This window comes from Bacillus sp. AFS098217, from assembly GCF_002551815.1.
Taxonomy (GTDB): Bacteria; Bacillota; Bacilli; order Bacillales; family Bacillaceae_G; genus Bacillus_A.
On the sequence record NZ_NVPR01000012.1, the window covers coordinates 1 to 42,166 of the forward strand.

At 36.2% G+C, this 42,166-nt stretch carries 42 protein-coding genes and 2 pseudogenes; 22 read left to right on the forward strand and 22 right to left on the reverse strand.

Annotated elements, in window-relative coordinates:
• Nucleotides 1-17: 17 nt before the first annotated feature.
• Nucleotides 18-1,748 (reverse strand): ribosomal protection-like ABC-F family protein, encoded by a 1,731-nt coding sequence (gene abc-f, locus COO03_RS02345; protein ID WP_230322438.1) that lies wholly within the window; start codon nucleotides 1,746-1,748, stop codon nucleotides 18-20.
• A 124-nt stretch (nucleotides 1,749-1,872) separates the two neighbouring features.
• A complete protein-coding gene (locus tag COO03_RS26810) occupies nucleotides 1,873-2,007 on the reverse strand; it encodes an RAxF-45 family protein (RefSeq protein WP_303745253.1) in 135 nt (44 codons plus the stop codon).
• A 423-nt stretch (nucleotides 2,008-2,430) separates the two neighbouring features.
• Here COO03_RS26810 and COO03_RS02355 point away from each other — a divergent pair, with 423 nt between their 5' ends.
• On the forward strand, nucleotides 2,431-2,553 hold the full coding sequence (locus tag COO03_RS02355) for a spore coat protein B (protein WP_097894870.1): 123 nt from the start codon (nucleotides 2,431-2,433) through the stop codon (nucleotides 2,551-2,553).
• Nucleotides 2,554-2,575: 22 nt separating this feature from the next.
• On the opposite strand, the gene COO03_RS02360 is transcribed toward COO03_RS02355, so the two are convergent.
• Nucleotides 2,576-4,321, reverse strand: coding sequence for an ABC transporter ATP-binding protein (locus tag COO03_RS02360; RefSeq protein WP_097894871.1), 1,746 nt, complete (start codon nucleotides 4,319-4,321; stop codon nucleotides 2,576-2,578).
• A gap of 103 nt (nucleotides 4,322-4,424) precedes the next feature.
• On the opposite strand from COO03_RS02360, the gene COO03_RS02365 reads away from it, so the two are divergent.
• Together COO03_RS02365 and COO03_RS02370 are read left to right on the forward strand one after the other, a co-directional pair.
• Nucleotides 4,425-4,712 carry a YciI family protein gene (locus COO03_RS02365; protein ID WP_097894872.1) on the forward strand — a complete coding sequence of 96 codons (288 nt, stop codon included), beginning with the start codon at nucleotides 4,425-4,427 and terminating at the stop codon, nucleotides 4,710-4,712.
• Nucleotides 4,713-4,746: 34 nt separating this feature from the next.
• Complete coding sequence (locus COO03_RS02370) at nucleotides 4,747-5,532, forward strand: DUF4931 domain-containing protein (RefSeq protein ID WP_097894873.1); 786 nt, start codon at nucleotides 4,747-4,749, stop codon at nucleotides 5,530-5,532.
• A 17-nt stretch (nucleotides 5,533-5,549) separates the two neighbouring features.
• On the opposite strand, the gene COO03_RS02375 is transcribed toward COO03_RS02370, so the two are convergent.
• Nucleotides 5,550-6,083 (reverse strand): transglycosylase SLT domain-containing protein, encoded by a 534-nt coding sequence (locus COO03_RS02375; RefSeq protein ID WP_097894874.1) that lies wholly within the window; start codon nucleotides 6,081-6,083, stop codon nucleotides 5,550-5,552.
• A 315-nt stretch (nucleotides 6,084-6,398) separates the two neighbouring features.
• Nucleotides 6,399-7,169: a TatD family hydrolase gene (locus COO03_RS02380; protein ID WP_097894875.1), complete on the reverse strand. Its 771-nt coding sequence runs from the start codon at nucleotides 7,167-7,169 to the stop codon at nucleotides 6,399-6,401.
• 712 nt (nucleotides 7,170-7,881) lie between these two features.
• On the opposite strand from COO03_RS02380, the gene COO03_RS02390 reads away from it, so the two are divergent.
• On the forward strand, nucleotides 7,882-7,983 hold the full coding sequence (locus tag COO03_RS02390; protein ID WP_097894877.1) for a DUF3948 family protein: 102 nt from the start codon (nucleotides 7,882-7,884) through the stop codon (nucleotides 7,981-7,983).
• Nucleotides 7,984-8,121: 138 nt separating this feature from the next.
• Here COO03_RS02390 and COO03_RS02395 read toward each other — a convergent pair whose 3' ends face one another.
• The gene (locus COO03_RS02395; protein WP_097894910.1) at nucleotides 8,122-8,478 is read right to left on the reverse strand and encodes a YxeA family protein; all 357 of its coding nucleotides are present in this window, start codon (nucleotides 8,476-8,478) and stop codon (nucleotides 8,122-8,124) included.
• A 270-nt stretch (nucleotides 8,479-8,748) separates the two neighbouring features.
• Here COO03_RS02395 and nirB point away from each other — a divergent pair, with 270 nt between their 5' ends.
• The 5 genes from nirB to COO03_RS02420 are packed head-to-tail and all read left to right on the forward strand — an operon-like array spanning nucleotide 8,749 to nucleotide 14,121.
• Complete coding sequence (nirB, locus tag COO03_RS02400; protein ID WP_097894878.1) at nucleotides 8,749-11,154, forward strand: nitrite reductase large subunit NirB; 2,406 nt, start codon at nucleotides 8,749-8,751, stop codon at nucleotides 11,152-11,154.
• A 12-nt stretch (nucleotides 11,155-11,166) separates the two neighbouring features.
• Nucleotides 11,167-11,484: a nitrite reductase small subunit NirD gene (gene nirD, locus COO03_RS02405; RefSeq protein WP_141523278.1), complete on the forward strand. Its 318-nt coding sequence runs from the start codon at nucleotides 11,167-11,169 to the stop codon at nucleotides 11,482-11,484.
• Between the two features lie 54 nt (nucleotides 11,485-11,538).
• Entirely contained in the window at nucleotides 11,539-12,963 is a 1,425-nt protein-coding gene (locus COO03_RS02410) for a uroporphyrin-III C-methyltransferase (RefSeq protein ID WP_097894879.1), read from the forward strand.
• Nucleotides 12,960-13,670 carry a sirohydrochlorin chelatase gene (locus COO03_RS02415; RefSeq protein ID WP_097894880.1) on the forward strand — a complete coding sequence of 237 codons (711 nt, stop codon included), beginning with the start codon at nucleotides 12,960-12,962 and terminating at the stop codon, nucleotides 13,668-13,670. Before COO03_RS02410 ends, COO03_RS02415 begins: the two co-directional genes overlap by 4 nt.
• Nucleotides 13,663-14,121 carry a precorrin-2 dehydrogenase gene (locus tag COO03_RS02420; protein WP_097894881.1) on the forward strand — a complete coding sequence of 153 codons (459 nt, stop codon included), beginning with the start codon at nucleotides 13,663-13,665 and terminating at the stop codon, nucleotides 14,119-14,121. The genes COO03_RS02415 and COO03_RS02420 overlap by 8 nt, the downstream gene beginning before the upstream one ends.
• 22 nt (nucleotides 14,122-14,143) lie before the next feature.
• On the opposite strand, the gene COO03_RS02425 is transcribed toward COO03_RS02420, so the two are convergent.
• Together COO03_RS02425 and COO03_RS02430 are read right to left on the reverse strand one after the other, a co-directional pair.
• On the reverse strand, nucleotides 14,144-14,980 hold the full coding sequence (locus COO03_RS02425) for a YitT family protein (RefSeq protein ID WP_097894882.1): 837 nt from the start codon (nucleotides 14,978-14,980) through the stop codon (nucleotides 14,144-14,146).
• A gap of 154 nt (nucleotides 14,981-15,134) precedes the next feature.
• A pseudogene (locus COO03_RS02430) lies at nucleotides 15,135-15,260 on the reverse strand (LacI family DNA-binding transcriptional regulator); the annotation flags it as partial.
• A gap of 288 nt (nucleotides 15,261-15,548) precedes the next feature.
• Here COO03_RS02430 and COO03_RS02440 point away from each other — a divergent pair.
• A complete protein-coding gene (locus COO03_RS02440; protein WP_097894883.1) occupies nucleotides 15,549-15,644 on the forward strand; it encodes a DUF3948 family protein in 96 nt (31 codons plus the stop codon).
• Between the two features lie 70 nt (nucleotides 15,645-15,714).
• On the opposite strand, the gene COO03_RS02445 is transcribed toward COO03_RS02440, so the two are convergent.
• Nucleotides 15,715-16,320 carry a lysophospholipid acyltransferase family protein gene (locus COO03_RS02445; RefSeq protein WP_097894884.1) on the reverse strand — a complete coding sequence of 202 codons (606 nt, stop codon included), beginning with the start codon at nucleotides 16,318-16,320 and terminating at the stop codon, nucleotides 15,715-15,717.
• 324 nt (nucleotides 16,321-16,644) lie between these two features.
• Here COO03_RS02445 and COO03_RS02455 point away from each other — a divergent pair, with 324 nt between their 5' ends.
• A complete protein-coding gene (locus tag COO03_RS02455; RefSeq protein ID WP_097894886.1) occupies nucleotides 16,645-16,746 on the forward strand; it encodes a DUF3948 family protein in 102 nt (33 codons plus the stop codon).
• A gap of 68 nt (nucleotides 16,747-16,814) precedes the next feature.
• On the opposite strand, the gene COO03_RS02460 is transcribed toward COO03_RS02455, so the two are convergent.
• Entirely contained in the window at nucleotides 16,815-17,762 is a 948-nt protein-coding gene (locus COO03_RS02460; RefSeq protein WP_097894887.1) for a substrate-binding domain-containing protein, read from the reverse strand.
• 133 nt (nucleotides 17,763-17,895) lie between these two features.
• Here COO03_RS02460 and modA point away from each other — a divergent pair, with 133 nt between their 5' ends.
• The 5 genes from modA (at nucleotide 17,896) to COO03_RS02485 (ending at nucleotide 22,614) form a co-directional block, all read left to right on the forward strand.
• The gene (gene modA, locus COO03_RS02465; protein ID WP_097894888.1) at nucleotides 17,896-18,702 is read left to right on the forward strand and encodes a molybdate ABC transporter substrate-binding protein; all 807 of its coding nucleotides are present in this window, start codon (nucleotides 17,896-17,898) and stop codon (nucleotides 18,700-18,702) included.
• Between the two features lie 5 nt (nucleotides 18,703-18,707).
• On the forward strand, nucleotides 18,708-19,382 hold the full coding sequence (modB, locus tag COO03_RS02470; RefSeq protein ID WP_097894889.1) for a molybdate ABC transporter permease subunit: 675 nt from the start codon (nucleotides 18,708-18,710) through the stop codon (nucleotides 19,380-19,382).
• A gap of 509 nt (nucleotides 19,383-19,891) precedes the next feature.
• A complete protein-coding gene (locus COO03_RS02475) occupies nucleotides 19,892-20,743 on the forward strand; it encodes a GRP family sugar transporter (protein ID WP_097894890.1) in 852 nt (283 codons plus the stop codon).
• Between the two features lie 232 nt (nucleotides 20,744-20,975).
• Nucleotides 20,976-21,779: a pyrroline-5-carboxylate reductase gene (gene proC, locus COO03_RS02480; RefSeq protein WP_097894891.1), complete on the forward strand. Its 804-nt coding sequence runs from the start codon at nucleotides 20,976-20,978 to the stop codon at nucleotides 21,777-21,779.
• Nucleotide 21,780: 1 nt separating this feature from the next.
• Entirely contained in the window at nucleotides 21,781-22,614 is an 834-nt protein-coding gene (locus tag COO03_RS02485) for an aldo/keto reductase (protein ID WP_097894892.1), read from the forward strand.
• Between the two features lie 260 nt (nucleotides 22,615-22,874).
• Here COO03_RS02485 and COO03_RS02490 read toward each other — a convergent pair whose 3' ends face one another.
• The 4 genes from COO03_RS02490 to COO03_RS02505 all read right to left on the reverse strand — a co-directional run bounded on the left by COO03_RS02490 (nucleotide 22,875) and on the right by COO03_RS02505 (nucleotide 26,187).
• Nucleotides 22,875-24,014: a YhgE/Pip domain-containing protein gene (locus COO03_RS02490; protein WP_097894893.1), complete on the reverse strand. Its 1,140-nt coding sequence runs from the start codon at nucleotides 24,012-24,014 to the stop codon at nucleotides 22,875-22,877.
• A gap of 53 nt (nucleotides 24,015-24,067) precedes the next feature.
• Nucleotides 24,068-24,649, reverse strand: coding sequence for a TetR/AcrR family transcriptional regulator (locus COO03_RS02495; protein WP_097894894.1), 582 nt, complete (start codon nucleotides 24,647-24,649; stop codon nucleotides 24,068-24,070).
• An 87-nt stretch (nucleotides 24,650-24,736) separates the two neighbouring features.
• A complete protein-coding gene (locus tag COO03_RS02500) occupies nucleotides 24,737-25,159 on the reverse strand; it encodes a hypothetical protein (RefSeq protein ID WP_255287487.1) in 423 nt (140 codons plus the stop codon).
• Between the two features lie 128 nt (nucleotides 25,160-25,287).
• The gene (locus COO03_RS02505) at nucleotides 25,288-26,187 is read right to left on the reverse strand and encodes a helix-turn-helix transcriptional regulator (RefSeq protein ID WP_097894896.1); all 900 of its coding nucleotides are present in this window, start codon (nucleotides 26,185-26,187) and stop codon (nucleotides 25,288-25,290) included.
• 173 nt (nucleotides 26,188-26,360) lie between these two features.
• On the opposite strand from COO03_RS02505, the gene COO03_RS02510 reads away from it, so the two are divergent.
• Together COO03_RS02510 and COO03_RS02515 are read left to right on the forward strand one after the other, a co-directional pair.
• A complete protein-coding gene (locus COO03_RS02510) occupies nucleotides 26,361-26,828 on the forward strand; it encodes a YusW family protein (RefSeq protein ID WP_097894897.1) in 468 nt (155 codons plus the stop codon).
• A 168-nt stretch (nucleotides 26,829-26,996) separates the two neighbouring features.
• Nucleotides 26,997-27,212, forward strand: coding sequence for a DUF3951 domain-containing protein (locus COO03_RS02515; RefSeq protein ID WP_097894898.1), 216 nt, complete (start codon nucleotides 26,997-26,999; stop codon nucleotides 27,210-27,212).
• Nucleotides 27,213-27,229: 17 nt separating this feature from the next.
• On the opposite strand, the gene COO03_RS02520 is transcribed toward COO03_RS02515, so the two are convergent.
• On the reverse strand, nucleotides 27,230-27,742 hold the full coding sequence (locus COO03_RS02520) for a hypothetical protein (protein WP_097894899.1): 513 nt from the start codon (nucleotides 27,740-27,742) through the stop codon (nucleotides 27,230-27,232).
• 553 nt (nucleotides 27,743-28,295) lie between these two features.
• Between COO03_RS02520 and COO03_RS02525 the strand changes: the two genes are divergently transcribed.
• On the forward strand, nucleotides 28,296-28,742 hold the full coding sequence (locus tag COO03_RS02525) for a hypothetical protein (protein WP_097894900.1): 447 nt from the start codon (nucleotides 28,296-28,298) through the stop codon (nucleotides 28,740-28,742).
• A 38-nt stretch (nucleotides 28,743-28,780) separates the two neighbouring features.
• Here the strand turns inward: COO03_RS02525 and COO03_RS02530 are convergent, their stop codons facing one another.
• Entirely contained in the window at nucleotides 28,781-30,040 is a 1,260-nt protein-coding gene (locus tag COO03_RS02530; protein WP_141523277.1) for a multidrug effflux MFS transporter, read from the reverse strand.
• A gap of 400 nt (nucleotides 30,041-30,440) precedes the next feature.
• Between COO03_RS02530 and COO03_RS02535 the strand changes: the two genes are divergently transcribed.
• The 3 genes from COO03_RS02535 (at nucleotide 30,441) to scfB (ending at nucleotide 34,048) form a co-directional block, all read left to right on the forward strand.
• Nucleotides 30,441-31,877, forward strand: coding sequence for an APC family permease (locus COO03_RS02535; protein ID WP_097894902.1), 1,437 nt, complete (start codon nucleotides 30,441-30,443; stop codon nucleotides 31,875-31,877).
• 536 nt (nucleotides 31,878-32,413) lie between these two features.
• Nucleotides 32,414-32,563 (forward strand): six-cysteine ranthipeptide SCIFF, encoded by a 150-nt coding sequence (scfA, locus tag COO03_RS02540; protein WP_097894903.1) that lies wholly within the window; start codon nucleotides 32,414-32,416, stop codon nucleotides 32,561-32,563.
• 78 nt (nucleotides 32,564-32,641) lie between these two features.
• Nucleotides 32,642-34,048, forward strand: coding sequence for a thioether cross-link-forming SCIFF peptide maturase (scfB, locus tag COO03_RS02545; RefSeq protein WP_097894904.1), 1,407 nt, complete (start codon nucleotides 32,642-32,644; stop codon nucleotides 34,046-34,048).
• Nucleotides 34,049-34,352: 304 nt separating this feature from the next.
• Here scfB and COO03_RS02550 read toward each other — a convergent pair.
• From COO03_RS02550 to rocF, 6 genes and pseudogenes are all read right to left on the reverse strand, one after another.
• Nucleotides 34,353-34,541: pseudogene (locus tag COO03_RS02550) on the reverse strand (putative iron-sulfur cluster-binding metallochaperone); the annotation flags it as partial.
• A gap of 215 nt (nucleotides 34,542-34,756) precedes the next feature.
• Complete coding sequence (glmS, locus tag COO03_RS02555) at nucleotides 34,757-36,559, reverse strand: glutamine--fructose-6-phosphate transaminase (isomerizing) (protein ID WP_097894905.1); 1,803 nt, start codon at nucleotides 36,557-36,559, stop codon at nucleotides 34,757-34,759.
• Between the two features lie 481 nt (nucleotides 36,560-37,040).
• On the reverse strand, nucleotides 37,041-38,387 hold the full coding sequence (glmM, locus tag COO03_RS02560; RefSeq protein ID WP_097894906.1) for a phosphoglucosamine mutase: 1,347 nt from the start codon (nucleotides 38,385-38,387) through the stop codon (nucleotides 37,041-37,043).
• Entirely contained in the window at nucleotides 38,380-39,813 is a 1,434-nt protein-coding gene (locus COO03_RS02565; protein WP_097894907.1) for a CdaR family protein, read from the reverse strand. Before COO03_RS02565 ends, glmM begins: the two co-directional genes overlap by 8 nt.
• Nucleotides 39,806-40,633 (reverse strand): diadenylate cyclase CdaA, encoded by an 828-nt coding sequence (gene cdaA, locus COO03_RS02570; RefSeq protein WP_097894908.1) that lies wholly within the window; start codon nucleotides 40,631-40,633, stop codon nucleotides 39,806-39,808. The genes COO03_RS02565 and cdaA overlap by 8 nt, the downstream gene beginning before the upstream one ends.
• 252 nt (nucleotides 40,634-40,885) lie before the next feature.
• Nucleotides 40,886-41,779 (reverse strand): arginase, encoded by an 894-nt coding sequence (gene rocF / locus COO03_RS02575; protein WP_097894909.1) that lies wholly within the window; start codon nucleotides 41,777-41,779, stop codon nucleotides 40,886-40,888.
• Nucleotides 41,780-42,166: the final 387 nt, after the last annotated feature.

Below are 42,166 nucleotides of genomic sequence, written 5' to 3' on the forward strand. Positions count from 1 at the left end.
AGAATTATGAAATTGATTCACATAAGCTTATCTTCAATTTCTTCTATACCAATAGATTCCTTCTTTTTTACATTCATTACTTTCATTTTTGGAACCTCTTGTTGTTTCACTTCTTCTTTCTCTATTCTCTCTGCCCATTTCTGGCGTGCCCATGCATAATTCCCCGCAAATTCAAACAATGTATGTTCATCGATCCAATATGTTTTCTCAAACAACTTATTTAAAAAGTAACGGTCGTGTGAAACAGCAAGAATGGTTCCATTATATTGTTCGAGAGCTTCTTCCAGCACTTCCCTTGATTCAATATCAAGATGGTTTGTGGGCTCATCTAACACAAGAAAATTTATATCTTGATACATAAGCTGCGCCAACCGTAATCTCATTCGTTCACCACCACTAAGCTGATTGACCTTTTTAAAAACGGCTGGACCATAAAATAAAAAACGAGCTAATATGTGCCGAGCCTCTCCCTCTGTTACAGCCACATGCTCCCTGAAGGCTTCCAATACATTGGTTTTTACGTTTCCATAAGCATGCTGCGATAAATAACCGACTTTCACACCACTACCGATTCGAATCTCACCAGTATCTGGTTTCATTTCCTCTAATAATAATTTTAATAAGGTTGTTTTTCCTGTGCCATTACGTCCAACAATAGCTGCTCGCTCTTGAAAACGAACATGTAAATTTACTCCTCGGAATAAAGTACGATCCGCAAAACTTTTGCCCACTTCCTTCATTACGACAACATCTTTTCCACTTCTCTCTTGTCCTTCAAATTGAAGTCCCATCTGTTTTCTTTCTAAAATTGGCTTTTTTAACTTCTCCATTCGTTCTAATGCTCGTTCCATATTTCTAGCACGTTTATGCAATCCTTCGTTCGGAGGGTTCGCTTGATTTGCCCATTCCCTTAAACGTTTAATTGCTTCTTTCATTTTCTTTATTTTCTTTTGCTGTTCTTGATAAGATTGGAACTCTTGGAGTAATCTTTCTTCCTTCTCCTTCACAAACTGTGAGTAGTTCGTACGATATACATGAATTTCTCCGTCTTCCAAGTCAAAAATTTTCGTAACGACTTCATCAAGAAAATAACGATCATGTGAGATCACAACCACTGTTCCTGTATACTCTTTCAAAAATTGTTCGAGCCATTCTACTGCAAATAAATCTAAATGATTTGTTGGTTCATCTAATAACAGTAAATCTGGTTTCTTGAGCAGCATATAAGCAAGACTTACTTTCGTCTGCTCCCCGCCACTTAGCTCAGCAAAAATTCGAGAAAATAGCTCTGTTACTTGTAAACCATTTGCTACCTTCATGATGTTTGCTTCTATTTCATAACCACCTAAAAATGCAAATTGTTCCTGTACTACTCCATATTTCTCCATTAATTTTTGTAAATCAGCTAGCTCTTGTTCCTCTGCCATACGTTTCTCTAAACTACGCATTTCTGTTTCTAATTCTTTCTCTTTTGCAAAAGCAGAGCTTAATACATCATATACAGTCGTTTCATCAGCAAACTTTGGAATTTGTGCTACATGACCAATACGCGTCCCTTTCTTCATATGAATTGCTCCAGCATCTACACTCTCAATCCCTGTTAACAGCTGAAAAATTGTTGTCTTTCCACTACCATTTCGGCCAACCAATCCAATGCGTTCGCCATTCTTTATTTCAAATGATATATTTTCAAATATGATGTTCCCACCAAAAGATTTCGTTACATTGTTCACACTACAAATTGTCATTTTCCGTACTCCTTTCAACGTAAAAAAACATGAGGAAAGAAACTTTCCCCATGGTTTTTGGCATAGAAAAAGGAAGCAAAATAGCTCCCTTTTCACACGTCTTATAAAATGGGTGAAGAGATTTCTATCGTTCAATAGCTACTATGCAATTGCTAAAAAAGGGCATACGTATCCCGTTAGCAACTACATCATGAAAAATCGCACGACAAAAATAGATAAAGTCTAAAAATTTTGCGTGCGCAGCTAAAGAACGTTTCATCTCATTCACTCCTTTCGTACGGAATTTGATACTTACTTTTTTATTATACTTCCCCATTCAATGTTTGAATAGTCATTTTTCTGAAAATAATGAAAGTAGACTACACATTTCAACAAATTACATCCCATCTTACAAAACTGTTATGTTCACGTAATGGAAAGCGATAGTACATAATGACGCCTCCTTATACAATAAAGATGTAAACAAGAGATACACAAAAGGAGGAAACAATCATGATGAAAGAAATCGTAAAAGCAATCTTCGAGGTGTTAGTAAACGGACAAGCAGTTGTAAAAGAACTTAACCAACTATAAAAGGAGGAATAAAAATGATGAACATGGTAAAAATGATTCTCCACGCTTTAATTGATGCAAAAGCAGTTAGCCATAAATTAAATGAACAATAAAAAAAGGGGAAATAAATATGAAGAAAGCCATCTTTACAATTGTAGGGGCAACCTTTGCCTTACATGCACTGAAAAATAGAAAAAAGAAACAGAATGAAACGACTCTATATGATCCATACACATTATTACAGAAAAAATAAAAGACAAGATACCCATGTGCAATTAGGATATCTTGTCTTTTGTTTTTTCTATTAGAAATTGTTGTTCTACAATCTTTTTATAATACGCATGATGTTTCATTAATTCTTCATGTGTACCAGTTCCAGTGATACTTCCGTTCTCCAACACAAGAATGTTATCGGCTTGTATGACTGTTGATAATCGATGAGCGATAACACATGTCGTCCTACTCGCAAATACATTTTCAATCGCCCTTTGTATTTTCACTTCGGATTCCGAATCTAGACTTGCCGTTGCTTCATCTAATAATAGGAACTCTGTATCACGTAAAAGGGCCCGCGCAATAGCAATTCGCTGTTTTTGACCACCAGATAATTGATTTCCACGCTCTCCAACCTCTGTTTCATATCCATCAGGAAATTCAATGATAAATTCATGTGCATTCGCAAGCTTTGCTGCCTGAATGACCTCTTCTTGTGAAACAGTACGTTTCATACCATATGTAATATTTTCTGTAATTGTCCCAGATAATACAGGAGCCGCTTGAGCAACATAACTAAAATGCTTTCGCCATGCTTCTATATTCATGCCGCGATAAGAATTTCCATTTAATAAAATATCTCCATCTGTTGGCCCATAAAATCGTTCCATCAATGAAAAGATTGTACTCTTCCCTGCACCACTTGGCCCTACAAGTGCTGTTGTCGTACCTTTTTTCACTGTAAATGAAATATTTTTTAAAATTGGACTTTGCTCATTGTAATGAAAACTTACATTTTGAAATGTTAATTTTTCTGGTACATCAACTTTTTGTGAAAGAGAAACATGTTCTTCTTCTGCTTCATGTAATATTTGAAATAGGCGCCGTGTAGAACCTTTTGCCTCTTGAAAACTCGTTACAAACTGGTTCATTTGTACAAATGGCATTAAAATTTGAAACAGATATAAAATGAACGCTACTAATTCACCAGATGAAATATATCCTCGATCAACTCGCCAAACGCCAAACCCTACAACACTCATTAACACTACTAATGTACACATTCCTAAAATTGGACCTAAAACGGATTTGATTTTGGCCTGCTTCATCCCATATTGAAATAAATTTTGAAATTTATGCTGGCCCCTTTTATATTCAATTCCTTCCGCATTATACGATTTAATTAGTTTGATTTCACCTAATGTCTGTGATAAAAATGCAGTTAGCTCCGACATTTGCTTCTGTTCTCGATCAGATAAGTCAGCAAGCTTTTTTCCAAGCGGTAAAACAACCAATAAAGTAATAGGCACAGCTGACAATAAAACAAGTGTCATCGGAACGTCTAACATAAATAAGATAATAATGGATACAACGATTGATAATACATTGGTAATAAGTTGGACAATTTCATCAGAAATTAACGTCATTAATACTGTTGTATCATTCGTTACGCGGCTTACCATCTCACCAGATTGATTTTTATCGTAATATCCTACCGGAAGACTTAATAATTTTCCCCATACTTTCTCTCTTATCGTTCGTACAATTCCTTCTCCAACTCGAGACAGCATATACATAGAACTAGCTTCGCCTAGAAACTCAACTAGCAATAATCCAGCAATCAATCCTAACGTCGAAAAGGAGAAGCCATTTAAAAATCCTTCCATTAGTTCTTTAATTAAGAGCGGGATACCTAGTCCAGCAATTGTTGATAGTATTGAAAAAAACAACCCTATTGCAAATAATTTTTTTGACGGATTAGCAGTCCGCCATATATCACGAAATGATACATTTTTCTGGTTTTCCATCTTCTAACTCCTTTTCCCTCTATTCCCTGTACCACTATACAGGATTTCCCTTTCCTTTTCACGAATATATTAGACGGGAATTTCACACATAGGGGGATTAAAAATGTTCTTAGTAATGGTAAACTACATCAAACCACTCGAAGAAATTGAACAATACCTAAAAGAACACATTCAATTTTTAGATCACTATTATGCGCAAGAGAAGTTTATTTTTTCCGGTCGCCGCAATCCACGTACCGGTGGGCTCATTTTGATGAACTTAAATTCTAAAGAAGAAATCCAGCAGATCATTAAGGAAGATCCATTCCATATATATGGAATGGCTGAATATGAAATTATTGAATTTACACCGACAAAATATGATGCAAATTTTGCATCGTTTGTAAGATAGAAATTCACATATATTTTCAAAGGGGCATATACGAATGGATACACAACAACTTTATTTTTTAAATGATATTGGCAAGCAAAAACCAGAGAGCATCCGTAATAAAAATACAGCTTGTCCTTTTTGCGATACGGAAAACCTCACCGACATTTTAGAAACGGAAGACTCTATTATCTGGTTGAAAAATAAATTTCCAACATTGAAAGATACGTTTCAAACTGTTCTTATAGAAACAGATAATTGTGATGATCATATTGCGACCTATACACCTGAACACATGCAAAAGTTAATTCGTTTCTCGATTAAACATTGGCTCGCTTTAGAAAATAGTAATGAATTTACTTCTGTTATTTTATATAAAAATTATGGTCCATTTTCAGGTGGAAGTTTACATCATGCACATATGCAAATTATTGGAATGAAATATGTAGACTACCGAGAAAATGTAACACCTGAACACTTTCAAGGCGTAATCGTACAAAAAGATGAGCAAATTGAACTTAATATTTCTACACGTCCAATTATCGGTTTTACTGAATTTAATATTGTCATTGAGGATATAAAATCCGTTGATATAATGGCACATTATATTCAACAAACTGTGCGTTACATATTAACAGATTTCCATAAGGGATGTAGCAGCTATAATTTATTCTTCTATCATTTTGAGGGTAAAATGATTTGTAAGGTTGTTCCACGTTTCGTTGTTTCACCATTATATGTTGGATATAAAATCCCACAAGTTTCTACAAAGTTAGAAGATGTAAAACAGCAACTTGAACGATATTTTACAAATGAAATGGAACTTTTTATAGAAAAATAGAGTAGGTGTCCTAACACCTACTCTTTTACTACTCCTTTATTTCGATAATATACGTTCTTTAGCCCTTCGTTATACTTCATATTTTTATCAGTCCACTCCGGCCCTAAATTACCTGGCCAACCAGACGTATTTGCTATATATTTTAGTAATTCAAAATCAGTCAAACCTTTTTGCACACCTCTTTTATACCCTTCCGCCAAATGCGGCATTGCAATTTGAGCGTTTGTACGCGGATCCTTTAATTGTTCATCCGTGAAATGATCCGGTGCGAGTCCACCACCGCGATGTAATTGAAACAATCCAAACGAAGTGCCACTATCTCCAACACTCTTTGGATTCAAACGACTTTCATGTTCAGCAATTGTAAGAGGTATCCATTCAGGAAGATTTACTTTCTTTGCTTCCTCTGTAATAATTTGTTTCATCTGTTTTGCTTCTTCTGGATTAACATAACTTGCCTGTTTTATTACTCTTTCCATTCCTTCAGATTCACCTTGAAAATACAAATATATTCCAAGAACAACTAGAAATCCTACAAAGAATTTTTTCACTACCCCTACCTCTTTCTCTGCTGAAATTTGTCCCCTTTCAGCTCTTCCTTTACAATTACCTGCATTCTATTATTCTCTTGCTCTTCAATCATATCAAATAATCAGGCCTTTTCGCATCCTGCTTTAGACTGATTTCATGAAAAATACATGGTAAAACTGTCTGGGAAATGTAATATCCCCTTCTCATACTTGGAATGAGCGTGCTCGTTTTTCTTTCATTAATAAGACGTGCAAAACGAATGGAATCATAAAATGAAACTTTAAATAATGGGAATTTTCTTCAGCTCCCACCTAAATTTTAAAGTGGAAGTATGATTACCGACAAATAGCGTTATAAAATCGAACTGTATTCTGATATATCCGCTCTGCAACCTTATCTATAGGCATGTTTTTTATTAGGCTTATTTCTTTCAACACATCTTTAATCATATTTGGATGTGTCATGATATCCTCTTGAAATTTCCAAGGGCCATCTGTTTCAACCATCATATATTCTAGCGGATAAAACGAGACAATCTTTCGAATTTTCTCCTTCTGCACAATATCGGGTGTAATGGAAATATAGTAACCATTTTGAACCATTCTCTCCATCGTTTTTTTGCTTCCCTTAAACCAATGAAAATGTGCACGTGAAATCTCATATTTTTCAAGTAAATCACATACTATATCAGCATCTTCATAAACTGCATGCAGTACAATAGGTAAATCGTACTTCCTAGCTAAAGCCATAAATTTCTCTAATACCTCTATATAAAGTTCTAATGGAAGATCTCTCTTTTCTTGCCTTAAATAATATGGCAGACCAACTTCGCCTATAGCAACAAGATGCTCTATATTCGCTTCAATTAATTTGTAAATTTGTTCGCATTCTTTTTTATTAATTGGTTGCTCCGGATGAAAACCAATTGCCGGATATACAAATTTATATTGTTCTGCTAAAGATAGTGTCTGTTGGCAAGAATGATAGTTCATTGATACCGCAATCAATCCATCAATCTCTGTACTTCTTTTCATATCATCAATTAGTTCCATTTGCTCTTCGCTCTTATATTGATCTAAATGTATATGACTATCAATCCATTTCATCCCTATCACCCCTTACATCTATATAAATCCATTTTCATTTTTCGACTTCTAAATCCCTGCTATGCGGAATAAAAAGNNAAAAGAGGGGTTTTATGTCGTTTTTTTAATTGATGTATATATATTAATACGCTACCTCAGATTAGCGACAATAAAAAAACAAGAAAGAATCTCTTTCTTGTTTTATCATCTATATTATTTAACAATTAAATTTGTTATCATATCAAACAATCCAATACATACTACGGCAACAGTAAAGTAGCTACAGAAATCTTTTATTGGTAACTTCACTACTTCTTCTTTACGCATCCCATTCTTCTCCCTTCTTAATATCTCCCTAATTTCTTTTCTATTTCTATTATGCAAAAAATATGACAAGTGAGCCATCGAATTAACTTACGTAAACCTTACAATGTTGTAAGGTTTAAAAAAATAGCCTCATTTCCTATAGAGATGAGGTCTATTCAATAGTTAGTTGGTTTTCAAATATTCATCATTCAGACAGAAAGTTGTATTTTCAAACTTCCTACTCACATTGTAGTAAAGTTCGTACATAACAACTATCGAATTACCTTACACATACATTACAAAACTGTAAGCCTCCTGTAATGTAATTCGATAGTTGCCTTCACAAGTATTTCGTACAATAAAGTCAGAAAGAGCAACAAACACAGTATTGTTACTACTTCATAAAATAAGTAAGGAGAGAGTAAATATGAACAACATCACTTTTAACAAATTAGACGTAATTGGACTTGCTAGCGGTGCAGCTCTTCTTACAACTTTCATTTATGCCGCTGCAATGATTCTCGTATAAAATTGTGTCCCCTTCCCCTTTATATAATAAAGAAAACCCAACCTGTCCCGGTTGGGTTTTCCTGTTAAGCAATGTCTCTTGCTGTAAAATTTCGAATGCCAATCCATGAAAAGATCATTACAAAATGTAGTGATCTTTTTACCTCATCTCCAAAAGTTTACTTCTCGCCTGCACAGGAATATTTTGAGCCTCAATCTCTACTACTGACTCAGCATAACGTCCTTTTGCAACAACTTTCAACGGTTCATTTCTTTTCAACATATGATTTACTGTTTTCTTTATAGTTTGTTCTCTTCCTTTTTCATCGTAAGCAACAAATTCATATTCATACCAACCATCTCCAATGTGCTGGCCAATACCATTCACAATCGTATAGTATTCTTTCGTTTTATAAAACGGATTATATTTATCAATTACTGGTCCAAGCTTTGTTGGTAGCAACAATACAACGACAGCTACCATCACTATTGCAGTAAAAATTATTCTTTTCTTCAAAATTTCCCACCCCAAGGCAGATTCCTCCTCCACACAATATGTGTAGTTTTCTATAAATTTATTTTAAAGAGAGAGAATTAATTCTGCCATCGGATCACCTTACATTCCCCTTACATTTTTGTAAGAATTTAAGTGGTGTTTTATATTATTTTTAACAATTTGTGAACCTAAAAAAACTGTGATAAATATCACACCCTCTATTTTCCAAAACTTTTATAATACAAGTATAAAAGTTTGTTAAACATTTCACATTTAAGAGGGGAAATGAATATGAAAAAACGCTTAATCATGATCGGAAATGGTATGGCTGGTATACGCTGTGTTGAAGAAATTTTAAAACAAGATCCAAATCTTTATGACATTACTATTTTTGGTGATGAACCTCATCCAAACTATAACCGTATTATGCTATCTCACGTCTTACAAGGAAAAACGAATATACAAGATATCATCATGAACGAATTCAGTTGGTATGAAGAAAATAATATTACACTGTATACAAATGAAAAAGTAAAAAATATTGATCGAGAAGAACAAGTCATTGTGACAGAAAAGAATCGTATTGTTATGTACGATAAACTCATTATCGCAACAGGTTCCAGTGCTTTTATTTTACCTGTTGAAGGTTCGGGGCTTCCAGGTGTAACAGGCTTTCGCACAATTGAAGATACACAATTTATGATGAATACCGCTAAACAATATAAAAAAGCCGTTGTCATAGGCGGAGGATTACTCGGGTTAGAAGCTGCAAGAGGGCTTATTGACTTAGGAATGGACGTGCATGTTGTCCATTTAATGCCTTACTTAATGGAGCAACAACTTGATGCTAAGGCTGCTTCATTACTGCGTGAAGACTTAGAAGCACAAGGTATGAAGTTTCTTATGAAAAAGAAAACTGTAAAGATTCTTGGCACTGACCATGTTGAAGGTATCCAATTTGAAGATGGCGATGTTGTAACATGCGATTTAATTGTAATGGCTGTTGGAATACGCCCTAATACACAATTAGCAAAGGATGCTGGTTTACTTGTAAATCGCGGCATCGTTACCAATGACTATATGCAAACAGATGACGAGGCAATCTATGCAGTTGGTGAATGCGCAGAACATAATGGTATTGCCTATGGTCTTGTTGCTCCCTTATATGAACAAGGTGCTACATTAGCAAAACATATAACAAATTCACAGACATCTGGATATACAGGTAGCATCGTCGGTACACAACTCAAAGTTGCTGGATGCGATTTATTCTCTGCCGGACAAATCTATGAAGATGATAAGACGAAAGCAATCTCTATATTTAATGAGTGCACACGTTCCTATAAAAAAGTACTAATCCGTGACAATAAAGTTGTTGGTGTTGTTTTATATGGTGATACAGCTGACGGCACACGCCTCTTTAGTATGTTAAAAAAGGCGGAAGATATCCAAGAATACACACCAGCTTCTCTTCTCCACAAAGCCGGTGAAGAAAGTGGACTTGACGTTGCAAATATGAGTTCAGATGATACCGTTTGTGGATGTAATGGTGTTACAAAGGGAACTATTGTTCATGCCATCTTAGAACAAGAATTAACAACTTTTGAAGAAGTAAAGGGCTGCACAAAAGCTGCTGGATCATGTGGTAAATGTCGTCCAGTTGTTGAACAAGTTTTATCTCATACACTCGGTGATAGTTTTGATGCATCTGCTCAATCGGTTGGTATGTGTGGATGCACAACTTTATCACGTGATGAAGTTGTCACAGCAATTCATGAGAAAGGGCTAAAATCCCCAAAAGAAGTGCGAAACGTCCTTGGCTTCACACATGAAGATGGCTGTTCAAAATGCCGTCCTGCATTAAATTACTATTTACGTATGGCACGTCCAGAAGAATATGCCGATGATAAATCATCGCGCTTCGTTAATGAAAGAATGAACGGCAATATTCAGCATGATGGTACATTTTCTGTTATTCCTCGTATGTACGGCGGCGTTACTACCGCAGACGATTTAATGAGAATTGCCGAGGTTGCGAAAAAGTATGATGTACCGCTCGTAAAAATAACAGGTGCAAGCCGAATTGGCTTATACGGTGTAAAAAAAGAAGATTTACCGAAAGTATGGGCTGACCTTGATATGAATTCTGGTTATGCCTATTCCAAATCTCTTCGTAATGTAAAATCGTGTGTTGGTTCCCGTTTCTGTCGCTTCGGTACAAAAGATTCATTGGGACTTGGTATGTTACTTGAGCAATCATTAGAAATGGTAGATACACCTCATAAAATGAAAATGGGCGTAACGGGTTGTCCGCGTAACTGTGCAGAAGCATTAACAAAGGACTTCGGCGTCGTTTGTGTTGAAAATGGATTCCAGCTTTATATCGGCGGTAACGGTGGTACAGAAGTTCGTGAAGCTGATTTTGTAATGATTGTCCCTACAGAAGAAGATGTACTTCGCATTGCCACAGCTTATGTACAACATTACCGTGAAACTGGTATTTACGGTGAACGAACAGCTCCTTGGGTAGAACGAATCGGCTTAGATCACATAAAAGAAATACTGCAAAATGAAAAGATAGTTACTATGTTAAATGAACGTTTCCAAACAGCGCGTAGCACATATGAAGAAGCTTGGGGACAAGCATTAGAAACCAAGTCATTAAAAGCCATGTATGAAGTAGAAACTGTACAGTAAGGAGCGATCTACATGTTACAAACAAAAGAAAAAATAAAAATAATGCGTGCAGAAGACCTTCCTATTCAAATAGGTAAGGAAGTGCGAATCAATGAAAAATCTATCGCCTTATTTCATCTTTCAAGTGGCGATATCCGTGCTGTAGAAAATCGATGTCCGCATAAAAACGGGCCTTTAGCCGAAGGAATTGTTTCTGGAGAATTCATCTTCTGTCCGTTACATGACTGGAAGATTTCATTAGTCACAGGCGAAGTTCAAAAACCTGACGATGGTTGTATTCAAACGTATGAAGTAGAAGTTATTAATGGCGATATTTATATATACATGTAGCTTGTGAAAGGAGGCTTTCGCTTCCTTTCAAGTCAAAATAGATGAGGTGGAGAGATGAACGGATACGTATATTTAGTTGGTGCAGGACCTGGTGACGAAGGACTTATTACAAAAAAAGCTATAGATTGCCTAAAAAAAGCAGACGTTGTTTTATACGATCGCTTGTTGAATCAAAATTTACTTCGTTATACGAAGCCAACATGCGATCTCGTCTATTGCGGGAAAATGCCAACAAATCATATTATGCGACAAGAAATGATTAATACTCATTTAATTCAGTCCGCAAAAGAAGGTAAAACTGTCGTTCGCTTAAAAGGTGGGGATCCGTCCATTTTTGGCCGCGTTGGTGAAGAAGCAGCCGCTTTAGCTGAAGAAAACATTTCATATGAGATTGTCCCAGGTATTACATCTAGTATTGCTGCTAGTGCGTATGCTGGCATCCCTCTTACCCATCGTAATTACAGCAATAGTGTAACTTTGTTAACTGGTCATACAAAAGGAGCAATTAGTGACCAAGTAAATTATAGTGCCCTTTTAAATAGTGACACAATCGCCTTTTACATGGGAGTTAAAAATCTACCGGTAATTTGCGAAAATTTATTACAAACAGGAAGAAAAGAAGATACACCCGTAGCAGTCATTGAATGGGGGACAACAGGAAAACAACGAGTTGTTACAGGTACGCTCTCCACAATAGTTGATCATGTAAAAAAGGAACAGATTTCTAATCCCTCGATGACAATCGTTGGTGAGGTGGTATCCTTACGTAAACAAATTGCCTGGCAAGAACACAAACCACTACACGGAAAAAAAGTTTTATTTGTCTCTGCAACAAGCAAAACAAGTATAATATCGCAAGAGTTACAAGCAGCTGGAGCAGACATATATCAAATACCAACTTTCAAAAAGCAAGAACACCAATTAACATCTGGTCAACTCTGCGAAATATTTAAAGCGAACCGTCTTGTTTTTTGTTCACCTGAAAGCGTTGGAATCTTGTTACAATCATGTGTGCAACATCAAAAAGATATTCGTTCCTTGCAAGCAACGCTGCAATATATGAATGTTGCTACACAAAAAGAGCTTATGCAGTATGGACTTTTAGGTGCACCTGCAACATGTTCCACTGAAACAACCGTTTATCTAGGTCGAAATATCAATCACATTTCCGTTATCCAAGAAAGAATAGGTGCTGGTTCTTATATGATGACACATCAATATAACATTGATCATCGTTTTGATGAAGTTCATTCACGTACACTGACTGAATTTACATGGGATAGCATTTTCTTTGAGGGGCGTGCTGCAATTGATACGTTTATAACAGAAGTAAAACGCCTTGGTTTCACAGATATTATGAAATTACCATTCTCATATATCGATGAACCGACTTTACAATATGCCAATAAGGTCGGATTTCATTACATTGATGATCAACTGCAAGCTATCATCAATGACAAAGAGGTGATCACACAATGAAAGGCATTGTTTATATTGGACATGGTAGCCGTTTACACGAGGGCAATGAACAGTTCACGCACTTCATTCAGTCCGTTATAAACGAGCGAAGTGAAAGTATCCAAAAAATAGGATTTCTTGAACTAACAACACCGACTATTCAAGATGCAATTATAGAAGCAATCACTGAAGGTGCAACTGAGGTTTTAATTGTCCCTGTTTTATTATTTGCAGCAGCTCATTATAAACGTGATGTTCCTTTTGAAATTAAGAAAATACAAAAGCTTTATCCACACATTACATTTTCAGTTGCACCACCTTTCAGTACACATCCGCTTATGGTTGAACTGGTAATAAAACGAATACGTGAAGCCATGCCCACAAAAGATAGTGAAATCTTACTTGTCGGCCGTGGTAGCAGTGATTCTCAGCCTATGCATGAATTAAAACAAATTGGATTAGCAGTTGCACAAAGGCTGAGCCTGCCAGTTTCGTGTTCCTTTTTAACAAAAGGAACACCTTCATTTACTGACGAACTCAATGAAAAGACAGTATCGACAAATCATGTATATGTCATGCCTTATCTTCTCTTCACTGGGCTATTACTTCAAAAAATTAATCGACATGCAAAAAAATATGCTAACGTTACAACCTGTAACTGCCTTCAATTTGATTCCTACATGAAAACAGCTTTACTAGAACGAATGGAGGAATATGTACATGTATAACATTTATCCGATTATGTGTAATCTACAAGATAAAAATGTTGTCATTATCGGCGGTGGAAAGATTGCATACCGAAAGGCAGCTGGATTAAAAAATACAGGAGCTTTTGTTACTGTTGTAAGCCCATATATTTGTGAAGAAATGAAGAAGCTTACCTATATTACATGGAAGAAAAAAATATTCGCAGAAGAAGATATTCAAGACGCTCACCTTATCTATGCTGCCACGAATCACCATGATATAAATATGATGGTCAAACAGGCTGCACATGATTTTCAATGGGTTAACATTGTAAGTGATGGAACAGAATCCTCTTTCCATACACCAGCAATCATTCGGAATGATGAATATGTTATAAGTGTATCAACTTCCGGTAAAAACCCATCCTTTGCAAAACGAATCAAACAAAAATTAATAACAAACCTTCCTCAAATATTAAAGCAAAAAAGATGAACGAATCCTCTCGCTCATCTTTTTAACTTGCTTTAAAGCCGCCGCCAAGTACATCTCGTACATCGTGAATAACAACAAATGCACTTTTATCTACTTCGCTAATGACTTGTTTTAATTTCACAAGTTCTTGCTTATTAATAACGACATATAATACTTCTTTATTTTTCCCAGTATATCCGCCGCGTCCTTCTAATATCGTAACACCGCGTGTCATATGCTTCGTAATCGTCTCACGAATTAAATCAGGTTGATTTGATATAATCGTAACCGCTATTTTCGTATTCATTCCTTCTACGACGAAGTCAATTACTTTCGCCCCAATAAATACCGCTACAAGAGTATACATTGCTTTTTCTTGTCCAATAATAAACACAGATCCAGCAATTACAACAATATCAATAATGAGAACGCCTTTTCCAACACTCCAGCCTAAATATTGATTTGCTAATTGTGCTAAAATTGCTGATCCTCCCGATGTACCTCCCGCTCGGAACATACAACCTAATCCGACACCTACAAACACACCAGCAAACAAAGCAGCTAATAGTGTATCGCCATTCACTTGATGTCCGATATGTTCTGTAGCATATAAAAACAAAGATGTTTCCACAATCCCAAGAATTGTGTAAACCATCGTTTTTTTATCAAAGAATTTATAACCAATAGCTAATAGAACAGCATTCAAGGCAAAGTTCACAATCCCTGGTGACCATCCAAATAAATAATACGTAACAACCGTTAGGCCAATTATTCCACCCTCTGATAAACGGTTTGGAATTGCAAAGTAGTTAATACCAATTGCAAACAATAAGGAACCAATTGTAATTAATGCGATCTCTTTCATTCGTTGATTAATCATAGTTTGTACCTCCCCCCATTTGACATTGTATCACTATCTCCTAGAGGTATAGAAGTGGTTTTTATCGTACCCTTTTTCTTATGACAGCTATATTATTATGTTTAAACAAACGTTTGGTTAATTATTCAAGTTTTCTCCAACCTCTTTATACTGCTCGTTTCCCCTTACTTACATATGGATGGTTATTCAACACCTGTGAAATAGCAGTAACCGAAACACCAGCTAGCTTTGCAAGATCTTTAATATTAGCTAGCCATCTGTTCACTCCCTCCCTTAACATAATGAATTTCATAAACATGTGTAAAATATTCTCATCCTTACATCTTTTTATCGCTTTCTTACAAAAGTGTAATCTTCCTGTAAGCTAATTCGATAGTTACTTCTCTCTATATTTCGTACAATTGAGTCAGAAAGTAACAACAACCATTCGAAAAGGAGCGGATACACATGATGAACAACATCAAAATCAAAACAAACAAATTCATAAATACAACGAGTATGGTTTTATCCGCTCTTATCGATGCAAAATCAGTTGCTGCTTCATTAAACAAGTAAGGAGAATTTCAGTATGAACAATATTACTTTTAACAAATTAGACTTTATCGGATTAGCTAGCGGCTCATTTCTTCTTACTACTTTTATTTACGCTGCTACGCTGCTATAATTTTGTGTCCCTTTCCCCTTTATATAAATAGTAATAGAAAAGACGACCGTCTATGCCCGGTCGTCTTTTCCTATTTTTTGTTTTGTTGCAAAATTTCTTTCAATTCTTCAAATGTTGTATTCAATTGATCCGTCATCATTTTCATAGCAGTTTTTCGATCTACTGCTTCTCCTGCTCCTACTTGAATTGGGTTCCCAAAGATTAGTTGCGCCCTTTTCCCTTTCATCAATTCTTTTACACTCGATGGCCCAATATAAGCTGCCGGTACTAAAGGGACATTAGAGCGCATTGCAATCGTAACAGCTCCTGCTTTTAAAGAAGCATCCTCTGTCGATCTCGTTCCACTTGGAAAAATCCCTACTACTTTACCCTCTTTTAATAAACGAGATGGGATTTTCAATGTACTTGGTCCTGGATTTGCACGATCTACTGGAAAGGCATTTACATTCTTAAAAAACCAATTTGTAAATTTCCCTTCAAACAGTTCCTTTTTCGCCATGTAATGAATTTCCGTTGGATACATCCCTGTCGCTAACATTAAAACATCCATAAAACTTGTGTGCGTACAAGCAACAACATATGGTCCTCCTTCAGGTAATTTTTCTTTCCCCTGAACCTCCACTTTTCCAACAGTCTTAAATATATATTTCAACAAAAATGTAATTGGCTTATACATTTGTTTCGTTCCTTTCTAAACATCCGAATTTTAATCCTATCTATACAGCAATTATAACACTAACCTTTAGTAGTTGGTAATAAAATTAAGTATTAATTATTACAAAAGTGTAACTTTACTGTAAGCTAATTCGATAGTTCCTCTTGCCAGGATTTCATATAATTAAGACAGAAACAAGGGCAACAATCATTCGAAAAGGAGCGGATACGCATGATGAACAAAATGAAAACAAACAAATTTGTAAGCATAATGGGCATGGTGCTATCCGCCCTAATCGATGCAAAGGCTGTTTCTACTACTTTAAACCGATAAGGAGAGATTAGAATGAACAACATTACTTTTAACAAATTAGACTTTATTGGACTTGCAAGCGGCGCAGCTCTTCTTACTGCTTTCATTTACGCATTTGCTCAAGTCCTTGTCTAAAAAACTTTGTTTCCCTGAACCCCTTTATATAGAGAAAAGGCTGTTCGTCCTATGGACAAGCAGCTTTTTTAATTCGTTTCATATATAATTTGGCCTGTTTTACTTATATCGTACCCACCGATTGCTCGTAATTCATTTTGAAAATCTTTAGATTGCAAGATGTCTTTTACTCCTTCAATCAGCTGTTCATTTTCTTTGTTCTTTAAAATAACTAAATCATATTGCTCTTTCATAAGCGGGATAAAATCTACATTTACAATTTGCGCTACCTTTTCTGCCCCTACGCCAACATCAGCCTTTCCGCTAGCAATTTGAGAAGCAACACCAAGATGATTAGATTCTTCCCATTCATACCCACTAATATTTGCTTTATCTAACTTTTGAATGCGTACCTGCTCATCTACTAACACTCGGATGCCTGATCCTTTTTCACGATTTACAAATTGAATAGACGGCTTATCTAAGTCAGTCCATGTCTGTACTCCTTTTGGATTTCCTTTTTGCACATAAAACCCAACGTTTCTCGCTAGTAAATTTATTACGATACATGGTTGTCCAACTAAAATGCGCTTTACGTACGGAACATTATATGTACCAGTTTCACCATCAAATAAATGTAAACTAACAACGCTCCCTTCTCCTTGATACATCTTTACTAAACTCGTTAAACTACCTTGATGTGCTCTTAATATATTAGAATTTGGCAGCCGGTTTTCTATATGTTTGGCTAGCATATCTAACGTTAGTTCTTGTCCACTAATGACGCATGTATTTCCGCTACTCTTCTCTTCCATCTTTACAGGAGATACTTGTACTTTTCCTATTTTCATTTGATTAATATATTGTTCTAAATCCACAGCATCAATGCGCATTTGTCTACCAACCCTATAAGAAGGCAGTTCTCCTTTTTTAATTAAGTCGTACACAGTTAGCTTTGATACCTTTAATCGTTTCGCTACTTCTTCCGTTGTGTAGGAATGATAATCCATAGGCGATTCCTCACTTTCTTCCTTCATTGTAACAAAGAAAAGAATATTTCTCCTATTTTTTCAAACAGTGATATATTTCACATTATATTTAATTATAACTATTTATAATTAAATATAATTAGTTATAATTAATATGGTAAAAAGAAAGGGGATTATATGTATGAACAAATTTACATTACGATTTATTGGGGCATTCATACTTTCTTTCTTTCTCATTTTGAGTAGTGCCTGCACAAATGGGGAAAAGAAAGAAAAAACGAACGCGAAAGAAGAAAAGACAGTTGAACTTACTATATCTGCAGCTGCTAGTTTGCAGGATGCTTTTAAAGAAATCGAAAAACAATATAAGAAGAAAGAACCAAATATTAAACTTTCCTTTAACTTCGGTGGTTCTGGCGCACTTCAGCAACAAATTGAACAGGGCGCTCCTGCTGATTTATTCTTTTCCGCAGCAGAAGATAAATTTCAAACACTTGTAAAAAAAGGGATTATCAATGAAAAAGAAGGTAAAAACCTTCTTGGAAATGAGCTCGTTTTAGTTGTTCCAAAAGAAAGTTCTCTTAAAACATTTCAAGAGTTAAAAGAAGATAAAGTGAAAAAATTAGCAATCGGTACACCTGAATCTGTACCGGCAGGAAAATATGCAAAAGCTTCTCTTACACATGAAAATCTTTGGAATGACCTTCAAAATAAAATTGTATTTACAAAAGATGTTCGCCAAGTGTTAACATATGTAGAAACAGGTAATGTAGACGCTGGTATTGTATACAAAACAGACGCTCTCATTTCAGACAAAGTGAAAATTGTCGATGCGGCGCCAGCTAATTCTCATGAACCTATCCACTATCCAGTAGGGGTTATAAAAGAATCGAAACATAAGGAAGAGGCGACTTCATTCTATGAATATTTACAGTCAAAAGATGCACAATCTATCTTTAAAAAATATGGATTTACAATCCTTTCATAACTATTATGGCACTTGATACACTTTGGTCACCTGTTTTTCTTTCTTTACGAGTAGCTGCATGCGCCACCATCATTGTTATGATTTTTGGCACAGTAATTGGACGAGTATTAGCACGCTCCTCGTGGCGTTACAAAGTGCTATTAGAAACCATTTTCTTATTGCCAATGGTACTCCCGCCAACTGTAATTGGTTTCTTTCTCATTATTATTTTTGGGAATAACAGTCCGATTGGAAAATGGATTGAATCATTGTTTCAGCAATCGATTATGTTTACATCTTGGGCTGCTGTTATTGCTTCAACAATTGTTTCATTCCCACTTATGTATCAATCTGCCAAAACAGGATTTTCGATTGCAAATGAACAAATTGAAGACGGTGCTCGTGACCTTGGAGCAAGTGAATATCAAGTCTTTTTACACGTCACACTACCACTTGCATTCCCGGCACTACTGAGCGGTATGATCTTAAGCTTTGTACGAGCACTTGGCGAGTTTGGTGCGACGCTGATGTTTGCTGGAAACATTCCTGGAAAAACACAAACGATTCCAACGGCCATTTATATGGCAATTGATGCAAGTAATATGCAGCTTGCTTGGACACTTGTTATCATAACAGTTAGCATGTCACTCATTTTTTTATTGTGCATTCAATTTATTAATAAAAGAATTACTTCTTCTTAAAGCAGCTTTCGACAAAAGCTGCTTTTTTATTTCCCGAAAAATAAAATGTTTTGTAGAATAACAAAAAATTAACCTTACAAAAATGTAATTTTCTTGTAAGCTAATTCGATAGTTACTATTGGTCACATTTCATATAATGAAGACATAAAGTAACACTTTTGGGAAATAGATTGTCCCCATCTTCCCATTAGCTAAAAAGAGCTGCATCATTTTAGTTCCCCACCCCCTTAAAAAGATCTCAAATTGAGATCTTTTTTTATTGCAATTAATGACGAAATTTTTATATTTATAACAATATACATTCTATTTGAATTTACTTTCTAAAAAGAGCATTTTCCTGTTATTATATGAAAGTGTTTGAAAAAATGAAGAAATGAAAACGCATTTATATCGTAAATTCTTCATCCTGTTTTAACGATCGTTAATCTTCTACTTTTCAAGTGGAGAATTACCAATCGTTAGAACGAATTTTAGTTATATTAATATAGTAAAATGGAAGGAGTCTTGTAATGGACATTTTATTAGCGCTTCTGCCTGCAATTGCGTGGGGAAACGTCTTATTAGTAAGCGTAAAAATGGGCGGTGGTGCATATAGCCAAACGGTAGGTATGACAATCGGTGCTCTATTCTTCGCATCAATTATGTTTGCATTTACACAGCCAACACTTACTTTAACAGTTTTAATCGTAGGTTTTATTTCAGGTATATTCTGGGCTTTAGGACAAGTTAACCAATTAAAAACTGTTGAAACATTAGGTGTTTCAACCACTGTTACCATTTCAACAGGTATGCAACTTGTAGCTACTTCTATCTTTGGGGTAATTGTATTCCATGAATGGACAACTACAACTACAATTATTCTGGGAACGATTGCAATTCTATTAATTGTTGTTGGTGTTGTCTTCACTTCTTTAGATGATAAAGAAAATGCGCAACCACCTGGTCAATTTAAAAAAGGTATCCTTACACTAATTCTCTCAACATTTGGATATCTAGTATATGTAATCATTATTCGTTGGTATAACATCGATGGTTGGGCTGCTATCCTACCACAAGCTGTTGGTATGTTTGCCGGTGCCGTACTCTTAACTGCAAAACATAAACCTTTCAATAAATATGCAATTCGCAATATCTTATCTGGTTTATTATGGGGTACAGGTAACTTATTCTTATTCCTTTCTCAGCCAAAAGTTGGTGTTGCAACAAGTTTCTCGTTATCCCAAACGGGAATCGTTATCTCAACATTTGGTGCAATTGTCTTCTTAGGTGAGAAGAAAACAAAACGACAAATGGTGTTTATTGCACTTGGTAGTGTCTTAATTATCGGCGGTGCTGTATTACTAGGATTAACAAAAAAATAATGTATTCATAAACACAATACAAACCTAGCATGTAAGTTGGATATATGACTTATATGCTAGGTTTTTTCATTTTACTTCAACCGACGCATATCTCCCTGATAGAGTGAAACTTTAATAAATAGGAATATTACTGCTCATTCATATGAGATACAAGTCTTTTCTTTTTACAAAAATCTCTCACAAATGTTATCGTTTTTTATAATATCTCTGAGAATAGGAAGGAATAAAGGATATGCAAAAAAAACATCGAATTTTATTTATTGGTGCCGGACGTATGGCAGAAGCAATATTTACTGGCCTACTTAAGACGAGTAAAGAATACATCGAAGAAATTATTGTATCTAATCGAAGCGATACAGAAAAGCTCAAACAATTAGAGCAACGATATGGCGTATCGACTACAAATGATTGGAAACAGTATATCAAAGCTGTGGATACCATCGTTTTAGCAATGCCACCAGCTGCACATGAACAGTTATTAGCGGAATTATCTCCTCTTCTAACTCATCAGTTTGTAGTAACCGTTGCTGCTGGAATTGGCCCATCTTACTTAGAAGAAAAACTTCCTCAAGGTACACCAGTTGCCTGGATTATGCCAAATACAGCTGCGACGATTGGACAGTCTATCTCCTTATATACGATGGGGCATTCCGTAAATGAAGAACAGCAAGAAACACTGCAACTTCTTTTAAAGGGCATTGGTACATCACAACTTTGCACTGAAGAAGAAATTCATAGGCTAACTGCTGTTACCGGCAGTGCACCAGCCTTCCTGTACCACTTTGCTGAAGGTCTAATTGAAGCAACAAAAAGTTATGGGATTAATGAAGCAACAGCAAAACATCTTGTCATTCAAATGATTGCTGGTTCTGCTGCTATGCTCAAGCAAGAACAAGATCCAGCCATGCTGCGGGAACAAGTGACAACGCCAGGTGGTTCAACTGCAGAAGGTTTAAATGTTTTATATGAGCATAATTTCGCAAAGATCATTCACCAAGCAATTGAAGCAACAAATAAAAAAGCTAGGGGGAAATAATATGACAATCACAAGTTTACAAGATTACACAACATTACATAACGGCGTGAAGATGCCTTGGTTTGGTCTAGGTGTTTTTAAAGTTGAAGATGGTACAGAAGTTATTGATTCTGTAAAAGCAGCTATCAAAAACGGATACCGTAGCATTGATACAGCGGCTATATATAAAAATGAAGAAGGTGTTGGACAAGCAATTCGAGAATCTGGTATTCCGCGCGAAGAACTATTCATTACATCAAAAGTATGGAATAGTGATCAAGATTATGAGTCAACATTACAAGCTTTCGAAACTACATTAGAAAAACTTGGTTTAGAATATTTAGATCTTTATTTAGTACACTGGCCTGTAAAAGGAAAATACACTGAGTCATGGAGAGCATTAGAAAAACTTTATAAAGATGGTCGCGTTCGTGCTATCGGCGTCAGCAATTTCCATATTCACCATCTACAAGATGTATTCGAAATCGCTGAGATTAAACCAATGGTTAACCAAGTCGAATATCACCCACGTCTAACACAAGAAGAACTGCATGCTTTTTGTAAAGAACATCGCATTCAACTTGAAGCTTGGTCACCATTAATGCAAGGTCAATTACTTGATCATCCAACATTGCAGGAAATTGCTACAAAGTATAACAAATCAACTGCTCAAATCATTTTACGCTGGGATCTGCAAAATGAAGTTGTGACTATCCCAAAATCAATTAAAGAACATCGCATTATTGAGAATGCAAATATCTTTGATTTTGAATTAAGCACTGAAGATATGAAAGCTATTCAATCATTAAATGAAAATCACCGCGTTGGTCCAGATCCTGACAATTTTAACTTTTAAAAAGAAAGCCTCTGTATATGCAAAGGCTGCTGAAAAGTGTCTACTTTGAGCCAACAACAGAACTTTTATCAAAATACAGAAACTAAAAAGAAGATAACTACCTATTTACATGGGAGGTTATCTTCTTTTTCTTTTTGAGGAACTTTTTCAGTTCTCTCTATATGCATAGTGGCTTGCTTCTCTTAAAAAAAACTGAATACAACTTACTTGTTTGCTCATTACATCTATGATGATTTAAGAAAAACAGATACCTTTTTTCTTTATGCTTCTTTTACTAAACGCCTCTTCCCTTTTAATACAAATGATATTCCCATCGCAACTAGCGCTACAATTTGTGTAATGATAATTATAAATAATAGAGAAATAATATTTTCTTTCAAACTTCCACCGCCAAATATTATTGTATAATAACCATTCGCTGCGTATGTTGCGGGAAATAATTCACCGATTGTTTGATATGCTTTTGATAACATTGCATGTGGTACCATAACGCCAGAGCTTACGAGTTGTAATGACAGCGAAACAATATTAAAAAGCATGCCTGCATTTCCAAATAGAGTAATAAACATTTGTGTTAATGATAGGAAAGCAAAAAAGACAATTGCTTGAAATACCCATACATTCCATACTGTTTCTTGCGCCTCAATTTGAAATGCTTTCATTAAACCAATTGTAATACATGCAAGTAGGATTGATACTGCGGTGTTAATCACTTGTCGTGATAAGTAATTATCCCAGCTTCCTCCTACCTGTTTTGCCACTTTAGATAATTCCATACTCATGATCATCGCTCCTACAAATGAAGCTAACACGATCATAAGCGGTACCATGTTTACGGAAAACCCTTTTGCATCATTTACTTTATGAATCGTAAATCCAACTGAGTCTTCAGTTAAGCCTTTTATTGCTTCTACGCTCCCTGGACCCATGGCTTGTAATTTTCCAGCAACTGCTTGCTGCTTATAATTTGATATTTCTTTATTTACATTGTCACGAACTTGTTTCGCGACTCCTTCCATCATCTGCTTTGCCATCATAGCGTTTGCTTGGTTAATATGAAAGGCTAAATCTGTTTTTCCTTTTTCACTTACATCCTTTGAAAAAGAAGTCGGAATTTCAATAATCATATCGTATGCATGTGCATTCATTTCTTCTTTTGCCTTTTCCATAGATTTTTCTTTCGTTACTTGAAAAGGTAAGTTCTGCTGTAAACCTTCTGCTACTTTACTTCCCATGTTCGTATCTTGATTCACAATAGCAATGTGCATTTGATCCGCTCTTTCATTTACTCCATCATAGGCTGTAAGCCAAACGCAAAAGAAAATAAGTTGAAACGCTAACGCCACTATAACTCCTACATACGTACCTGGTGTTTTTAAAAATTGCTTCAATGTATTCATCTTTCCACCCTTCCGCAAGCAAGTACATACTTGCATTTTATTTTAAATAAATACTAGGGTCTTAATGCCCTAGCATATAAGGTTATATTATTTTCAATAAAATTTTCATCATTGATCTCTATGAGTCGATTTTCAAAACGCAATTTAGATAGAAAATACCCAAAATTAATCCATATAAAATTCATTACTTGCGCTTCAATATTTGTATGAATAATTTTTCCTTCTTGCTGCATCTTTTCAAAATAAATCATCAATTCTTCTTTTAATCCTTTTGGTATCTTAGAAATTTCATCATCTAATTCGGGAAATTCACCTGTTTCACGTATACCGATAGAAATGATGTCTTTCGCTTCATTCAAAAATTTATGATAGTGCCTTGCTAAATTCTTCAAATCCGTTTCTAATTCCCACACAACTTCTGTTTGTAAAAACTGTTTTACATGCGGTACATACGAAAATTCATAAACAGCTGCTTCAATGATACCCTTTTTATTTTTAAAGTTACGAAATATCGTTACTTCATTGACGCCAGCACGCATTGCGATTTCTTTCGTTGTTGCTGCTTTATATCCTCTTTCTTTCACTAACTCAATTGCTGCTTGAATAATTTTGTCTGCTGTCTTTGAGCGCGCCATATAATCCTCTCTTCCTCATGCAAGTGATCACTTACATTTAGATTATATACTTTTTCTAATTATTGTCAATCCGCTTTTTGTAAATTTTCAAGAACGATACTCATATAAACAACCAAGAAACTGAAATACAGTTAATATAAAACTAAATAAAAGCATGACTAGCATACTCATATGTAAAGATGGCTGAAAAATAGTAATTGTTCCCCAAACACTTATACTAATAAAGAAAAATTGAGCAATGACTCCCGTCGGTTTCAACCATATCCTTGTCTTTTGTTTTGTGATCTTCACTAAAAAACCGATAATTGAAAATAAAGTTAATGCAAGGAATGCTAGCCATCTTCCATAGGCAATATCATAGGGTTCAACTTGACTCGGAAATATGAAATGAATGATACGAAATAATAGAATACCAATACCGATACAAATAATTAAGGCAAGGAAACATTCTATAATGGCCTTAATTAGAGAATGTAAAAGTGGCTTTCTTTTTCCTATTGATTCTATCATTTCACTGAGCACACCAATTATAAAGAGTACAAAAAACCATATAAAGAAATAAAAAGGCGTTTCTAATTTTAATAATTCCGATATTGAATAGAATAACATTTTCCACATGCGTTCTTTCTCACCTTTACTTATTCTTCTATGTCTTCAAACTGCAAATTCGTAGGTTCTTCAGAAAGAGTCTCATAAAAATTTTCTGCTAAGTCCGTTGACGGCACCTTTTCATCAACTTCATCCAATCGAAAACTATCCGCCCATATACAGCCTTCTCCTGATAATAAAATGCCAAATGCAATTCCGATCGCTTCTTCTTTTATGTCCAGCACAACTGAATAAGGCTCCCAGTTTATCGTGTTTTTAATTGGACGATTTTGCATATTATCCATAGCTAATGGCTCTGTATCTTTTCCGTCCACACGCATCCACAGTCCTGCCCAATCTTTCACACTTTTACTTTTAATAAATGCCGTTAGGCGCAAACGCTTCCCCCTGTATTTATCAGCTTTAAACATTTGCATAAGTGTTGTAAATCCGCCATGTGTAACATCCTCTTTCGCTTTTATATAAGCCGATGTTTTTCCTTGATGAACAGTTTCATAGTCTATTCCCATTTCATATTCTCCAGGGTGACTTCCGCTTAATACCCACCCTTTTGGTAATCCTTTTTGCATTGAAACGCCCTCCCTTTCTATATAAAATGATTGAAAATATGTACGATACTTTTTGGGTGGCAAATGAAACATTCGTTTAAATGATCTTGTAAATGCCTCTTGTGAAGAGAAACCATATTGCACTGCAATATCAAGAACTGATCTATCTGTCATTACCAATGCCTGAGCAGCATGTGTTAATCTTCGTTTTCGAATATAATCAGTGATACTCATTCCAAGATGACTTTGAAAAATACGATGAAAATGATACATGGATATAGCACTATAAGAAGCTACTCTTTCAGTCGTAAGTTCTTCATCTAAATGCTCCTCTATATACGTAACTGCTCCTTTAATCAAATCTTTATATTCTTCATACATTTTTGCGCCTCCTTACATTTTCAATTTACCATATACATACAAATTATTTTTGATTTAAATTGCGAAGTATTCTACGTGACACGAGGAAAATAATTTATTTCGAACACATACATAATTACATGAAATTGGGAAAAACTTGTATGGAAGGAAGTTACAAAAAGGAGGAATATATGATGAGAATTTTACTTTCAGTTTTATTAGCTCTTATGCTAGTACCCGCATTAACAGGCTGTAAGGCACCAGCAAAACAAGATACAACTTCTAATAAGAAAACAACGGACGAAGCGAAAAATGAAGCACCCGCTGATTTAAAGCTTAATTTTAATGAATTTACTTTAAAAACAGATTATCAAGATACAAAGAAAGATTACGAAGCTGATTATAAAAACAAAGGTGCTAACAAAAAGATGGACGCAAAAATTGAAGATCATAAAGCTAATGTAAAATTAACAGGAGACGAAGCGATTCCAAAGCTAAGTCCACTTCTGCAAAAATTAACATTTGATAAAAATACACCAGATCAAGAAGTTATTGATCAAGTGGTGAGCGTCTTCCAATTGGACAAAGATTATCAAAAGTTCGACTTAGAAGTTGTTTTCTCTGACGGAACGAAGAAAGAGTATAAGAAAGAAATTAAATAAAGAAGTAGGCGGCCTGCCTACTTCTTTATTTTTAATTTTTTACATATCGTAAATCTGGGCTAGAACCAATAATATATGGAATCCCAAATACAAATGGTAAAAATCACCTCTTAGCTTTATAATAAAAAGTAGCTTTAATAATGCCTTTCCCTAGAAAGGGGATTTATAATAGATCCATTACTTATGGCCGTTATAGGATTACCACTAACAATTGTAATATTGGTCATAATCGACTTTTATAAATTATTTATTAAAAAGAAAAACATAACTTCTTTCTACACCCCGTTTGACAATATTACCGGACAAACAATTTCAGAATTTCACGAAGAACAGACAATCTTAGTAACTGAAGATGAAGACGGAAATGGGAAAAAGAAAAAATAACCTTGCGGTGCGCAAGGTTATTTTTGTGCTTCTTTTTGAAAACGTTTATAGTATGTTGAAGCTGTTGAAAAATGGACTTCTATGTCACGAATTAATGATGAATCTTCATCTTTCGCTAGTTTATCTAGCTTTTTCATTGCTTGTTCTGCCTCATCTAAGAAACCAACATATAACTCATGTTCTTGTTCTTTTGACTTAGGTACGCGAATTTCTTTACGAATATGATCAATATCCTCTAGCATACTTGTTGTTACCTTGTGGACGTCTTCTTTAAACTGCGCGTCCCCTAATTTTTTTCCAGCTTTTTCCTTAGTTTCTTCCCATAGTTTTACCGATTCATTTAACTCTTTATTCATTTTCTCATCATACTTTTTATGGACATCTTCATATACTTTCATATCTTCTTGCTGATCTGCCGATTGTTCTACTTTTTCTTTTGGTTCTTTTGATTCTTTTGCGTCCTTATTTCCATTACATCCCGCTAAAAGAAGCATACTTCCAAGCAAAACAATACCCCACACTTTCTTCATCTCTTACTCTCCTTTTATCTACATCTACTACTTATCCTGCTATTTGCGGGTGGTAATCTCCCCACCTCAAGATTCGGAAAAGAAGCTCGGCAGGAAATACACTGCCCGTAAAAGCCCGATTAGTTCAATTTTATCTCTACTTGTTATTATAACGAGAACACTTCAAACTTTGCACGTATGACAGCACTCTTATATACATACTATCATTTTTGTCACAGTATCGTCACTTTATACTATCAGTATCTCCATAACTTTGCCGTATACCTTACAAAACTGTAAGCACACATATAGAACATAGCATGGTAGACTGATATATACATCAATAAAAAAACGACATAAAACCCCTCTTTTTAAGTGGGGGAGAGGATCTGGCCATGCATAGAAGCGGTCAGGGCCTTTTTCTGCCACATGCGAAGTAAAAACAGAAAGAGCAAACGAGTGTAGATTACTTTGTATTCTGCATAGCAGGGATTTGGATGTCGAAAAATGAAAATGGATTTATATATATTTAAGGGTGCGTTATCCATTTTTTAGAATACAAGGGGAAATATATATGTACAACAAACTATTATTTATGGGAGAGGAACTGTCTATTCTCATACGCGAAAGATCGCTTCATATTGAAAATACAGAAAGCCTTCGCCGCGTACTAAAGAAGAAAAAAGCTCCACTCAAACTCGCCCAATATTTAAAGCAAGAACATACAAATCAACATGGTACCGTCCTCAATATCTCTGATGAGTCACTGGCAATTGAAATTATCGGTCATGTCTATATCGGAAACTTTGCCGATATATTAAAAAATATCCCTCGTATACCAAAAATCGCTCCGATAATTGTAGAAAGAGCCTATAAGATTACAGATCATACGGATATTATTGACTGCGGTGAAAAAGAGATTGATTCGAATCGCTGGGTTTGGGATAAATTAGCCGTTCTATACGATACAATTATAAATAACATGTATGAACTGTTTCAAAGAAATAGCAAAAAGAGCTAATTCAAAGTATATTTTGAATTAGCTCTTTTTTAGTACCCTTATGCCTCTATATCCTGCTGTTCTTGAAGTACAAACTGCTTTTCGCTGCGCTTTGCCATAAACATATAACATAAAACGGCGCCCACTTCACATATGGCAATCACAATACCCATAGGAAGTGCGTTATTACTCCCTCCCATACCTACTAAAGGTGCAACAAGCGCTCCGGAAATAAACTGTAATAATCCAAGCAATGCAGATGCTGTTCCAGCAGCTTGTTTTTGATTTCTCATCGCTAGTGTAAAACCTGTTGTCGATACGATCCCAACACTTGATACAACAAGGAATAATGAGCATAAAACACCGATTAATCCTATTCCTAGTACAATTATGAGAAGTAAGGAAATACCGCCAACAGCTGCAATTCCAATACCAGCTACAAATAATGTTTTCTCACTTAACTTTCCTGCCAAACGGCCAGTAATTTGACTGGCAAGAATAATACCAATACCATTAATAGCAAAGAATAAACTAAATGCTTGTGGTGATGCCCCGTATATGTTTTGCAACACAAACGGTGAACCCGAAATATATGCGAACATCGCTGCTGATACTAAACCTTGAGACAAAGCATATCCCATAAATAAGCGATCTTTCAGCAATTTCCCATATGTTGATAATGTGCCTGTTAAACCACCTGTTTCCCTCTCTTCCAGAGGTAATGTCTCATGTAATACAAAAATAGCGGATACTAACATAAAGACACTTATCACGCAAAGAACGATAAAAACTCCACGCCATGATGTAAACTGTAACAATTGTCCCCCAATAATTGGAGCTAAAATAGGCGCTGCTCCGTTTACTAACATAAGCAGTGAGAAAAACTTTGTCATCTCAGGACCAGAGTACATATCACGCACCATAGCACGCGATATAACAATTCCTGCTGAACCTGAGGCTCCTTGCAAGAAACGTAAAAGAACTAAACTCCAAATAGATGGTGCAACTACGCAAAGTAAAGAAGATACAACATAAATAATAAGAGCAATAATAAGAGGTTTGTGCCGTCCATAAATATCACTAATGGAACCAACAAATAATTGTCCAACTGAAAGCCCTAGCAAACAAGCTGTTAAAGTAAGCTGAGCAAGGGACGCACTCGTTTGTAAATCATCCGTTAATTTTGGTAACGAAGGTAAGTACATATCAATGGACAATGGCCCAATTGCTGTGAGTGTTCCTAATACAAGAATCATCCATAACCTGTTTGTTTTTACAGGTTTATATACATCGCGATTAACTTCATTCACTTCCGCTATTCACCCTTTCCGTTGTAAATATAAAATAAGCGTATCCACGAATCGTAACAATTATAGTTACATCTTTAAAGATACGTCAAGTATATCGTACTTTCCTCTTAATAACATAAAAAAGCGTACGGGAAATGCGCTTTTCTTTTCTTATATAGAAAATCAGTCACCAGCAGAATATGAAATCTTGAATAAACTATTCCAAATTTCATAATGAGGCAACATTTTAAACAGTGAAAAGCTTACAAAATTAAAGCATGACGCGAATTGTATAATTGGTATGGTACTTGCAATATAGAAGAGTGAATAAAACCGCTTTGAAAAGACTGAATTTTCAAACTTACAAAGAAAGGAGGGATACAAGCTAAGGTGAGATACAACGTACTGACAAAACAGAAGGAGGTTTTTTATGCAAACAAAAATCAAGCAGGAAACGAATAACATGCAACAATATCAATACAAGCAAGAGTTAAAGAGGTCTTTAAAGTTTTTTAGTTCTTTTGCAGTCGCATTTTCATTTATGTCTATCACAACGGGAATTTTCACGAATTTTGGTTTTGTTTTAAACAATGCGGGACCCGCAGGTATTTGGACGTGGCCCATCGTATTAGCAGGCCACTTGCTTGTCGCTCTTGTTATTGCCGAATTGGCAGGAAGAATGCCACTAAGCGGCTATTCGTACCAATGGGTGACGCGGCTGGCAAATCAAGAATTAGGGTGGTTTTCCGGCTGGCTCGGATTTTGCTTTTTTGTCATTGTCATTCCTGCCGTCGATTTTGGCCTGGCTCCACTCATTGCTGATGTATTCAGCTGGAATATCAGTGGAAAAACCCTGTTGTATATTGCACTCGCAACCCTACTACTACAGGCTGTCCTCAACATTTTTGGCGTAAAACTGGCTTCTCGCCTCAATGACATTGCAGTATATACCGAAGTGATCGGTATGGTGGGCATTCTTGTTATTCTTGCTGTTGTTGCACTATTCACAACTCCGAATTGGGACATGCTAACAAATATTGGCGAGCAGAAAAATGGCACGTACCTTGGCGGCTTTGTAATTGCTATGCTAATGGGATCGTGGACCATGGTCGGCTTTGAAGCCGCGGCGAATCTTTCGGAAGAAACAATTGACGCTAGTAAAAATGTACCACGTGCTGTATTTTTCGCATTGCTGATTGGTGGTATCATTGGATTTGCTTTTCTTTTTACTGTTACAATTTCCATTACGGATTTAGCCGGTGTGACAGCTTCTGCCAACCCGCTTCCACTTATTATTAAAACAAAGCTCGGTCAATTCATCGGCACTTTGTTTATGCTTCTTGTTATCATTTCCATTTTTGCATGCGGGTTAATCGGAATGGCTTCTGCTTCCCGTGTCATCTATGCAATGGCGCGGGACGATGTATTTTTTGCTTCACGTTATTTTAAAAAGGTGAACCCAGGAACATCTGTACCGGTAAATGCGATTTTGCTTGTATTAGTTCTCGATATTATAGCAATCCTATTCTCTGATTCTTTAACTTTACTAGTCGGATCAACATCTGTTGTTCTTACCGCTTTATACTTCATAACCGTTTTGGCTTACTATTTACGTAGAAAAGATTTGCCTGACGCGGAGACGTTCAATTTAGGGAAATGGAGAGCACCTGTCACGTATGGTGCTTTAATATGGCTCGTGTTCGAAATGGGGGTATTAACTATTCCTGATATGTTTCATGGAGTGGCAATTGTAGGCGGAACGCTATTTTTAACGGGAACTCTTGTATATTTTGCGCTATTCCGAAGCAAGATTAAAGCAGGAAAAATTGGGATTCAAAATACAAACATTGATGAAAGGCACTCGTAAACAATCCCTCCTCCGTTACTGAAGTGAACCATGAAAATGGGACAAACATCAAAACACTGAAATTACCTGTTCGCTATATCCTTTAGTGAACAGGTAATTTCATTTCCCCCCCCCAGTGTTCATCAGAGCATTTTCCTTCTCCCTGTTGTAAACTACATCATATAAATACAAAAAAGAAACCTCATTTCAAAAACGAAATAAAGTCTCTAGTAGTCTAATCAAGAAGCTATCTATATCCAACGGCACAGTTAAGATATAAATCCCCATAATTTCGTGTTCAAGCTACACTTATATGCGAATATTTCGCGCTCCAGGGACTCTCCAAATTTTAGCAAGTGAAAAAGGGAAGCGAAATCAATTAGAGTTTCCAGAGTATCAAGACATCAGGAATAATTGACGTAAACCCGAGATGTTGTTAAAATTATTGTTGGAAATAATGTGAAACCCTTCACAAATTACAACCAATATTGTGAAGGGTTTCACAATATTTAAATCTTATTTCTTCAAAAAATATTTTCAAAAGGGAGTTGTGCGTTATGAAAAGAATCGTAACACTGAGCACTCGTAAACTGAAAGATACCGCAAAACATGGTGGATGTGGCGCATGTCAAACATCTTGCCAGTCAGCTTGCAAAACTTCTTGCGGAGTTGCAAATCAGCATTGTGAAAACAAAATGAACAGATAGGAAACTGAAACTGTACCGCCCAACTGCTTTCCAGATGGGCGGCAATTTCTATGGACAAAAGGAGTCTGATTATCAGGTATGATTCATCAATATAAACTAAACGGATACAACATTGTACTCGACACCTATAGTGGATCGGTACATGTTGTTGACGACCTCGCCTATGAAATTATTGCACGTTATGAGAATACCCCTGCGGAGGAAATCGTGACAATAATGCTAGAAAAATACGCACATGATGCAGGCATCTCCGAGAAAGACATTCGAGAAACAATCGCGGATGTCGAAGAACTAAAAAATGATGGGCAACTCTTTACTGAGGATGAATATAAGGACCTCTCAATTAATTTGAGAAATCGTCAAACTTATGTAAAGGCTCTCTGCCTCAATGTCGCACATACTTGTAACCTATCATGTGAATACTGCTTCGCCAGCCAAGGGAAATACAACGGAAACAGAGCAATTATGAGCTATGAGGTTGGACAAAGAGCCATCGATTACCTATTGGAGAACTCCGGTTATCACCGAAACCTCGACGTCGACTTCTTTGGTGGAGAACCGCTCATGGCCTGGAAGGTCGTCAAACAGATTGTCGCCTACGCAAGAGGCAAAGAAAAAGAGTCCAAAAAAACTTTTCGCTTTACCTTCACTACAAATGGCATGCTGCTGAGCGATGAGGTCACCGATTTCTTAAATAAGGAAATGTACAATGTCGTATTGAGCCTTGATGGAAGAAAAGAGGTCCATGACGGGCTTCGGAAAACGATTACTGGAAAGGGTAGCTACGATTATATTGTTCCGAAGTTCCAGGAATTTATCGAAAAGCGTGGAGAAAAAGAATACTATGTACGTGGAACATACACCCAGAACAATGTCGACTTCACCAATGACATTTTTCATATCGCAGACCTTGGTTTCGACAAACTCTCGATGGAACCGGTCATCTGTGATCCACGTGAACCATATGCGCTTACTGAAGAAGACCTCCCAGAGATTTATAACCAGTACGAGATTCTCGCCAAGGAAATGCTTAAGCGCGAAGAAACAGGCAACGGTTTTACCTTCTACCATTACATGCTTGATCTCTCAGAAGGTCCTTGCATCCAAAAGAGAATTTCCGGCTGTGGCTCAGGAACCGAATATCTCGCCGTCACACCATGGGGCGAGATATTCCCTTGTCATCAGTTCGTCGGGGATGAAGAATATAGCATGGGAAACATCTGGGATGGAATCACAAAACCAGAGATGCAATGCCAATTTAAAGAGAGCAACTGCTACTCGAAGCCGGAATGCCAGGACTGCTGGGCGAAACTCTACTGCAGTGGCGGTTGCCCTGCAAACTCGCTGCATGCAACCGGCTCTCTCAAGGGAACCTACGACTTCAGTTGTGACATCTTCCGCAAGAGAATCGAATGCTCCATGATGGTTAAGGTAGCCCAATCCATCAGAGCTATGGAAGAAGACAAACAAGCCGTGACTCAATAAGCATAATGATACAAAAAGAGGCTGGGACATAAATAAGAAAAAAATCTGATTTATGCTCAGTCTCTTTGAAAGTATTTCAATATCCTCGTTTAGAAAACTAAAAGAATTTACGTCAAATAAATCTATCCTTAAAACAACCTCCGAAAATGAGAAGTATGAAAACACTTTTTAATCCGCTATTTTTTTCCATATTCTAAAACATGTTTTTAATGGAACACAAAATGGATCTTTGAAATAAAGTTTGATAATTCCGTACTGCGTTCTTAAACAAACACTCTCCTTTAGTTAAAGGTAGATAGTTAGCTTAGTTCTTTATATAACTCGTAACATTTCCTAAACAACAACTGCCTTGAGGATTGTTTACATCGCATCCACATCGGTTTTCGTTTATATTTTCACGAATATGTTCTACTGGATTAGGAGTAAGTCCTTTTTCTACATATTCCTTTATTTTCTCTTTAGTCCAATCAAAGCAATAACAAATTGGTGTAGTTAACTATCATTTTCCTAATCATCTTAAACATTACGCCGATAAAGATAGGTACACGCAACATTAAATTGCGCAGCAAAATAATAGGAATCTAATTATTCAACAAAATACCCCAAATTGCTGAACAAAAAAATCCTGCATTGATATGCAGGATTTTTAATCAAACTTTTTATAAATTATCAATCTTTATTCAAAAGCTACACAAAACTACTAATCTCCTACTCAACAGTAACAGATTTAGCTAAGTTACGTGGCTTATCAACATCACACTCGCGGTGAAGCGCTGCGTAGTATGAGATAAGTTGTAATGGAATAACTGCTACAAGCGGTGCTAATGCTTCGTGTACAGCTGGTAGTACGAAGCTGTCGCCTTCCATTTCTAAGCCTTTCATTGAGATGATACATGGGTTAGCTCCACGTGCTACTACTTCTTTCACATTACCGCGAATTCCAAGGTTTACGTGTGCTTGTGTAGCAAGTGCGATAACTGGTGTACCTTGTTCAATTAAAGCAATTGTACCGTGTTTTAGCTCTCCACCAGCAAATCCTTCTGCTTGGATGTAAGAGATTTCTTTTAGCTTTAACGCACCTTCTAGACCTACGAAGAAGTCTACGCTACGTCCGATGAAGAAGCAGTTGCGTGTTGTTGCTAAAAATTGTTTTGCTAATGCATCCATTTCTTCTTTTTGATCACAAAGTACTATCATTGCGTTCGCTACAAGACCTAGTTCTTGTGTTAAGTCGAAATCAAGAACTTCGCCTTTTGCTTTTGCAATGTCAGCTGCTAGGATTGAAAGTACTGCAAGTTGCGCTGTATAAGCTTTCGTAGAAGCAACCGCGATTTCTGGTCCTGCATGTAAAGGTAGTGTATAGTCCGCTTCACGAGAAAGCGTAGAACCTGGTACGTTTGTGATTGTTAATGCTTTATGACCCATCTCATTTGTTTGCACAAGTACTGCACGGCTATCTGCTGTTTCACCACTTTGCGAGATGTAAATGAAGAAAGGCTTTTCTGTTAATAATGGCATATTGTAAGAGAACTCACTTGCTACATGTACTTCTACAGGTACTTTCGCAAATTTCTCAATGAATTGCTTTCCAACAAGACCAGCATGGTAACTTGTTCCACATGCAATAATATAAATACGATCGCTATCTAAAATTGCACCACGGATGTCTTCATCTAGTTCAATTTCGCCATTTTCATTTTGATATTTTTGAATGATATTACGGATTACAAGTGGTTGCTCATCAATTTCTTTAAGCATGAAATGAGGATACGTTCCTTTTTCAATATCACTTGCGTCTAATTCCGCTGTAAACGGTGCACGTTCAATCGTTTCACCTTGTAAGTTTTTAATTGTAATACTTTCTTTTGTTACGATTACCATCTCTTTATCCATTAACTCGATAAATTGATCCGTAACTTGTAACATCGCCATTGCATCGCTCGCAACAACATTAAAGTTGTCACCAACACCTACTAATAGCGGGCTTTTGTTTTTAGCAACATAAATCATGTTTGGATTTTCAGCATCAAGCAATCCTAACGCATAAGAACCATGTAAAATAGATAACGTTTTACGGAATGCATCTTCTACACTTAGTCCTGTGTTTACTTGCTGTTCCATAAGCTGAACGATAACTTCTGTATCTGTTTCACTTACAAACGTCACATCTTGAAGATATTCTTTTTTCACTAACTCATAGTTTTCAATTACACCATTATGAACAAGTGTAAAGCGTTTTGATGTACTTTGATGCGGATGTGCATTTACTGTACTTGGAACACCATGTGTAGCCCAGCGTGTATGACCGATTCCCACGCTTGCCGCTACATTCTCATCTACGATTTCACGAAGTTTTGCAATACGGCCTTTTTCTTTGTATACAACAACACCGTTCTCAGCTTGTACTGCAATACCCGCTGAATCATATCCGCGGTATTCTAGCTTCTCTAAACCTTTTAATAAAATTTCCTTTGCATCTTGCTCTCCAATAAATCCTACGATTCCACACATGTTTAGTCGCCGTTACAAATGCTTACATTGCTCTGCGAACATGTAACGACATAGTCATTTTCCATTATTTGCATATCAAAAACGGATTACATATTGCTAGCCCTGTAAGTCTGTAACGGCCTTCACCTTCCTCTCGATTGGTTTCAGTCCGTATATACTTATACAGCTAGTATTCATCCGTTCCTTTTCTCTCATCACACTTTTACCTTTGTCCATCAAGTCACCTTGGTGATTTAAGTAAAAGCTTTCGGTTGTGATGAACAACCGGGAGTCATCCGCCGAAATCTCGATAAAAACTCCTCCTCGTCAACTACACAACTTGTAGTTCTGGCGCTTCAATAATCACATACTTATTTTGAGAAAAAGAACAAGACCATCTTATAACAAACAGTATAAACCGTCAATGAAAATTTTTCATTGTCTATAAAACATATGAAAAAGGAGCACAAAACGTGCTCCTTTTTCATATAAAACCGGCGAATTATTCAGCGCCAACTTCAGCCTTCACAACTTCTACAATACGATGTACGTATCCATCACAAAGCTCTTGTGTTGGTGCTTCTGCCATTACACGGATAAGTGGTTCTGTTCCAGAAGGACGAACAAGAATACGGCCGTCTCCGTTCATTTCTTCTTCTACCACACGGATAATTTCTTTAATTTTTTCATTTTCTAATGCTAATTTTTTATCTGTTACACGAACGTTCACTAATAATTGTGGGAACTTTGTCATTTCACCTGCAAGCTCAGACAATGGTTTTTTCGTCATTTTCATGATGTTTACAAGTTGAAGTGCACTTAACATTCCATCTCCAGTTGTAATGTAATCAAGTAAGATAATATGACCTGATTGTTCACCACCTAAATTATAACCACCACGTTTCATTTCTTCCATTACATAGCGATCACCAACTGCTGTTTTATCACTTGTAATACCGTTTGCTTCAAGCGCTTTGTAGAAACCTAAGTTGCTCATAACTGTTGAAACAACTGTGTTATGTTTTAACTGACCAGTTTCTTTCATGTACTTCGCACAAATGTACATAATTTGATCTCCATCGACGATGTTTCCTTTTTCATCTACTGCAATTAAACGGTCTCCATCACCATCGAATGCAAGTCCGATATCTGCACCTTTTTCTTTTACTAGTTCTGCTAAACCTTCTGGATGTGTAGAACCAACACCTTCATTAATATTCATGCCATTTGGTGAAGTTCCCATTGTAGAAATATCAGCTTCTAAATCTGCAAATAAATATGGCGCTAAAGAAGATGTTGCACCGTGTGCACAGTCTAAAGCAATATGTAAGCCTGAGAAATCTTCTTCTACTGTTTGTTTAATGTATTGTAAATATTTTTGTCCACCTTCAAAGTAATCGTTCACTTGACCAAGATTTGTTCCAGTTGGACGTGGTAATTCATCAACTTCTTTATCTAATAATGCTTCAATCTCTGCTTCTTGCTCATCTGTTAGTTTAAATCCATCTGAACCGAAGAATTTAATTCCGTTATCTTGTACTGGGTTATGAGATGCTGAAATCATAACGCCTGCTTGTGCATCTAATGCTTTTGTTAAGTAAGCAACCCCAGGAGTTGAAATAACTCCAAGACGCATAACTTCCGCTCCAGTTGATAATAGACCTGCTACTAAAGCACCTTCTAGCATATGACCAGATACACGTGTGTCACGGCCGATAATCACTTTTGGACGCTCTGTATCTTTTGTTAATACATATCCTCCAAAACGACCAATTTTAAACGCTAATTCAGGAGTTAATTCCTTATTCGCGACACCGCGCACACCATCTGTACCAAAATATTTACCCATTGCTATTCGCTCCTTTTTCTTGCTCTTTTTGTTTGTCTGTTGTATTCTCTTTATCTTTTTCGTGCTCTTTTTCTTTTTCTTGTTCTTTTTGTTTGTCTGTTGTATTTTCTTTATCTTTTTGTGAATCAGATTGCTCTGTGTTCCCTTGTACTTCTTGACTTGGTTGTTCTTTCTTTACAAGGGTTACCTTCGCACTTTTTTGTTTTGCCTCTATTGAAACATTACTTGGACCGCTAACCTGAATTGGGATATCATGCGTACCAGGAGATAGGTTTTGCAGATTAATTGCCGCCGTTATTTGCGCTGCTGTTATTTTATCTACTACACTAGCTTCTCCTGAAATATCAACACTTATCTTTCCACTTTGCGGCGAAAGGAGTTGCAAAGTAGCGTCGTTTGAAAGACCATTTTTTTGAATAGAAATGCCATCAATTGTTCTATGCTTTATTTGTTTTTGCTTCTGTACTTCGACAGAAACCGTTACTTTATCAGGTTTTGCACTTGTTACACCCTTTGGTAATAAAACAGAGGTATCGAATGTTGTAGACTCTGTCATTTGACTAAGATCCACTTCGACCCCCTCTATGGATTGTATATTATCCAAAACATCTTTTGGACCTGATATCGTCACTTCACTTGGCTGAATACCGATGTTTGTGACCGCCAACCCTTCTGGCATACTTCCTTTTTTCACATAGGTTAGCGGCACTGTTTTCTCTATATTATTTGTTGTTCCCTGTGTGGCAACAGGGATTGTCACACTTACTCTAGATGGGCTTGTTTTTAAATCTAATCGTTTCCCATCTTTATCATATAGCATAACCTCTGCTTCTTTTGTTACCGTTTTGTTAATACCTTTTACATCAACATGTGCCTTAGCCGAAGCAATACTATCTATTTCCTCTTCTGTTCCAACTACCTCAACAGTATCTGGTTTAAACTTAATAGCAGATTTGTCAATGTTAGTACCTGCCTGCAGCTGATCTTCATTTGACAATTTCACATCTACAGAAACATACTTTTTAGCTTTATTATAAATTGTAACTTTAATTTTTGATGGTTGAACGGTTGCTTTCACATTACTTGGGAGATTCGTTGCTTTTAGGGGAACTTCATAAGTTCCTTTTTTATAACCACGTAAATCTACAGGAATCTCAATTTTGCTTTTTGCTTTTATAGCAGCAACCGATGCCTTAGGACCTTCCAATTTCACCTTCACTTGGCTTTGAGTGCTACTTACAATATATTTCTCTGCATCATAATCTACCTTGATAGGGCAGTCTATTGTTTCTTTTGTATCACCTGTGAAAGGCGATATGTTCGCAGTGTTATTTTTTTCTGTTATGGTTGTTGACATGAAAAGCATCAATGTCAGTAGTAATGAAATTCCTTTTAAAAACCAATGGTTCTCCATTAACTTATCCATGACGCTTTCTCCTCCAATTCCAATTCCATAAAGATGAAGAAGTTGTCTTCACATTTCCACTAAACTCTGCCAAAAGCATTTCTTTCAACTGCTCTGTCTTTAAATCGCGATGTAATTCACCATTTTTTGTTAAAGAAATTTGACCAGTTTCTTCTGATACAACAACTGTAATGCTATCAGTTACTTCGCTAACCCCCATTGCAGCTCGGTGACGCGTTCCTAATTCTTTAGAAATAAAAGGACTTTCTGATAATGGAAGATAGCAAGCTGCTGCTTTAATTGTACTACCTTGCATAATAACCGCTCCATCATGGAGAGGTGTATTAGGGATAAAAATATTAATTAGTAATTCCGATGATACATTTGCATTCAAAGGAATTCCGGTTTCTATATAATCGTCCATTCCAGTTTCTCTGGATAATGTAATCAATGCACCAATTCTTCGTTTTCCCATATATTCTGTTGCTTTCGCTACAGCTGTGGCAACAATTTCAGGTTCACTCTCTCCATGAACGCCTCCACGAGAAAATAAACTTCCCCGTCCTAGTTGTTCAAGCGCTCGTCTTATTTCAGGCTGAAAAATGATAATAACCGCTAAAAATCCCCATGTTATTACCTGATCCGTTAGCCAATACAGCGTATGCAAATCAAGGAAATAGCTTAATATACGAACGACGATAATAACTGTAATCCCTTTCAAAAGCTGAACAGCTTTTGTGCCTCGAATTACAAGAATTAGCTTATATATAACAAACCACACAACGGCGATATCTAATATCGTACTGAGATATTTCAAAAGGTTCATATCTCCAAAAGGCATGCTACACCTTCCTCCTACTTACGAGCAATTTCATCCATATATTGAAATATTTTTTATGCTCTATCTGTATGTATTTACAACAACTAATTAATTATAACATACATGAAAAAAACAACAATTACAAACAACATCCCTCCCTTGGCTTAAATTGGTAAGATGTCAAACTTTTTTGATGAATCGTATAATATAACTCATTATTATACGCTCATTTTAAAATAAAAAAAGCAGCATTTTCAGCCGCTTTTCTTACATTTATTTTAGTTTTTCGCCAAATAAAGAACCCATTAATGCAACAGCCGCTGTTGCAGTTTTATTTTTCTCATCTAAGATTGGATTTACTTCAACAAATTCAGCAGATGTAATAATATCAGCCTCTGCTAACATTTCCATTGCTAAATGGCTTTCTCGATAAGATAACCCACCAGTTACAGGTGTTCCAACCCCTGGTGCATCATGTGGATCAAGACCATCTAGATCTAATGATAAGTGCACACCATCTGTATGTGATAAATACCCAATCGTTTCTTCCATAACAGCCGTCATACCCATACGGTCAATTTCATGCATTGTAAATACTTTAATTCCCTCATTGCGAATAAATTCTTTTTCGCCCTCATCTAATGCGCGTGCACCAATGATAACGACGTTCTCTTTTTTTACCTTTGGATATGCCTCATATAAATTTACAAGTGAAGGATGTCCATAACCTAAGCTTGCTGCAAGCGACATACCATGAATGTTTCCAGACGGGGATGTTTCTTCCGTATTTAAATCACCGTGTGCATCATACCAGATAACACCTAAATTCTTATAATGCTTCGCTACTCCTGCAAGAGTCCCAATAGCAATACTATGGTCACCACCTAACACAAGTGGAAAATGACCTTTTTCTATACTATGATCAACCTTACTTGCTAACTCATTACACACATCTGCAACTTGTGTAAGGTTTCTTAATTTTGTATTTTCATCTATTTCTTTCTCTCTCTCAATACATATATCCCCAATGTCTTCTACGTTATACCCAATGTTCTCGATTCTTTCAATTACTCCTGCATATCGAATCGCACTTGGTCCCATATCAACCCCGCGACGCATTTGCCCTAAATCCATTGGAACGCCAATAATTGAAATTTCTTTCTTCATAGATAGTATCCCCCTTTTATGCCTTCACTAAATATTTTAAATCTTTTATATAGTCTGACTCAACTCGACATTTTTTTGTATGTATATACACCTTATTCACTCTTATTCACGTTAAAATCTATATTTTAACGCGAACCTATGTATAAAACGAACTTAGTAGAAGCAATCTTTTCCTATATAAATCCATTTTCATTTTTCGACATCTAAATCCCTGCCATGCAGAATAAAAAGTAACCTACACTCGTTTGCTCTTTCTGTTTTTACTTCGCATGTGGCAGAAAAAAGCCCTGACCGCTTCTATGCATGAATAGATGCTCTCTCCCACCTAAAAAGAGGGGTTTTATGTCGTTTTTTTATTGATGTATAGATAACAGATGCTTTTATTTT

Bases quoted from the DNA above. Each gene is read 5' to 3' on its own strand.
- abc-f (WP_230322438.1), bottom strand. From the start codon at position 1,748: ATGACAATTTGTAGTGTGAACAATGTAACGAAATCTTTTGGTGGGAAC.
- COO03_RS26810 (WP_303745253.1), bottom strand. From the start codon at position 2,007: ATGAAACGTTCTTTAGCTGCGCACGCAAAATTTTTAGACTTTATCTAT.
- COO03_RS02355 (WP_097894870.1), top strand. From the start codon at position 2,431: ATGAAGAAAGCCATCTTTACAATTGTAGGGGCAACCTTTGCCTTACAT.
- COO03_RS02360 (WP_097894871.1), bottom strand. From the start codon at position 4,321: ATGGAAAACCAGAAAAATGTATCATTTCGTGATATATGGCGGACTGCT.
- COO03_RS02365 (WP_097894872.1), top strand. From the start codon at position 4,425: ATGTTCTTAGTAATGGTAAACTACATCAAACCACTCGAAGAAATTGAA.
- COO03_RS02370 (WP_097894873.1), top strand. From the start codon at position 4,747: ATGGATACACAACAACTTTATTTTTTAAATGATATTGGCAAGCAAAAA.
- COO03_RS02380 (WP_097894875.1), bottom strand. From the start codon at position 7,169: ATGAAATGGATTGATAGTCATATACATTTAGATCAATATAAGAGCGAA.
- COO03_RS02390 (WP_097894877.1), top strand. From the start codon at position 7,882: ATGAACAACATCACTTTTAACAAATTAGACGTAATTGGACTTGCTAGC.
- nirB (WP_097894878.1), top strand. From the start codon at position 8,749: ATGAAAAAACGCTTAATCATGATCGGAAATGGTATGGCTGGTATACGC.
- nirD (WP_141523278.1), top strand. From the start codon at position 11,167: ATGTTACAAACAAAAGAAAAAATAAAAATAATGCGTGCAGAAGACCTT.
- COO03_RS02410 (WP_097894879.1), top strand. From the start codon at position 11,539: ATGAACGGATACGTATATTTAGTTGGTGCAGGACCTGGTGACGAAGGA.
- COO03_RS02415 (WP_097894880.1), top strand. From the start codon at position 12,960: ATGAAAGGCATTGTTTATATTGGACATGGTAGCCGTTTACACGAGGGC.
- COO03_RS02420 (WP_097894881.1), top strand. From the start codon at position 13,663: ATGTATAACATTTATCCGATTATGTGTAATCTACAAGATAAAAATGTT.
- COO03_RS02425 (WP_097894882.1), bottom strand. From the start codon at position 14,980: ATGATTAATCAACGAATGAAAGAGATCGCATTAATTACAATTGGTTCC.
- COO03_RS02440 (WP_097894883.1), top strand. From the start codon at position 15,549: ATGAACAATATTACTTTTAACAAATTAGACTTTATCGGATTAGCTAGC.
- COO03_RS02445 (WP_097894884.1), bottom strand. From the start codon at position 16,320: ATGTATAAGCCAATTACATTTTTGTTGAAATATATATTTAAGACTGTT.
- COO03_RS02455 (WP_097894886.1), top strand. From the start codon at position 16,645: ATGAACAACATTACTTTTAACAAATTAGACTTTATTGGACTTGCAAGC.
- COO03_RS02460 (WP_097894887.1), bottom strand. From the start codon at position 17,762: ATGAAGGAAGAAAGTGAGGAATCGCCTATGGATTATCATTCCTACACA.
- modA (WP_097894888.1), top strand. From the start codon at position 17,896: ATGAACAAATTTACATTACGATTTATTGGGGCATTCATACTTTCTTTC.
- modB (WP_097894889.1), top strand. From the start codon at position 18,708: ATGGCACTTGATACACTTTGGTCACCTGTTTTTCTTTCTTTACGAGTA.
- COO03_RS02475 (WP_097894890.1), top strand. From the start codon at position 19,892: ATGGACATTTTATTAGCGCTTCTGCCTGCAATTGCGTGGGGAAACGTC.
- proC (WP_097894891.1), top strand. From the start codon at position 20,976: ATGCAAAAAAAACATCGAATTTTATTTATTGGTGCCGGACGTATGGCA.
- COO03_RS02485 (WP_097894892.1), top strand. From the start codon at position 21,781: ATGACAATCACAAGTTTACAAGATTACACAACATTACATAACGGCGTG.
- COO03_RS02490 (WP_097894893.1), bottom strand. From the start codon at position 24,014: ATGAATACATTGAAGCAATTTTTAAAAACACCAGGTACGTATGTAGGA.
- COO03_RS02495 (WP_097894894.1), bottom strand. From the start codon at position 24,649: ATGGCGCGCTCAAAGACAGCAGACAAAATTATTCAAGCAGCAATTGAG.
- COO03_RS02500 (WP_255287487.1), bottom strand. From the start codon at position 25,159: ATGATAGAATCAATAGGAAAAAGAAAGCCACTTTTACATTCTCTAATT.
- COO03_RS02505 (WP_097894896.1), bottom strand. From the start codon at position 26,187: ATGTATGAAGAATATAAAGATTTGATTAAAGGAGCAGTTACGTATATA.
- COO03_RS02510 (WP_097894897.1), top strand. From the start codon at position 26,361: ATGAGAATTTTACTTTCAGTTTTATTAGCTCTTATGCTAGTACCCGCA.
- COO03_RS02520 (WP_097894899.1), bottom strand. From the start codon at position 27,742: ATGAAGAAAGTGTGGGGTATTGTTTTGCTTGGAAGTATGCTTCTTTTA.
- COO03_RS02525 (WP_097894900.1), top strand. From the start codon at position 28,296: ATGTACAACAAACTATTATTTATGGGAGAGGAACTGTCTATTCTCATA.
- COO03_RS02535 (WP_097894902.1), top strand. From the start codon at position 30,441: ATGCAAACAAAAATCAAGCAGGAAACGAATAACATGCAACAATATCAA.
- scfA (WP_097894903.1), top strand. From the start codon at position 32,414: ATGAAAAGAATCGTAACACTGAGCACTCGTAAACTGAAAGATACCGCA.
- scfB (WP_097894904.1), top strand. From the start codon at position 32,642: ATGATTCATCAATATAAACTAAACGGATACAACATTGTACTCGACACC.
- glmS (WP_097894905.1), bottom strand. From the start codon at position 36,559: ATGTGTGGAATCGTAGGATTTATTGGAGAGCAAGATGCAAAGGAAATT.
- glmM (WP_097894906.1), bottom strand. From the start codon at position 38,387: ATGGGTAAATATTTTGGTACAGATGGTGTGCGCGGTGTCGCGAATAAG.
- COO03_RS02565 (WP_097894907.1), bottom strand. From the start codon at position 39,813: ATGGATAAGTTAATGGAGAACCATTGGTTTTTAAAAGGAATTTCATTA.
- cdaA (WP_097894908.1), bottom strand. From the start codon at position 40,633: ATGCCTTTTGGAGATATGAACCTTTTGAAATATCTCAGTACGATATTA.
- rocF (WP_097894909.1), bottom strand. From the start codon at position 41,779: ATGAAGAAAGAAATTTCAATTATTGGCGTTCCAATGGATTTAGGGCAA.